Origin of the sequence: Rhodopseudomonas sp. NSM, assembly GCF_052445935.1 — a bacterium.
Lineage (GTDB): Bacteria > Pseudomonadota > Alphaproteobacteria > Rhizobiales > Xanthobacteraceae > Rhodopseudomonas.
This window is the reverse complement of record NZ_JBQTCH010000005.1, coordinates 1-57,671: the sequence shown is the minus strand read 5'-3', so window position 1 is coordinate 57,671 and position 57,671 is coordinate 1. Positions and strand designations below refer to the sequence as shown.

Here is a 57,671-nt window from a genome sequence, read left to right as displayed (position 1 = left end):
CAGGCGTTCAGACCGCGCAGTTCAAGCATAGCCGAGGCTCTGTCCGAGATAGACGCTGCGAACGTTGGCGTCGTTCTGGATCGCCGCCGGCGTGCCGTCCGCGATGAGACGGCCGTGATGCAGCACCAGGATGCGATCGCACAGGCCGAGCACCATCTTCATCTTGTGTTCGACCAGCAGGATGGTGCGATCCGCGGCGAGCCGTTCGATCAGCGCCACCATCGCCCGCGTCTCCTCCGGCCCCATGCCGGCGGTCGGCTCGTCGAGCAGCATCAGCTTCGGATCGGCGACCAGCGCGATCGCGATCTCCAGCGCCCGCTGCTCGCCATGGGCCAGCGTCGCGGCGATCCGGTTGCGGGCGCCGCCGAGGCCGACATCGGCGAGCGCCTGCTCGGCCCGCTCCGAGACGTCGTGATACGACGCCCGCGGCGTCCAGATATTGTAGCGTGAGACGAACGCCTGCGCGCCGATCCGCACGTTTTCATGCGCGGTGAGCTGCGGGAAGATGCTGGTGATCTGATACGAGCGCGCGATGCCCAGATGCACGAACCGATGCTGCTGCAGCTTGGACAGGTCGTTGCCGCGAAACCGCATCGAACCGGTCGACGGCTTCAGCGCGCCGGACAGGATGTTGAAGAACGTGCTCTTGCCCGCGCCGTTCGGTCCGATGATCGCGGTGACGCGGTTGCGGCCGAAGTTTGCGGTGATGCCTTTCAGCGCGACGAAGCCACCGAACGAGCGGCCGAGATCGTCGACCTGCAGGAGATCGTCGTCGCTCATCGCGCCCTCCAGCGTTCGAACCAGACGAGCCCGGTCCCCCAGATCCCCTTCGGCATGTACAGCACCAGCGCGACGAAGATCGCGCCGAGGAACAACTGCCAGTGCGCGGTCCACAGCGACAACACGTCCTCCATCACCAGGAACGCCAGCGCGCCGACGAACGGGCCGAAGAAGGTGCCGACGCCGCCGAGCATCGTCATCATCACCGCCTGGCCCGACATCATGTAGCCGAGGCTGTCGAGCGGCACGATCGCCAGATGCAGCGCCGACAGCGTGCCCGCCAATCCGCAGAACAGGCCCGACAACACGAAGGCCAGCAGCCGCGTGCGCACGACATCGTAGCCGCAGGCCTTGGCGCGCGTTTCGTTTTCCCGGATCGCCTCGACCACGCCGCCGAACGGCGAGTTGAGGATGCGCGACAGCGTCCAGATCGCCAGCCCGACGAACACGAGGACGACATAATATTTGGCGATCGGATCGAGGAAATCGATGCTGACCGGCCCGATGCCGACCTTGGAGACGGTGAAGCCGCGCAGACCGTTCTCGCCCCCCGTCCACGAAGAGGCTTGCAGCGCGACGTAGTACACCAGCTGCGCCAGCGCCAGCGTCACCATTGCGAAATAGATGCCGCGGGTCCGGGTCGACAGCGCGCCCATCGCCGCCGCCATCAACCCGGCGGCGATCACTCCGGCAAGGACGCCGACGAACCAGTTGGCGCCGAACTGGCCGATCGCGATCCCGGTGACGTAAGCGCCGGTGCCGAACAGCGCGGCGTGGCCGAACGACAGCAGGCCGGTGTAACCGAACAGCAGATTGTAGCCCATCGCGTAAAGGCCGTAGATCAGCACGTTGACCGCCAGCGCCTTCGACGGCAGCACCCAGGGCAGCAGACACAGCACCGCGATCGACAACGGCACCCGCCATCGGCCGAGCCGCCGGGCGCGCGGCGCTGCCGCCGGAGCGGGCGAAGCCTTGGTCATCAGGTCGGCTGCCGACATCGCCATCGCTCAGGTGCCGAAGCCGGGCTTGCCGAACAGCCCGTGCGGCCGCACCAGCAATACCAGCGCCATGAAGGCGAACATCGCGATCGTCGCCATTTCGGGCGCGAACAGCGAGGTCATGTTGACGACGATGCCGACCAGCAGGCCGGCGACCACCGACCCGAGCAGCGATCCCATGCCGCCGATCACGGTGACCACGAACGCCTCCGACAGCACGAAGTTTCCCATCTCCGGATTGACCGTGCGCATCGGCGCCGCCAGCACGCCGCCGAGCGCGGCGAGCCCGATGCCGATTCCGAACACCACCAGCCACAGCTGTTGAATGTCGACGCCGAGCACGCGCATGATCTGCGGATCGCGCGCACCGGCGCGCACGATCAGCCCGATCCTGGTCTTCTCCAGCACCAGCCACAACGCCACCAGCACCGCGGCGACCACGCCGATCACGAACAGCCGGTAGGTCGGGAAATAGCCGACGCCGATATTGGTGACGCCGCGCAGCGCGGCCGGCGTATCGAACGGCACGCCGTCGGTCCCGAACAGAATACGGACGGCTTCGACCAGGATGTAGCTGAGGCCGAACGTCAGAAGGATCGGATCGTCCACCGGCCGCCCGTACAGCGGCCGGATCAGCAGCCGCTCGACGCCGAGGCCGAGCACGCCGACCACCAGCGGCGCCAGCAGCAGCGCCCACCAGAAATTGCCGGTGTAGGTCAGGAAGAATACGCCGGCATAGGCGCCGACCATGAAGAAACTGCCGTGCGCGAAGTTGACCACGCCCAGGATGCCGAAAATGATCGACAGCCCGAGCGCGAGCATGATCAGGATCGCGCCGAGCGCGATGCCGGAAAACAATTGCAGGGAGATGAGTTGAATATCCATGATGTCTCCGGCGCCGCGCGGCGTGCGTGTCAGGACGGCTTGTGGCCGAGGTCTTCGCAGGACCGCAGCGTCGCGGGATCACCCGCTTCGGTGGCCAGCACCTTGAACAGATCGGCGTCGGACTTCATCTCCGACTTCTTCTTCGATTCCACCACGAACACCGACTGCACCGACTGGTGGTCGCATTTGCGATAGCTCTGCGGCCCCTTGGCGACGTCGTATTTCAGTCCCTCCAGCGCGGCGATCACCTTGTCGGTGTCGGTGCCGCCGGCGGCCTTCACCGCCATCAGCAGCGAGCGCACCGCGGTGTAACCGTAAGTGCCGTAGTCGGTCGGGATCGCTCCGTTGTACGCAGCCCGGAACGCGTCGTTGAAGGTCTTGGCCGAGGGGTTGATGTCCTCGATGCCCCAGTAATAATTGGTGCCGCCCACGATGCCCTCGAACACGTCGGGGCTGCTCGCCAGCCGCTGATTGTGCAACAGCACCGGCACGACGATCCGGGACGGACCCTTCAGCCCGAAATCGACCGCCTGCTTGATCGAATTGGCCTGGTCGCGGCCGAAATTGCAGATGCACAGGATGTCGGGCTTCATCGACAGCAGCCGCGGCATGAACGCGGAATAATCCGGCGCGCCGAACGGATGCAGCACCTCGCCGACGGTCTCGACGCCGATCGGCGCAGCAGTACGCTTGAATGCGGCGAGCATTTCATGGCCGTAGGCGTAGTCGGCGCCGAGATAGGCGACCTTCTGGCCCTTCTTGAACGCGTAGCGCGCCACCGCGCCCGCGGTCATCTGCGGGTTCATCGCCTCGTGGAAGGTGAAGCGGGAGAAATCCTTGGCCTCGTTGATGGTGTCGGACTGGCTGATCGAGATGTAGATCACACCGCGCGCCCGCGTCACTTCGTTGACCGAAAGCTGGACCGCGCTCGACAACGCGCCGACGATGAAGTGCGCCTTGTCCTTCTCGATCAGTTCCAGCGTCCGCGTCGCAGCCTCGCCGGGATTGAGCTTGTCGTCGCGCACCAGAAGTTCGGCGAGCCGGCCGTCGAGGCCGCCGGCGGCGTTGAACTGCTTGACCGCGAGTTCGGCGCTCTTGACCTGATCCTTGGCCTCGGCGCCGAACGGCCCGGTGATCGGCACCGGAAAGCCGATCCTGATCGGCCCCTCGTTCGCCCGCGCGAGTCCCGGCGCCCCGAGCAGGCCGAGCGCCGCGACCGCGGCGGAGTTCTTCATCAGGCTTCGACGCGAAAGGCCCTGCTTCATCGATTCCGTCATGGTTTCTCTCCCGTTCAATGTGTTGTCGTTGGCAATCACACTTCAAACCACGCCGAGGGCGCGCAGCATGCGCTGTGGCGTCATCGGAATTTGCGAGATCGACGCGTCGAGCGGCGTCAGCGCATCGTTGACCGCGTTCAGCACCGCGCCCGAAGCGGCCGACGTGCCGGCCTCGCCGCAGCCCTTGGCGCCGAGCTCGGTGTCCTTGGTCGGCGTCTCGACATGCGCGACGACGATGTCGGGCATTTCGCAGGCCATCGGCACCAGATAGTCGGCCATCGATCCGTTGATTGGCTGGCCGTCATCGCCATACAGGCACTCCTCGAACAGCGCCGCGCCGATGCCCTGGATGGTTCCGCCGCGGACCTGCTCCTCGACCAGCAGCGGATTGATGACGCGGCCGCAATCCTCGACCACCCAATGCTTCAGCAGCTTGATGAATCCGGTCTCGACGTCGACCTCGACCAGGCTGGCGTGAATGCCGTTGGTGAAGGCGAACGGATAGCCCTGGGGCGCATAGTGATGCGCCACGGTGAGGTCGGCCTTGAGGCCCGGCGGCAGCGTGTCGGAGCGGAAATACACCAGCGCCGCGAGTTCGCCGAGCGGCATTCGCGCCGCGCCGCTGTCGCGATCGATCAGCCGACCCTCCGAGATCGCGAGCTGCTCCGGCGCCGATTGCAGGATCGCGGCGCCGATCGTCAGCACGTTGGTCTTCAGCTTGCGTGCCGCCTGCAGCGCGGTTTCGCCGCCGATGCCGGCGCCGCGGCAGGCCCAGGTGGCGCCGCCGTGCGGCGTCGTCTCGGTGTCGCCGGTCAGGACTTTCACCCGGTCGCGGTCGACGCCGAGTTCGTCGGCGACGATCTGGCCGATGATGGTCTCGGTGCCCTGGCCCTGCTCGGTGACGCTGATCGCGCACTGCACCTCGCCGGACGGCGTCAGCTTCAGCACGCAACCGTCCTGCGCCGAGATGTGCGCGCCGCCGACGCCGTAGAACGCCGGCGACGGATTGGTGATCTCGACATAGGTGGCGAGCCCGATGCCACGATACACGCCCTGCGCGCGCAGCCGTGCCTGCTCGGCGCGCAGCGCCGGATAATCCATCAGCGCGTGCAGCTTGGTGAGGCATTGGTCGAGCGACAGCCGCTCGAAGCGATAGCCGCTCGCGGTGGTGTGGGGATACATGTCGTCGGTGACGTAGTTGATCCGCCGGATCTCGAGCGGGTCGATTCCCAGACGCTGTGCCGCGAGATCGACCAGCCGTTCTGTTGCCGCGCAGGCGATCGGGTGGCCGACGCCGCGATACTGGCTGGTCTGAGTCTTGTTCTGGAAGATCACCCGCAGATCGGCCTTGTAGTCGGTGATCTTGTAGGGCGCGCCCATCAGCCTCACCACCTGGTTGCCTTCCACCGCGCTCGTCCGCGGATAGGCCGAATAGGCGCCGATCGCGGTGTCGTCCCGAACCCGCATGCCGAGGAAACGGCCGTCCTGCGCCAGCGCCAGTTCGGCGCGCAGCTGGTGATCGCGCAGGTGAATATCATTGAGGAAGGACTCGCCGCGGTCGGCGACGTATTTCACCGGCCTCTGCGCCAGCATGCTGAGCGCCACGACGGCCATGTCCTCGGGATAGACGTGCAGTTTCATCCCGAACGAGCCGCCGATGTCCGGCGCAATCACCCGCACGCGGGACTCGTCGAGCCTGAAGTGTCGCGCAAAGATGTCCTGGAACTGGTACGGCGTCTGGGTGGAGTGATGCACCGTCAGCGACCGCTCGCCCGGCTCGAAATCGGCGACGATGGAGCGCGGCTCGAGTGTCACCGGCGTGTGCCGGCCGAAGGTGAGATCGACCTCGACGACGGCGTAGGCCTGCGCGAAAGCCTCGTCGACGTCGCCATTCGCGATCGTCGTCTGAAACGCCAGATTGTCGCCGAACGCCTCGTGCAGCACCGTCGCGCCGGGCGCGACCGCCGCGGCGCGATCGACCACCGCTTCACGCTCCTCGTACGCCACGCTCACCCGCTCGGCGGCGTCTTCGGCCTGCGCACGCGTATCGGCGAGGATCGCGACCACGGGCTGGCCGACCCAGAACACGCGGTCGCGCGCTAGCGGCGTTTGCGGCGGCGATTTCATGCCGTTGAAATGCCGCAGCGTGCCGACCCAAGGCTCGCACAGCGGCGCGAGATCGTCGCCGGTCGTGATCCTGCGCACGCCCGGCATCGACACCGCTTCCGTCGTGTCGACCGCAACGACATCGGCATGCGCGTACGGGCTGCGCACGAAGGCGGCGTGCAGCATCCGCGGCAACTGGATGTCGTCGACGAAGCGGCCACGCCCGGCGAGCAGCCGCTTGGCATTCGGCCGCGGCAGACTCTTACCGATATAGCTGTTCGGGCGATCGAGCCCGGAGAGCGGCGCGTTCATGCCTCGCTCTCCGCGACTTGTGCGCTTCTGCGGGCCCGGGCGGTCGCCGCGATGGCGTCGACGATCGCCTCGTAGCCGGTGCAGCGGCAGTAATTGCCCGACAAAGCGTCGCGGATCTGCTCGCGCGACGGCGCCGCATTGTGCTGCAGCAGTTCCTGTGCCGTCACCAGCATGCCGGGCGTGCAGAAGCCGCATTGCAGCGCGTTGCGGCGGTGAAACGCCGCCTGCAGATCGGCGATCGTGCCGCTCTCCGAGAGTCCCTCGATCGTGACGACGGCGGCACCGTCGGCCTGCACCGCGAGGCCGAGGCAGGCATGCACCGCGCGCCCGTCCTGCAGCACGAGGCAGGCGCCACAGGCTCCCATTTCGCAGCCGACATGGGTGCCGGTCAGCCGCAATTGCTGCCGCAGGAAATCCGCCAATGACAGCCGAGGCTCGACCAGCGCGGTGACGGCTTCGCCGTTGACGGTGAGCGAAATGGCGACGTGCGTCATGGCCGCTGCTCCCGCAGCTTGCCGAGTTGCCGGCGCAGCAGCACCGACGCCAGATGCAGCCGCGTCTCGGCCGAGACGTGCGCGTCCTCGCTCGGCGACAACTCGTCGGCGAGCGCGGCCTGCGCGCGCGCGATGTCGGCATCGCGGAGCGTGGTGCCGCACAGCGCGGCCGCCGCGCCGCGCGCCAGAAACGGCGTGGCGCCGACCGAGAACAGCGCGATCCGCATCCGCGCGATCGCGTCGCCGTCGAAGGTCGCGGCGATCGCCGTACCGACGATCGCATAGTCCCCGCGACGGCGCGCCAATTCGTCGAAGGTGAATCGGTCGCCCGCACCCGCGACGGGACAGTACACCGCACTGACGATCTCGCCCGGCTCCGCGGCGGTCTCGTACAGATCCTGAAAGAACTGTTCGGCCGCGACCAGCCGGCGCTGCTCGCCATTGTCGAGTTCGATCCGCGCGTTCAGTGCCAACGCCACCGCGGGGAATTCCGAGGCCGGATCGGCGAACGCGATCGAGCCGCCGAACGTGCCCCTGTTGCGGATCGCCGGATGCGCCACCCACGGCGCGGCGGCAGTGAGCAGCGGGACGTGCTCAGCCACCAGGGGCGAGGTCTGCACCTCGGCATGACGCGTCAGGGCGCCGATCCGCACTTCGTCGCCACGTCGCTCGATGCCGCGTAGCGCGTCGATCCGGGAAATGTCGATCAGCAGGTCGGACGCCAGCAACCGCAGATTCATCGCCGCGAGCAGGCTTTGGCCGCCGGCGAGATAGCGCGCCTCACCGGCGCAGCCGCGAAACGCCGCCACGGCGTCGCCGATCGACCGCGCACGGACGTATGCGAAGTTGCTCGCCTTCAGCGTCGCCTCCTCGGGCTCGGTCTATTTGTGACCAATTGGTCTCAAGCATGAGGGGAGTTGCATTGCCTGTCAACAAAATTACCATCTGGTCTCAAATCCCGGCCGGTCGAATCGCCGCGCCGGCCCGGAGCGCCGCCTTCCATGCTGCAGAAGTCATCGTCCAAGCCCGCCGCCCGCCGACCGCCGGCGCGCAAGAACATGAAATCGGCCGATCGGGAAAAGGCGATCCTCGATGCGGCGATCGCATTCTTCGCCGAGCACGGCTTCGAGGGGCAGACGCGCGAATTGGCGAAGCGGATCGGGATCACGCATTCGGCGATCTACCGGCATTTTCCGAGTAAGGAAGCGCTGATCGAACGGGTCTACGACCACGTCTATGTCAGCCGCTGGAATCCGCAATGGCAGACGCTGATCACCGATCGTTCGCGCCCGCTCGAGGACCGGCTGACCCAATTCTATCTCGAATATGTCGAGCGCATCTTCAACTACGAATGGGTGCGGATCTTCGTGTTCTCCGGCCTGCGCTCTTACGACATCACCGGACGCTACCTCACCATCATCCGCGACAAGCTGGTGATCCCGGTGTGCAAGGAGCTGCGACGGCTGAACAATCCCGAGGCGCCGTCGAGTGCGAAGATCACCGAGCTGGAGCAGGAGGCGATCTGGGGCCTGCACGGCCAGATCTTCTACATCGCGATCCGCAAATACGTGTACGGCACGCCGGTGCCGGCCGAACTCGATCCGGTGATCGTCGACCACGTCAGGCGGTTCATGCGCGGCGCCGTCGCCGCCCCGCGGCCGAAGTGAACGCGGACTGTCCCAGCGCGAATTGCGCCAATGACGGCCAGCCATCTGCAACCTCAACCCTTGAAGGGTTTTCGGCCCCCTGCCCCATCCAACGATCGACCCACTGCCGGCGGCTGCGGCGGATCAAGACCGGTAGATCCGCAGAGCCGCCTTCTGGTCCACTGCACCGAAGAGGCCGGCGCGCGTCTGCTCCGTTGGTTTGACCGGATGTCGGTTTTCTGTTGCCGGACCATGGCTCGGTCGGTTGCCGAGCCGTGCGCTCACGAGGGCATCTTCTCAGCGGTCAAATCGATCTTCCTCGACACTCCAATGGCATCGAGAAAGGCTTCGTCATGGCTGACGACCACCAAGGCACCGTCATAGGCGATCAGGCCGGCCTCGAGCGCGCGAATTGAATCGAGGTCGAGATGGTTGGTCGGCTCGTCGAGGATCAGCAACGCCGGAGGTCGCCGACCGCCGAGGATACAGGCGAGCCCGGCACGCAGCAATTGGCCGCCGCTCAATTGGCCCACGGCCTGGAGCGCGGCGTCGCCGCGAAACATGAAGCGCGCCAGCGCGGCGCGGCAATCATTGGCGTCCGTGTCCGGATTGATCCGCTGATAGTTCGCGAGGATCGAGCCTACCGGATCGAGCAGACTGACCTGCTGATCGAACATCGCGCGGTGCGCCGTGACATCGACCGTGCCGTGCCAGGGGCGCAAATCGCCGTTCAGAAGCCTCAGCAACGTCGTCTTGCCGCTCGCATTGCGGCCAACGATCGCAACGCGCTCCGGGCCGACGATCGACAGCGACAGGTCACGCAAGATCGGTCGTCCCGGCTCGTAGCCGATGCTGATTTGGTCGAGCGCAAGCACCGTCTTGCCCTCGGCGAGACCGGTCGGCGCGAGCGCGAGGGACATCGGCTGAAGGATTTCGACACGCTGCCGGGCGCGATCGGCGACGTGGAGCGCGTCGACCCGCTGTCGAGACGCGGCTCGCGCGTGCTCGCCACCGCTGTCTTCACTCCGATCCTTGCGCGCGCCCGCGAGAATGCGCGGCATGTCGCCTTTCGCCCGCTTGCGCTTGCCCGCGCCGTCCCGCCGCGCTTGTCGCTCGACCGCCGCTTGCGCCTTTCGGCCGATCTCGGCCAGACGCCGTTCGGCGTCCGTCAGATCGCGCGCGGCCGCCGACAGTTCGATGGCCTTCCGTTCGACATAGCGGCTCCAATTGCCGCCGTAGCGCGTCGCCCCCAGTGATGTGAGCTCGACGACGGTGTCGACCGTTTCGAGCAGTTCCCGGTCGTGACTGACGACGATCGCTCCGCCACGCCAGCCGGCGAGCAGATCGATCACCGCGCGCCGACCGTCGCGATCGAGGTTGTTGGTCGGCTCGTCCAGCAGCAGGAAGTCCGGCTCGGAAAACACCAGCGCGGCGAGACGCGCGCGCGTCGCCTGACCGCCGGACAGCGCGGCGAGGCTCGTCTCGGCATCAGCGCCGAGCCCGAAGCGAGCCAGCGCTGCCGCAAGACGCGGCTCGATCGTCCAATCGACCTTGTCCAGTTCGCCGGGATCGGCCTCGCCACGCTCCGCTTTGCGTACCAGCGCGAGCCCGGCCCGGGCATCGAACAGATCGGCGATCGTCTCGTCGGGCCGCACCTGAACGGCCTGACGCAGCATCGCGATCCGCCCCGTGGCCGAGATGGTGCCGGAGAGCGGGGAACGCTCGCCCGCGATCATGGACAGCAGCGACGATTTTCCGACGCCGTTGCGCCCGATCAGTCCGGTGCGCTCGACGGCGAAACTCAGATCGAGATCAGTGAGAAGAGGACGGCCACCGGGCGTGGCCAGAGTCAGCTTGGAGAGAACGATCGGCGCGGACATGAGGATGAAACTCCCGAGGGGCAAAGCGGTTCGGCATTGCGGCTTGGGATGAATTCATCGGCGGCGGCTCCAAGGAAACTCAGCTGAGCTTGCATCTAGGACAACGATGCAGAGAGATCAAGCGGTCTCACGTGGTCGTTCGATCTGCCGGCTACGACCAACGTGTTAGCTGGCCTATGCGCGAAGCTGATAGGCGGCCGTTCCCTTCTGGATGCAAGGTACGGACGCGCCCCCGCCACCAATTTCGCCAAGAGGATCTGCAATGATCGATGCAGCCGTTGATCGACAAAGCGCCGCCGCGATCGTGTTCGGCGGCTCGCGCGGCATCGGCGCTGCGATCGCGCAGCAATTGGCCGACGACGGCTTCGCGGTCGCCCTGACCTATCTCTGCAATGCGGACAAGGCCGAGGCCGTATGCGAGTCGATCAGGACCGGCGGCGGCCAGGCGATCGCCGTTCGGGCCGATAGTCGAAACCCATCCGACCTGTGCCGCGCGGTCGAGACCGTCTCGCGTGACCTTGGACCGCTGGACGTGGTCATCATCAATTCCGGCGCGCTTCGCATCGGTCCGTTGCGCACGTTCGCGCGTGAGGATTTCGATCTGCTGATCGACGTCAATATCCGCGGCGTGTTTCTCGCGATCCAGGCGTCGATGTCTGCCCTGCGCGATGGCGGGCGCATCATCACGATCGGCAGCAATGCGGCGGTCCGCACCGGATCGTCCGAAGGCGGCGTCTATGCGATGACCAAGGCCGCCGTCGCGAGCTTGATCCAGAGCCTCGCGCTCGAACTCGCGCCCCGCGGCATCACCGTCAACAACGTCCAGCCCGGCCCGATCGAAACCGACATGACCGCCGGCATGACCGCGCTTCTGGTGAATCGGATTCCGCTTCGGCGGATTGGCAAGCCGGCCGAGATCGCCTCGCTGGTGTCGTATCTGGCCAGCAGCGATGCCGGATACATGACCGGCGCGAATCTGACCATCGACGGCGGCATGGTGCTCTGACATCCCCGCTGCGCGGCCGTCAGGTCGGCGCCTTCACGCCCAGCGATTCCGCCTTCCGCACCAGATCCGCGACGGTGCGGGCGCCCATCTTCTTCATCATGATTCCGCGATGGATCTTGACGGTGACTTCGCTCACCTGCAGCCGGCCGGCAATTTGTTTGTTCATCAGCCCGGCGGTCACGAAGGTGAACAATTCCCGCTGGCGGGGCGTCAACGACTCGAAGCGCTGCCGCAGATCGGCCACGGCGCTTTCGCCCTCGCGTCGCGCGCGATCCTTCGCAAGCGCGCGTGTCACCGCATCCAGCATGTCCTGGTCGCGGAACGGCTTGGTCAGAAAATCCACCGCACCGGCCTTCATCGCCCGCACCGACATCGGAATGTCGCCATGACCGGTCATGAACACGATCGGCACGTCCAACCCGGCTTTCACCAGCGAGTCCTGAAAATCGAGGCCGCTGATGCCGGGCAGGCGGATGTCGAGCACCAGGCAGCACGGGATATCTGGAATGCCAGCGTCGAGCACTTGCGCGGCGGAGCCGAAGACTTTCACCTGAAGGTCCATCGACCGAAACAGATAGGTCAGTGCGACGCGCATCGACTCGTCGTCATCGACCACCAGCACCATCTGGCGCGCGTCGGACCTGTCCGTCATTCGGCTGCTCTCTCGATCTCGGCGGCCGGGGCCAGGGCGAACTGGAACGTCGCCCCGGGACGGTCCGCATTGGACCTCGCCCAGAGTTGCCCGCCGTGTTCTTCGATGATCGAGCGGCAGATCGGCAGGCCCATGCCGAGACCGCTCGGCTTGCTGCTGACGAAAGGATCGAACAGCGTCTGCCAATTCGCGGGAAGGCCGATGCCGCTGTCCTCCACCGCCACGACTGCGCGGCCGGCCTCGTCGCGGAACGTGCTGATCATCAGCCTGCGCGGCCGATCCGCCACCTCGTGCATCGCCTCGATGGCGTTGACGATCAAATTGAGCACGACCTGCTGCAATTGCACATGGTCGACCGCGACAGGAGGAGCGCCGTCGAAATCGCAGCACAGCACAATGCCGTGGGAATGGATTTCGTTCTGAATCAGCGCCACGACCTCCGAGACGATGCCGTCGAGGCCGACCTGCCGGCGTTCGGGATCGGCTTTCTTCATCAGGCCCCTGACCCGCCGGATCACTTCGGCCGCCCGATTGCCGTCCTTGACGATCCACTCGACGGCGCCGCGGACGTCATCCAGGTCGGGCTGCGCGCGATCGAGAAACCGCAGGCACGCCTGTCCGTTGGCGACGATCGCCGCGAGCGGCTGATTGACCTCGTGCGCGATCGTCGCGCTGATCTCGCCCAGAGTCGCGATGCGCCCGGCGTGGGCGAGCGAGGTGCGGGCGGCGTTGAGCGCCTGCTGCGCCCGCCGTGTCTCGGTGATGTCCATCAGCGCGCCCACGATCTCGCCGGCCCCCTCGCCGTCGTGGAGGCGGCGGGCGACGACGCGCAATTGCTTGCTCGACTGATCCGGCATCACCATTCGGATTTCGTAGTCCCACGCCTCCGCCCCATCCCTCGCACGCCCCAGTTCATTGATCATTTTGAGGCGATCGTCGGGATGAATCCGCTGCAGCAGCAGATCGGTCGTCACGACCGTCGCCGATTCGATTTCCGCAATTTGATAGGTCTCGTCGGACCACAGATGCCGATCGGCGGCGGCGTTCCAGGCAAAACTGCCGGTCTTGCTCAGCTTCTGCGCCTCGGCCAGATACAGCCGGCTGCGCTGCAATTCGAATTCGGCGCGTTTGCGATCCTCGATGTCGGTGTTCGTGCCGTACCAGCCGACGACCTCGCCATCGTCGCCGCGATGCGCTTCGGCGCGAAACAGAAACCAACGATAGCTGCCATCGAGGCGGCGCATGCGCGCCTCGATCTCGCCGGGCCTGTGCGAGGCCAGCATCTCCTGCCATCGGTCGTGCAACTGCGCGCGATCATCCGGATGGACGACCGAGATCCAGCCCCAGCCGCGCGCGGCTTCCAGCGACAGACCGGTGTAATCGAGCCAGCGCTGATTGAGATAGTCGGCGGAGCCGTCCGCGGCAGTCCGCCACGCCAGCGTCGGAATCAAATCGAGCGTGAGGCGCAATTCACGCTCGGTGGCCGCCAGCCGCGCTTCCCGGTCGCGCAACGCATCCTCGGCGATCTTGCGGTCCTCGATGTTGAAGCCGATCGAGAACCATTTCAGAATTCGGCCGCCGGCGTCGCGCAGCGGCGCACGCCGGATGCTGAACCACTGGAATGTCCCATCGGCGCCCCGGATCGGCGCCTCGGTGGCCATCGGCTCGCCATTTGCCAATGCCCGGCACCACGCCTCGCGCTCCGGATCGTCCGGATGAAACAAGGTCCCGCCGTTCTGCACCGCCTGCTCCAGAGACAGCCCGGTGTAGTCCATCCAGGTCTTGTTGACGAGACTGTGAACCCCGTCCGGCCGATACACCGACAGCATTGCGGGGATGGAATCGACCGTCAGTTTCAGTTCGCGCTGCGCCTCGGCGACGCGCTGTTCGCTCGCGCGCAACTCCGCTTCCGCTCGTCGCCGGGCGTCGTTAGCCCTACGGTATGAGTCGCACAGATAGGCGACGAACAGCGCCGCCGCGGCGAAGAACACCAGTTGCGGCACATCGTGCCACTGAACCACGAAGCTGTGCACCGGCGGCAAGAAGAAGTAGTCGAACGCCAAGATCGCCATCACGATCGCCGCGACGGCGGCGGCGATCCCCCTCCGCCAGGCCACGAACATCACCCCGCAGGAGAACAGCGAAGCCGAAGGCGCGATCGCCAGCAAAGCCTGCAGACCGAAGCCGCCGGCAACCGTGACCGCAACCACCGCGCAAGCGTATGCGCAATCGAGGCCGATCTTCGCCAGCAAAGGCCGGTCGGGACGAGGCGGCATCGGTCAGCTCCTATTCAGGCTCCGCATTTCCACGCCGGAAAAATTTCTGAACAACGCGTCATGAGCACGGCGCACCATATTACCACATGCGATGCCAGCGACCAGTGTGCATGCGCGCCTGCGGTGCCTCCTTCATTTGGCAGGTGCTCAGCGGGCGTAGCGGGTGAAGACGTAGTCGTGCCCGACGACACGCGCCTGATGGCATGCGAAGCAGGTCTGGTGCTGCGCCTCGTCGGCCGGCGGGCCCTGCACGAACCGGCCGAAGCCCCACCCGCCGGTGCCGGCGAATTTGCGCGAGTCCTTGACCATGACCTGCACCGTGGTCGCGGCGCCGGGAACGGAGGCCGGTTCGAACTCGCTGGACGGGATCCGCTTCCAGGCGAGCTTCACCAGCACCGTACCATCAGGAAACGGCAGCTGCCGCTTCCTGTAAGCCTCCATCGCGATCGGATTGCCCAGCACCGCGCGCAGTTCGTCGAGCGGTTCCCCCTCCTCGGCAGGAGCTATCAGCGGCCATTGCCGATAGCCTTCCGGCAACGTCACGCCATAGATCGGCGAGGCGGCGCGCGTGCCCGGCGCGTCCTCGGTATCGACGATCTGCGCCGCGGGAGACAGGCCCGCAAGCACGCAGGCCACAGCGACAGTCACAAACAATCCGGCGAGCGGCAGCTTCATGATCACCTCGGATATGAGAAGATTACTTGCCGGCCTGTGGCGTTACGCAGGGCATCCGGCTGCGGGCGGATGAACTAACCTAGCCACCGCCGGCGACGTCGATGATCGCGGTCGCGAACGCCTGCGGCGCCTCCTGCGGCAGATTGTGTCCGATGCCGCCGGTGATCAGGCGGTGCGCATATTTGCCGGTGAACTTCTTGGCGTAGCTGGCCGGCGGCGGATGCGGCGCGCCGTTGGCGTCGCCCTCGAGCGTGATCGTCGGCACCGTGATGGCGGGAAATGCCGCGAGCTTGCGTTCCAGATCGTCGTACTTTGCCTCCCCCTCGGCCAAGCCGAGCCGCCAGCGATAATTGTGGATCGAGATCGCGACGTGGTCGGGATTGTCGAAGGCCGCCGCGGACCGCGCAAAGGTGGCGTCGTCGAACGTCCATTGCGGCGACGCCAGCTGCCAGATCAGCCGGGCGAATTCGGCCCGGTATTTGTCGTATCCTGCCCGGCCCCGCTCGGTCGCGAAGTAGTACTGGTACCACCATTGCAGCTCGGCCTTGGGCGGCAGCGGCGTCTCGTTGGCCTTCTGGCTGCCAATCAAATAGCCGCTGACCGACACCAGGCTGATGCAGCGCTGCGGCCACTGCGCGGCGATGATGTCCGCGGTGCGGGCGCCCCAGTCGAATCCGGCGAGGTGCGCGCGTTCGATCTTCAGCGCATCCATCAGATCGACGATGTCGACCGCGAGCGCGGCCTGCTGGCCATTGCGAAGCGTGTCGTCCGACAGGAACCGGGTCTCGCCGTAGCCGCGGAGATACGGCACGACGACGCGAAAGCCATTGCCGACCAGGATCGGCACGACGTCGACGAAGGCATGAATGTCGTACGGCCAGCCGTGGAGCAATATCACGACCGGACCGGTCTTCGGCCCGGCATCGAGATAGGCGACATTCAGAGGACCGGCGACGATGTGCGCGAGCGGGCCGAATGACGCGCCGCCGCCGGCCTTGTTCGAAACCGGTCTCCGCGCCCCGGACGTCGATTGGGCGCTCGCCGGCGTTGCAACGCCGAACGACGCGGCCGCGACCGCGCTGGCCGCGACGCTCAGCAACTGACGGCGTGAATGAATAAGCGCGTTTGACATGAGCATGTCTCCTGATCGGGTGCTGCAGGAGATACTTCCGCAGGACGCCGCTCTGGCGGAATTGGCTGCGCGTCTGTCGCACTACGCCTTGGGTATAGGTGCGACGCCACAACGGCGAATTGCGAGCCGTCTGGCCGTCGATAGGTTTAGATGCGACGGCGGATCATCCGCGCGTCGGACGGTCGACCGGTCGAAAGCGCCGTGACCGTCTTGCACCCAGCCGAGGACGCGGCTTCCATGCAAACGATCGATACGAGCTATATCGAAGGCACTTTCGTTGCAGTGTCGGGCACCGAGGAACTCGGCATCGTCAACCCCGCGACCGAGGCGCCGATCGGGACGATCCGCTTGGGCGACAGGCTCGACGCGCAGCGGGCGATCGCCGCGGCCGACCGCGCGCAAACCGCCTTCGCCCGAACGACGAAGCAAGAGCGCCTCGACATGCTCCGCGCGCTCTCGGCTGCCGTCCTGCGCCGCTCCGACGACATTCGCGATGCGACGATCGCGGAGTACGGCGCGCCGCTCGGCCGCGCGCGTTGGATCAGTCGGTACGCCTCGGACTGCTTCACCATCACGGCGGACGCCCTGAAGGACTACTGCTTCAGCCGGCGAATCGGCGACGCCACCGTGCTGATGGAGCCCGTCGGCGTCTCCGCGCTCTTCGCCCCGTGGAACGCCGCCGCCGGGACCATCTGCAGCAAGATGGCCTCCGCGCTTGCCGCAGGATGCGCCTGCGTCGTCAAACCGAGCGAATTCTCCGGCCTGCAGGCCCACATCGTGGCGGAAGCGCTTCACGACGCGGCGCTTCCGGCCGGAGTCATCAACTTCGTCAACGGCCGAGGCCGAGAGGTCGGCGATGAACTCGCCACGCATCCCAAAATCGCGCGGATTTCTTTCACCGGCTCCACGCCGACCGGAAAGGCGATTGCCAGATCCGCAGTCGAGTCGATGAAGCGGGTCAGCCTGTCGCTGTCGGGAAAGGCCGCGATGATTCTGCTGGACGATGCCGATCTCGCCGTCGCCGTGCCCATGGTGCTGCGCGCCGGCTTCCAGAACAACGGTCAGGCATGCATTGCGGCCACACGCATCCTCGTTCCGATCCGGAAGATCGATGAAGTCACGGCGATTGCCCGATCGACCGTTGCCGCACTGAAGGTGGGGCAACCCTCCGACGCCGAGACGGAACTGGGGCCGCTGGCGAGCAGCGCCCAGTTCGACCGCGTGCAACGCTACATCGCCAGGGGCATCGACCAAGGCGCCACCGTCGTCGCCGGCGGCCTCGGCCGGCCTGACGGATTCGATCGCGGCTATTTCGTTCGGCCGACGCTCTTCGGCGATGTCGCGCGTGGCATGGACATCGTCCGCGACGAGATCTTCGGACCGGTGATCTCGATCATCCCCTATCGTGACGAAGACGACGCGATCGAAATCGCCAACGATACGATCTACGGGCTGTTCGCCTACATCTGTTCGTGCGATCCGGCGCGGGCCCGACGCGTTGCCCGCCGGCTCCGGGCCGGCGAGGTCTTGATCAACCGGATCGCGCCGGAGTTACAGGCGCCGTTTGGAGGCGTGAAGCAGTCCGGCGTCGGCCGCGAGTTCGGGGTGTATGGCCTGGAATCGTTCCTCGAACCGAAATCGATCGTTGAAAGTCCCATGGCCTGAGGAGGCAAACCAGCCGAACGACGACTCCAGGATAAGATGCGCCAAGTCTGCTTCTGACCCTAAGCGGACCTACCCCGGAGGTTGAGCTGAAATGCTCTCCACTGGCCCCTGCAAATGCGAGAGACGAGAGCCAAGGGTTCATTGCCGATGGCGACAAGCTGCACCCCTGGCTCACGCTCGGCTAAACTAATAGTCCCAGTACGCGGGCACCCAGCGGAACACGTCGCCATCGACCGCGACCCGGCCGATGGACGGAAACGGCAAATGCGTGGCGACCAGCGGCTCGCCGGTCGCGGCCACCTCGCGCAGCAGGCGGACGCGGACTCGAGTCGCCTCCTCCGGATCGTGCTCGAAGCCATTGTGCCAATCGGGCTGCTCGAAGCTGACCGGAAAGACCGCATCGCCGGCGAAAGTCAGGCGCTCGCCATTCGACGTGAGTTGCACGACGCTGTGTCCCGGCGTGTGACCGCCTGTGCGGCGGGCGATGACCCCCGGCGCCACCTCAACCTCGTCGCCGAATGTGCAGAGATTCCTGCGATAGACGGCGAGAAACCGCTTCGCCGTCGCCCGCAGCGCGTCCGGGAAACCGTTCGGCATTTGAGTACGTGAGAAGTCAGGCGCCTTCCAGAACGCAACCTCGGCGGCGGCGACATGGATGCGCAGGTCCGGGCGCAGCCGCTGCTTGACGCCGTCGATCAGCAGGCCGCCGACATGGTCCATGTGCATGTGGGTGAGCACGATGTCGGTGACCGACGGCAGATCGATCCCGGCGGCTGCCAGCCGCTGGAGCAACTGGCCGGCGCGCGGCAGATGCAGGTCCGGATCGAGGCCGAGCCCGGCGTCGACCAGGATGGTCTGCTTGCCGCTGCGCAGCGCCACCGCGTTCAGCGGCCAATCGAACGCGTCCTGCGGCAGAAACATATCGTGCAGCCAGGCCGCCCGGGCGACCGGGTCGGCGTTGTGCGCCAGCATCGCGGTCGGCAGCGGCAGCACGCCGTCGCTGATCACCATCACGTCGATGTCGCCGACGCGCAGGGCGTAGCGCGACGGCACCGGCTCCTTCGATCCCGATCCGGCGACCGGCGTGATCGTCAGTTTCATCGGCGCCGGCTGCGGCTGATTGCGGACTACGAGATTCATGTCGTTCTCCTTTGCTCGGTGGATCTCACGGCGGCCAGGTTACCGATCGTGGCGGCGCGCTGCGCCAGCGTGATTGCGGCATGTGTCGCGCAATTGCGCCGAACGCCGCGTGCCGCAACGCCCGCTCACACCAGTCCGAGCCCACCGTCGACCGCGAGCACCTGCCCGGTGATCCAGTCGGCGGACGGATCGGCGAGCCGCACGATCCAGGCGGCGACGTCGTCGGGGACGCCGCGGCGGCCGAGCGGAATCTGCGCCAGTTCGTCGGCCTTCACCGCTTCGGCCTGTGTGTCGGAGAGCCCCATCATGCCGGTGAGCGCGTCCGACTCGGTCGGGCCAGCGGCGACGGCGTTGACGCGGATGCTGCGCGGCGCGAGTTCGAGCGCCCAGCAGCGCGTCAGATGTTCAAGCGCCGCCTTGCTGGCCGCGTAGTGCGACAGGCCAGCGCCGGGCTTGTGACCGAACGTGCTCGAGATGTTGACGATCGCGCCACGTGTCGCCGCGAGATGCGGCAGCGCGGCGGCGGCGAGCAGGCTCGGGCCGACCACGTTCACGGCAAAGATCTGCGCGATCCGCTCCGCCGTCGCATCGGCCAGCGGCAGGATCGCGCCGGCGCCGGCATTATTGACCAGCGCATCGAGCCGGCCCCAGCTGTCCAGTGCGGCGGCGACGGTGCGCCGGGCGTCGTCGGCCGAAGCCGCATCAGCCACGAGTGCCTTGATATTGGTGTGCAGCGCCGCGGTCTCGTCGATCGGGCCAACGCGGCGGCCGGTGACCAGCACCCGGGCCCCGTGCTCGGCAAAGCAGAGCGCCGCGGCCCGGCCGATGCCGGAGCCGCCGCCGGTGATAATGACGACGCGATCAGTCTGCATACACAATCTCCTTCAGGCGGGATTTGCAAACTCGGGACGTGCGCGGCTTGGCCGCGACAGTCAGCGCGATCTTGACTACGATCAGCAGCGGCGCCGCGACGATGAACAGCAGCGCGACGGATACAAAGGCGGTGTCGAACGCGATCACGGTGGCCTGTGCCACCACCGCCTTGTTAAGGAGCCCGACCGCGGCGCGCGATGCCGCCGCCGTCTCCATACCGCGCGCCGCCAGCAGCGCCGCGATCGCGGCGAGCCGATCGTTGACGGCGACGAGGCTGGTCGAGACGTGCGAGCCGATCACCACCAGATTGCCGGTGACCTGATGTTCGATCAGCGTCTGCAGGCCGGCGACTCCAATCAGGCCGCCGATCTGCCGGCCGAGGTCGAACAGTCCGATACCGTAGGCGCGCACGTGCCCGTCGAGATCACCGAACGCGACCAGCGTGATCGACAGGAACAGGAAGCCGAGTCCGAATCCGCGCAGCAGCAGCGCTGGCGTCATGTCGGCGGCGCCGCTCTCGCCGGTCGAACCCGACAGCATCCACATCGCGCCCATCACCATCAGGATTCCGAACGGCACGGTGGCGATCGGCGGCACGCGCCAGACCTGCATCACCAGCGCGGCGATGAACAGCGAGCCGGCGAACAGTGCGCCGCTCGGCAACAACAGCACGCCGGCATCCGTCGGGGTGAAGGCGAGCACTGCCACCGCGAACGACGGAATCAGATAGGCACTGCCGAACAGCGCCGCGCCGGCGACGAAGCTGACAGTGAAGGCGAAGCCGAAGTCAGCCGATCGGAAGCAGGACAGATCCAGCAGCGCGCGAGGTGCTTCGCTGACCTGCCGCCCGGCGAACAGCAGCGCGGCAGCGCCGCCGATCATCGTCAACCAGACGATGCGCGGCTGGCCGAACCAGTCCCAGCGGCTGCCCTGGCCGAGCACGTAGCTGACGCAGAACAACGCAACAGCGACGAGCAGCAGGCCGAGCCTGTCGAGCCGCCGTCCCGCGGCGATCGGCTGCGGCGGCCGGCTGCCGGCGATCAGCAGCCTCGAGGCCAGCAGCGCGACCGGCACCACGCTGAAGAAGATCCAGCTCCACGTTTTGTGGTCGAGCAGCCAGCCCTGCAGCGCCGGCGCGATCGTCGCGGGTGCGACCACCGAGCCCAACGCGAACAGCGCCTGCAGTAGCGGCTGGCGCGATGGCGCAAAGGCGGCAAACAGCAGCACCTGACCCGCCACCAGCAATGTTCCGCCGGCGAGGCCCTGCAGCACGCGCAGCGCCACCAGCAGGTCCAGCCGCGCAGTCGCCACCGCCGGGGCGCAGGCAATGCCCATCACCAGCGTCGCGGCCGCGACAAGGCGGCGGGCATCGATGCGCTCCAGCAACAGCGGCGCGGCGACGAAGCCGATCAGCTTGGCGGTGGTGTAGCCGACGTCGAGCCAGGCGAACTCGTCCGGTGTCGCGTAAGTGTCGCCGATGATGTCGGCGCGGCCGAGCGACAGCACCGTCCCGGCGATCGCTTCGGTGAGAGCGGCGAAGACGATGCCGAGGACCAGCACCGTGTCGGCCAGCGCCCTACCCCGCTGGCCGGCTGCGGCGGGGCTCACGACGACGGCCTCAGCGCGATGGTCACCCGCGCCGACAGCCCCGGCACCAGCCGGCCGGGGAGCGGCGCGCCGATCAGGCGGATCTTCACCGGGACGCGCTGCACGACGCGGACGAAATTGCCGGTGGCGTTGTAGGTCGGCAACAGGCTGAAGGCGGAGCCGCTGCCCGGCGCGAGACTGTCGACCACGCCGTCGAATACCTGATTGGGAAAACCATCGATGGTAACGCGGGCGTGTTGTCCAGGCGCGATGTGTTCGATCCGCGTCTCCTTGAAGTTCGCGACCAGCCAGACGTCGTCGAGCAGCACGGCGCCGGGCGCGACCAGACGGCCGACGCGAACCTGGCGATTGCCGATGACGCCGTCGATCGGCGCCTTGATCACGGTGTTGTCGAGATCGATCTGCGCCAGCTCCCGCGCCGCTCTCGCCTGGGCCAGCGCCGCGACGCCGGCCTCGCGCTGGGTGTCGAGCACCGCGATCTTCAGCCGCTGCGCATCGAGCGTGGCCGAGGCAGCCGCAACTGCCGCTTCGCCGCGCGCACGTCCCGCCTCGGTTTCGTCGACCTGGGCCTGGCTGACGGTGTTGGTGCGCAGCAGCTCGCGCCGGCGGTCGGCGGTCTTGGTCGCCAGCGTCCGCTCCGCCTCCGCCGCGCGGAGCTGCGCCTCGGCCTGGTGAACCAGCGCGCGCTGCAGCCGGCTCTCGGCGTCGACGTTGTTCAACCTCGCGGAGGCCGCCTCGACATTGGCTTCGGCTTGGGCGACGCGTGCCCGATAGTCGCGATCATCGATGCGGAACAGTACGTCTTCGGTCCGCACGTGCTGATTGTCGTCGACCTCGACGGCGGTGACGTAGCCGCCGACCTTTGGCGCCATCGACGTCACGTCGCCGCGGACATAGGCGTTGTCGGTCCACGCCTCATCGGCCGCGCTCGCCCACGCCCAGCCTCCCGCCGCCAATGCCATGGCAATGGCACACAGCAACGCGCCGGCAATCAGTCGGGCCCGGTGCGATCGGGCTGCGCGCAACTCCGCATCGTCTGCCATCGCAGACCCTCCTGCATCGGAATGAGGCCTCACTGCTACAAGGCGGTGACGCGTTCGGGATCGGCCGAGGCGAGCGCCGCGGCACGTTCGGCGGAAGGCGGATAGATCCACACCGTGTTGATCTCGCGCTTGGCGGTCTTCGCTTCCTCGCCGGTCATTTCGACGTTGCGCTCCCAGCCGCGGGTGAACAGCGCGCCGGCGGCGCCGAGGTCGAGGCAGGTGACGTAGGCTTCCTGGTGATAGGTCCGGGTCGGCAGCTCGAGCAGTTCGGCGGCGGCGTTGTGGCCGGCGAACGCGCCCATTCGGGTCGCGTGCTGGCACGACATCAGCGCGGTGTTGCCGATATCGTCGCTGGCGGCATGCGCGGCGTCGCCGGTGGCGAAGACGCCGGCCACGCCTTGCACGCGTAGTTGCCGGTCGACCAGCAGCCGGCCGAGATTGTCACGCTCGGCCGGGATCTCTGCCGTCAGCGGCGCAGCCCGCATGCCGGCGGCCCACACCACGGTCGCCGCGTCGATCCGCTCGCCGCCCGACAGCGTCACTCCCGACGCATCGAGCGCCGCGACGCCGACGCCGAGCCGCGCCTCGACGCCGAGTTTCGCCAATGCCGCCTCGATCAGCGGTCGCGGTCCCGGTCCCATGTCGGGCCCGACCGCTTCGCTGCGCTCGACGATCACCACGCGTGGTTTGGCATCGTCGCCGAGAATGGCGTGCAGCCGGGCCGGCATCTCGGTCGCGGCCTCGATGCCGGTGAAGCCGCCGCCGGCGACCACCACCGTGTCGCGCGCCGCCGACGGCGGCCGCGTCGCCAAGCCGTGCAGGTGGCGGTCGAGCGCCACGGCATCGTCGTAGCTGTCGACGCTGAAGCCGTGCTCGGCGAGCCCCGGCAGGTTCGGCCTGAACAACCGGCTGCCGGTCGCGAGGACCAGCCGGTCGTAGGCCAGCGTCGCGCGGCCGCCATTCGCCGCGACGATCTCGACCGTGCGCGCCGCGCTGTCTATCGCCTGCGCCGAGCCCTGGACGTAGTCGACGTCGATCGCGGCGAGAAGCGGGCCGAGCGACGCAGTCATCTTCTCCGGATGCGGTTCGTAAAGTCGGGGCCGGACGATGAGCGACGGCTGCGGCGCGATCAGCGTGATCTGCACGCGCTCGGGCGAGACGCCCTCGATGTCGCGCAGGCGGGCGGAGGAAAGCGCGGCGTACATGCCGGCAAAGCCGGCGCCGATGATGACGAGACGCATATCGTGCTCCTGTTGCAGGGTGTGTGGATATCGCGTGGGGATGATGCAGCCCGCCGACGCGGCCTAAGGCGCGCAGGACAGCTTTGACGGACGGGCGATAGCAGCCCCGCAGCGCAGACCGCATGCGGTCGGATTCGGCCGGCTGTCGCCGATCCGCAGGTCGTTCAACGTGACGCTCGACGTCAGCGGCGTCGATGCCGTCAACGCCGCGAGGTCCCTCGCCTCCTCGCCCGCGCTCGAGGCGGAGCGGATGGTCAGTGACGCGGCGTAGATCAGCGTCGTCGCGAAGACCCTGCGCCGCGCCGTTGCTATCAGCCAGCCGGCCATTGCGCTGTTGGACATCGATCGTCTCTCCTGTCGCTGGTTTCGTCTGGATGCTGACTTAGCGAAGGCGGGCCGCGCCTGCGCCAGAGCGATTGCGACAACTGCAGCAGGATTGCCATCAGATAGCGCTGCGCCGCCAATCGGTCGGCGAGACGCCGGTCAGCTTCTTGAACGCCGCCGCGAACGCTGTCTGCGACGCGTAGCCGAGCGCGGCGGCGACCGCGACGACCGGGGTGCCGTCGCGCAGCATCTCCATCGCCTGCTCCAGCCGCCGCTGCCGCAGCCAGGCGAACGGCGACAGGCCGGTGCTGTCCTTGAAGGCGCGGCAGAAGTGAAAGCGCGACAGGCCGGCCTCCTCGGCCAGCGCCGCGAGCGAAACATCGTCGTCTTCGCTGGAGCGCAGCCGGTCGATGGCGCGTCGCAGGACGTGAGGTGCGAGGCCGCCGCGCGCCGACGCCGTCACCACCGATGACGAGGCGTGCGCCACCAACAGGCGAGTCGCGAGCAGATCGATGAGCTGCTGCCTGAAAAGCGCATCGAGCGCTGCGTTATCCTCGATCACGTCCGCGGCGCTGATCAGCAGACGAGCCGTGATCGGATCCGGGAAGCCGGTGCGTTCGGCGAGGCTGTTGCCACTGGCTCCATGGTCGGCGGCGATCTGGCGCAACTTGCTGCGCGGCAGATAGAGCTGCACGACCTCGATCGGCCCGGCGATATCCCACCGCGCGCTCGACTCCGCCGGAATGATAGTGACGACGCCGGCGCGCGCGGTGCCGATCGCGACCGCGCCGTCGGCGCGGCGTTCAAGCCGGCGGACCGGGCCGCGATACGCCATCACCACATCATCGGCCATCGGCGCCACGACGGCGTGCAGCGGGCCGTGCCGCCACAGCGCGAAGGCGCCGCCGGATCGTTCGGATGCGAAGCGCAGCGGCGCCGCTCCGAGCACGCGCTTCATCTCGTCAGCCGGCGCGGGCGGCCCGGACGAGTCCGATGCCGACCCGAGACGTGAAGTGGTGTTCGAATCTGCGGCCGAAACTTTCACATCTGGTCTCCCGAATGACGACGGACCAAACGGACGGGGTGGCTCCCGTCCCATACAACTCGTTCTGATGATGGCGGCTGGTTTCGCACGCGGCCATCGTGCGCACCGGCAACGGTCCTGATGCCGGCGGCTGGGGCGACCTGTGCGCAGGCATAGGTGGCGGCGGCGACAAATCGACGGGCGGAAGCGGCGGCTCAGGACGTTTGGCGCAAGGACCGATCCGCCAGCGGCATCGTGAAGACGAACTGCGCTCCGCCCTGCGGCCGGTTGGTCGCGCGGATCTCGCCGCCATGCGCCGCCACGATGGTCTGGCAGATCGCAAGGCCGACACCGAGACCGGACTCCTTGGTGCTGAAAAAGCTGTCGAACACCCGGTCGAGGTCCGCCTTGGCGATGCCGGGCCCGTTGTCGGCCACGCTGACGCTGGCAAAGCCGTTGCCGTCGCGACCGGTGCGCACCTCGATGCGGCCGCGTTCATGAGCTCCGCCGCGGACCAGAGCCTGGACGCTGTTGATCAGCAGATTGATCACGACCTGCTGCAACTGAATGCGGTCGGCCATAACGATAGGCCTGTCGGGGTCGATCACCGCCGTCACCACGATCGTCTTCGACTCGACGTCGTGGCCGATGAACATCAGCGCCTCCTGGACCGCATCGTTGAGATCGACTGGTCCATTCTCCAGCTCGTGCTTCGCCGCCATGCCGCGCATGCGCTGGATGATGTCACTGGCGCGGCGCGCATTGGTCACGATCTTCGAAGTGAGTTGGGCCACCTTGTCGCAGTCGTGGTCTCCGCGCGCCAGCCAGCGCAGGCTGGCCTCTCCGTTGGATACGATCGCGGTGAGCGGCTGACTGATCTCGTGAGCGATCGACGTCGCCAATTCGCCGAGCGTGGCGATCCGCGCGGCCCTGGCGAAGTCGGCCTGCAGCTTGCGCAATTGGCGCTCGGTGTTCAAGCGCGTGCTGATGTCCTGAATGGTGATGAAGGTGGTGTCGAGCTGTTCAGGCGGGCGCGGATAGGTCACCGAGAACAGCACGTCGATCACCGCGCCGTCGAACGCCAGCATCCGGGTTTCCTCGATCAAGTGCCGCGATCCGTTGAAGTGCGCCACCATCACCCGCTTGGCGAGATCGGGATCGGCCTCGAACAGATAGCGCACCGGCCTCACCAGGTCGCCGGGATGCGTGGCGTGAAACAACGCCACCGCGGCGCGGTTGACCGCGGAGACGACCACGACGTCTTTGGCGTATTCGACAAAATCCGGATTGTCCTCAAAGAACGCCGCGATGTCGCGGACACCCTCCGCGCGCATGCGCTCGAACACTTCGCCGGTGCGCCGGGAGTCGACCTGCCACAGAGCGGTCGGAAGATGCTGCATCAGGTTGCGATAGTTTTCCTCGCTGGCGATCGCGTCCTCGGTGCTCGCAGCCTTCGCTTCATCGGCCGACGGACATGCGCCGATCAGTTCGGCGACATCCAGTCGGCGGCGGCTTCCCGGCGGAACGCCGACAGTGCCGGACCGCGGTCCGAACGGACTACTCATCGGAGGACCCGGCTGGACCGCCGCCTCCAGGATCGAGGACGACGCGCAGATGACCGTAAAGCACGTCGCCGTCGACCGGTTTCACCAGGAATGCGGCCGCTCCGCCGGCCATCGCGCGAGCACGCGTCGCGGCACTTGTATCGGCGGAGATGAAGATCACGGGTGTCGAGGGAGAGATCCGTCGCAGCCGGTCCTGCAGATTGAGGCCGCTCAGGCCCGGCATCCTCACGTCGGTGATGAGGCAATCGAATGCGCCTACCCGATCGTCCATCAGGAATGCCTCCGCTCGATCGAACGCGTGGCAACGGATGTCCATGACCGCAAGTAGATCGCACAATGCTTCGCGCACGGACTCATCGTCGTCGACAACGGCAACGAGCAGGCCCTCGAGCAGACGGTTCGTAGAAGCTGGCATCGCCGAGGACCATCTGCTCATCCACCACTGACTTGTACCTATCCCGTGGTTTAGCTTCGCTCGTCGCGCAGTCCCTCCGGCAGCAATTCCCAGATCCGGATCAACTCGGTCGCGGAGCGCGCCTGCATCTTGCGGCTGCCGTTGCCGCGATGCAGCTTGATGGTGATCTCGCTAAGGCCGAGGTCGAACGCGATCTGCTTGTTGAGTCGACCCTTGGCGACCTCGCGCAGCACCTGTCGCTCCCGCGGCGTGAGCGTGGCGAAGCGCTCGCTCGCTTCTCTGACGCGCGACGCGACGGCCGTTTGCGCGATGTCCTGCTCGATCGCGTTGCCGACGGCATCGAGCAGCGCCTGGTCGCGCACCGGCTTGGTAAGAAAGTCGACCGCACCCGCCTTCATCGCCTGCACCGTCATGGCGATGTCGCCGTGGCCGGTAAGGAAGACGATCGGCTTTGTGTTGCCGCTGCGGATCAGGCGTTGCTGCAGATCGAGCCCGCTGATCCCCGGCATCCGGACATCGAGGATCAGACAGCCTGGCCGATCGGGCAGCTTGGTTTGCAGCAGCTCCTGCGTGGTGGCGAAACAGGCGGAGTCCAGTCCGACCGACAGCAGCAACTCGTACAAAGCGGAACGTACATCGTCGTCATCGTCCACGATCACCACGAGAGGACGACCCGGCTCGACAGCCGCGCTCATTCGCGGCAGGACCTGGGCATAAGCCGCGGGTGGACTGGCAATTGTATTTCTCAGCATCATCGTGTGGCTCCAGGCCGGCTGCCGCCACGCCGGAATTCAACGCGTCCGTAGATTTACGGGACCGGCCCATGCTGTCTTTCCGGATCCAATCGCGTTTTGCCCGTTTCTGCGCCCGAACGTGCGGCGAACGGTCACGCGCCCCGTCGGGGGGCCTCGCTCGCCGATCTGTGAACGTCTTGGCCGACAAATGCCCCGGAACGGTGTGGACGTAGGGATGGCAATATCAGATTATGCGACGCACTCGCATCTAGCTTCCAGTGCGTGGAGCTGCTGCTCCTAGCGTGGAGTGACGGACATGACGGCCAGCGTCTACGGACACAACCTCGGACGGCGTTTGCGATCCGACCAGGCACCCGCCCTGACCACGCGCTCGTTGCGCAGCACCGAGCTCGCGGTCACCGAATGTCGCAACGACGCGCCCGAATTTGGCCTGTCCGGTTCACTGCCGGGCGAGGACGCCTATCTGGTGAGCTTCAAGCTGCGCGACTATTCGCAGTGTGAATGCTGGGAGGAAGGCCGGCCGGTGATCACCGCGGACGTCCATAGCGGCGCCACCTATCTGTATGACCTCCGCCGCGACCCGCGCTACGTCATCGACAAGCCGTTTCATTCGGTGTTCTTCTATCTGCCGCGCACCGCGCTGAACGCGATCGGGCAACAGGCCGGTACGCGCCGCGTCGGCGATCTCGCCTACCAGCCCGGGATCGGCAGCGACGACGACATCGTCCGCCACCTCAGCGTATCGCTGCTCGCCGGGCTGCATCGGCCCCACGAGGTCAATCAACTGTTCGTCGATCACCTGTTACTCGCTATCGGGTCGCACGTAATCCAGGCCTATGGCGGGCTCGACGTCTCGGGCCCGGTGCGCGGCGGCCTCGCCGCCTGGCAGACCAGGCGCGCCTGCGAGCTGCTCGCGGCCGATCTCGAAGGCAAGTTGTCGCTTCAGCGCCTCGCCGCCGAGTTCGGGCTGTCGACCAGCCATTTTTCACGCGCGTTTCGGATCTCGACCGGCTTGCCGCCGCACCGGTGGCTGATGCAGCAGCGCGTGTCGAAGGCAAAGCAGTTGCTGTCGGACCGCCGGTTGCCGCTGTCCGAGGTGGCGATCGCCGCGGGGTTCGCCAACCAAAGCCATCTCACCCGGGTGTTCTCGTCGATCGCCGGGATCAGTCCAGGCGCATGGCGCCGAGAATCCGGCAGTCGGTAGGCAGGCGCGGTGGCTCAACGGGCCGTCAGCGTTTCGCTCAGCGCCCACAGCCGCTCGGCTTGTTCCCGATCGGCATCCCATGGTGCAACGCCCTTGCGCGTTTCCTCGCCACGATAGATCGGCGCGTTGTCGCAATCCTCGCAGTATACGCCGCCCAGCCCATCTAGTCGCCTGGTGGTAGCGCACCATACGCTGGTGGCCGCACCTTGCTGCGGGGTCTTCATCCCGCGTGCCGGATCGACCCTGGGCACGCCGTTCGCGTCGCGGGCGCCAAACGCCGCGATCTCCTCGGCGCTCAGATGCCGTGCCAGACCGGTGAGGATTTGACCGGGATGCAGCGAGAACGCGCGAATGGCGTGCGCCTGGCCGCGCGCGCGTCCTGGGCCATGGCGAACAAAGCGTTGGCGGTCTTGGACTGCCCGTAGGCCTTCCATTTGTCATAGGTGCGTCGAATGAAATTCGGATCGGCGAAATCGACGCCGGCGAGCTGATGCCCGCGCGACGACACCGGCGCGCCCCCTTCGCCTGCACCAGCGTCATCGCCCAGCGTCCTTGCAGGGATTCGGCGTCCAGCCGATCGCCCCGCCCATTCTCAACGTCACTTCGGATCCGGAACGGTGAGTTGGGTATCCTGCGTATCGACCACGAATACCGCGAGCAGTTTAGCGGGTCTGGTGGCACTGGCATTGGCGCTGACGCCATGATGATCGCCTGGCAGCTCCGTCCAGTTTTCGCCAGGGCGATACACCTGCTCGGGCCCGTCGTTGACCTTGCTGCGCACCTCGCCTTCGAGAACCGTCGCGTAGATGATTGCCCGCGCGTGGGTATGCGGCGGCGACGAGCCGCCCGGCCCGTATTCGACCAGAACGCCCTTGATGCTCTTGCCGGGCATGCCGGGCAGCGCATGCTGGTAGACCAGCGTCACCGTCGCGTTGGTCGCGCCGGCGAGGCGTTTGGCCGGGCCATCGTGATCGGAATGCGCCGCCCCAGGCACGGCGACGAGCTGCATCGCGACCAGCAAGCTTGCCGATTTCCACATCGTGCGTCCTCCTGTGCTTATCCGACCGCCGCGGCGGCGTGGGCTGCCGTCCAGCCGGCAAAGTCGAGGCGGCCGAGCCGCGCATCTCCGAGAGGCACCAGCGACAGCCGGTCGAGCCTGCTGCAGAAATACGGCCAGTCCGGATCGGCGCAGACCGATCGACGATCGTTCGACGTCGCGAGGTAGCGCCTGATGAACTCGTCGAACGGCGCGCGCTCCGGCCCGGCGATTTCGATGGTGGCGTAGCGCGGCTTGGACTGCGCTGTCTCGGCCACGATCGCCGCGACATCATCTGCAGCGATCGGCTGAAACAATCCGGCCGCGACGTGAACCACGCCGTCGCGGTCTCCCGACTCCGCGATGGTGCCGATGAATTCCATGAACTGGGTCGAGCGGATCACCGTGTATGGCACGCCGGACCGCTTGACGACGTTCTCCTGCGCCACCTTGGCCTGGAAATAGGCGTTGCCCTGCAGGCGGTCGGTGCCGACGATCGACAGCACCACGTGATGCTTCACGCGGGCGCGCAATTCGGCCGCGACCAGATTGGCCTCGTGCGTGGTGAAGAAGTTCAGCACAGCCGGAGGCTCGAACGACGGCGAATTGGCCAGGTCGACGACGACGTCGGCGTTGACGAGCGCCGCGTCGAGCCCTTCGCCCGTCACGGTGTTAACGCCCGTGCTCGGCGCCGCCGCGATCGCCTCATGACCCGCCTGGCGCAGCACATTGATTGTTCTCGAACCGATGAGGCCGGTGCCTCCGATCACGACGATCCGCATCTCGCCTTACTCCCTGTGACGTTGATTGACGCGCGGCGGCGAAGCTGGACGCCACCGCCGCGCACGGAAACGATCGGCGCTACGCCTTGATGAAGGCGAGGAGATCGGGGTTGATCACGTCGGCATGGGTCGTACACATGCCGTGCGGAAATTTCGGATAGGTCTTCAGTGTGCTGTGCTTCAGCAGCTTGGCCGACAGCGGCGCCGCATCCGCGATCGGCACGATCTGATCGTCCTCGCCGTGCATCACCAGCGCCGGCACGTCGATCGCCTTGAGGTCTTCGGTGAAGTCGGTCTCGGAGAACGCCTTGATGCCGTCGTAATGCGCGTTTGCGGCGCCCATCATGCCCTGCCGCCACCAGTTCTGAACGACACTCTGGATTGTCGCCACGCCGGGACGGTTGAAGCCGTAAAACGGCCCCGAGGGGAAATCGATGTAGAACTGCGTGCGATTGGCCGCGAGACTGGCGCGCAATCCGTCGAACACCTCGACCGGCAGACCGCCGGGATTGGCCTCGGTCCTCAACATCAGCGGCGGCACCGCACCGATGATGATCAGCTTGGCGACGCGGCCCTGCGGCAGTCCGTGGCGCGCGACATAGCGCGTCGCCTCGCCGCCGCCAGTCGAGTGGCCGATGTGAATCGTTCGGCGCAAATCGAGATGTTCGACGACCGCGGCCGCGTCGACGGCGTAGTGATCCATGTCGTGGCCGTCCGCGACCTGCTGCGAGCGGCCGTGGCCGCGACGGTCGATCCCGACCACGCGATAGCCGTGCTTCAGGAAGAACAGCATCTGGGTGTCCCAGTCGTCGGACGACAGCGGCCAGCCGTGATGGAACACGATCGGCTGTGCCGACTTCGGGCCCCAGTCCTTGTAGAAAATATCGACCTTGTCCTTGGTGGTGACGGTGCTCATCGGCGCGGTCCTTTTGCTGGCGGGCGGAGATTGTTGAGGAGCGGCGCAGGCGAGGCCGGACGGCATGGAAAGCGCCCCTGTGAGGCCGGCGGCGCCGATCAGGACGGCGCGCCGATCGATCATCGTGGAGGATTGATCCACAGCATTCATCGCGAACTCCTCGATTGGCGGCACGCTTCGACGTGCCTCGGTTCCACGATGCTGAGACTAAGGACGTAGGCGATCGAGGACGATTGTACGGGCGATCAGTCCGACCTATGCGGAGGTTTAGGCTTCCCTACGGTGATTGACCTCAAGCGTCAGATCGAAACGCTCGAAGGAGGCCGTCGGGGCACGCGTCCGCTTCTGCCCCAGATTCGCCGGGAGAATTGGGTGGAGCTAACCGTCTCTGCCCAAATATTTCAGGCGACGACCTACCCGCCCACGCGAGTACGGCGCTCTTGTTCCCAGATCCCTGACAGTGCTCTCGATCTCGTGTGGCAGAGCAGAAGAGCGCCGTGCCAGGAACGCGTCGTCATTGGCATCGTTCCGGACGTCCCCGGCCGTGGGCGGACGTGGGGAGCCGGCGCGCTGTTAGTGAGGCGCGGTGGTCATCGTTCATCTGAAAACGCCGATCGTTCAGCATACACCTTCTCGAACCGGAACGATTCCCCGCCCGGGATGCCCTCTCGGGTCTCGGGATGCGGATCCGGATGATGAGTGTTGTAGAACTCGACGATCTTGAAGCCGCATTTGTTGACATAGAAATGGATGTTGCGCTTCTCGAAATACGGCGTGTGCGTTTCCCATGCCAGCGTATCGGGATACATCGATTCAATCGCACGCCACGCTCCGGAGCCGATGCCTCGTCCGTGATGTTCGGTGGAGACAAAGAACAGATCCAGCGAATTGCGATGCGTGGCGGTGTCGATCGTCAGCACGATCCCGCCGACCCGCACGCCGTCGAGCATGACGTGATACGTGACCGCCCCCGGCGCATGGAAGAAATCGCCGAGTTCTGCGTCCGACGGGATCGGGCCTTCGGGCGCCGCTCCGAATGCCGCCGTGAAGCCCGCCGCGAACGCGTCCTGCAGGCCTAGTCGGAAGTCCGTCAGGTCCGCTTCCTGCGCCGGTACCAGGGAAACACGATTTGTCCGGTCCAATCTCATGGCTTGATCTCCTGCCTTGTTGATCCTGCATTGTCGAAATGGCTTTCGCCAATCGTCTCTCTCATAGAGCCGCATGCCGAAGCGTGATCGCACCGGCTGGATGCGGGCCGGTGTTCACGTCGATCACCTCCGGCCTCAGCGCATCGACCTCGCCGTCCCATCCACCCCCGAGCGCCTTGTTGAGTGCGATATAGTCCGAGACGATCCGGACCCGGCTTTGCAGCAGCGCGTCTTCGGCACCGTAGAGCGACCGTTCGGCGGTCAGGACGTCGAGGAAGCTCGACGATCCGGATCGATACAGTGTCTGCGACAGGCTCACTGCCTGTCGATAGGCCGTGGTCGATGTCGCGAGAATGCGGCTTCGCGAACGCTCGTTACTCAGCGACACCAGCGCGTCTTCGACATCCTTCAACGCGGTGAGCACCGACGTCTGGTAAGCCAGAAACTGCTGGTCGCGCTGCGCCTGCGCGATCTCCACCGCCGCGCGCAATTTGCCGCCGTTGAAGATCGGCACTGTCAGGGTCGGGCCGAGCGCCCAGCTGATCGACGAGTTTTTGCCGAGATCGCCGAGCTTCGTGCCCGAAGTTGCAATATTCCCCGCCAAGCTGACGCTGGGATACAGCGCCGCCTCGGCCTGCCCGATCCGCGCTGTGGATTGCGCGTAGAGGCGCTCCGCCAGCCGCACATCGGGCCGCGCCAGAAGAATATCGGCAGGAATCCCGGCCGGCACCGGCAGCTTCGGCGCCGGGATCGGCCTCGGCCGCGCCAATAGATCCGTCAGAGCAGCCGGCGGCCGCCCTGTCAGCACCGACAGCCGATGCACCGCTGCCGCATAGGCCGTGTCGAGCGTGGGAATGACGGCGCGCGTCGTCGCCGCCTGCCCCGTTGCATTGGCGAGGTCGGCGGCGGACGCGGTGCCCGCCGCCAAGCGGTTGCGGGTGATCCTGGTGGTCTCGTCCTGCGACAGCGCCGTGCGACGGGCGAGCGCGATGCGCGCCTGATAGCCGCGCGCCTCGACGTAGTTCGACGCGACGTCGCCGACGAGCGTCAGCAACACGGCGCGCAGATTTTCGTCCGAAGCATCGATGCCGTATGCCGCGGCTTCGACGGCCCTGCGGTTGGCGCCGAACAGATCGAGTTCCCAGCTCGCGTCGAAGCCGGCCTGATACAGACCGGAGGTGCCGTCCGATCCTACCGACGATGACGGACCGCCGAGGTTCGGTCGGCCGGGTGCCGCCGACGAAACATCCGCCACCTTTGCCAGCCTTGCCGAGTCGCTGTTGGCGATCGTCGGAAGCAGCGCGCCCACGGCCTGCCGATAGCTCGCCCGCGCCTCGCGCACGCGCGCACTTGCCGTCGCGACATCGAGATTGCCATCCACCGCCTCGACCACCAGCCGATCCAGCGTCGGATCGCGCAGCCGGGTCCACCAGCGTGGCAGCGCGGGCCGCGCAATCGCGACGCCGGCCCCGCTCCACTGCGGCGGCGTCGCGAGAAGCGGCGTCCGATAGTCGGGTCCGACCGCGCATCCGCCCAGCATCACGGCGACGAGGATCATCAGCATCGCAAAGGACGGCGCGGCCTTCGGTTTCGCAGGTGCCGCCGGGGACTGAGCGGGCGGCAGCGTCTTTGCCGAGTTCAGCGGGATCTCGATGGCGCACCCGCTCAGCGCTGTGGCCGTCGTCGCCAACGTCGCGAAGGCGACGAGCAGCACTCCGGCGCGCCGGCAGCGCGCAAACAATTGCCGAGCCCGTATCATCCCTGTTCGCGCTTCCATCATCTGCTCACGAGTCTCGCCGGCCCGAAAGGCCGATCGCGTAGGACGGGGTGGCGCTGGCGGGGATCTCGGTGCCGGCCGCACCCTTGAACACACGCCGGACGACGACGAACAGCAGCGGCACGAAGAGGATGCCCAGCAGGGTCGAGGCCAGCATGCCGCCCATCACGCCGATGCCGATCGAATTCTGCGCCGCCGAGCCGGCACCGCTGGCGACGACCAGCGGCGCGACGCCGAGGATGAACGCAAACGACGTCATCAGGATCGGCCGCAGCCGCTGCCGCGCGGCGAGCAGCGTGGCGCGATGCAATCCCATCCCTGCCTGCTGCCGCGCGATGGCGAATTCGATGATCAGGATGGCGTTCTTGGCCGCAAGACCGATCGTGGTCAGCAGACCGACCTTGAAGTACACGTCGTTGCTCTGACCGAGCAGCAGCGCGGCAGCCAGCGCGCCGAACACGCCGACCGGCACCGACAGCATCACGGCAAACGGAATCGACCAGCTCTCGTACAGCGCGGCGAGACACAGGAACACCACCAGGATGGAGATCGCGTACAGCGACGCCGCCTGATTGCCGGAGAGCTGCTCCTGCCGCGACAGCGCGGTCCACTCGTGGCCGAAGCCGGCCGGCAGGCCGGCGACGAGGCGATCGATCTCCGCCATCGCGGCGCCGGAGCTGACGGACGGCGCAGCGTTGCCCTGGATCTGAACCGCGGCTGCTCCGTTGTAGCGCTCGAGCCGCGGCGAGCCGAAGCTCCAGCGGCCGGAGGCGAAGGCCGAGAACGGGACCATTGCGCCGGAGCTGTTGCGGACGTACCAGAGATTCAGATCCTCCGGCTGCATCCGGAAATCCGCAGCAGACTGCAGGTAAACTCGCTTGACGCGGCCGCGGTCGATGAAATCGTTCACGTAGCTGCTGCCCCATGCGATCGACAGCGTCGAATTGACGTCGGCGAGATTGAGGCCGAGTGCACTCGCTTTCTCCCGATCGATGTCGATCGAAAATTGCGGCGTGTCGTCCTGCCCGTTCGGGCGGGTCCCGGTCAGGAGCCGGTTCTGACCCGCGGCGCCGAGCAGTTGATCCCGCGCGGCCATCAGCTTGTCGTGGCCCGCGCCGTTGATATCCTTCAGATAGAAATCGAAGCCGTTGCTGGTCCCGAGCCCTTCGATCGCCGGCGGCGCCAGCGCGAACACCTTTGCGTCGCGAATGCCGGCGAACACCGTCATGGCACGGCCGGCGACAGCACTGGCTGAAAGATCGGCGCCCTTGCGTTCGGCGAAGTCCTTCAGACGCACGAAGGCCATGCCGACATTCTGGCCGGCCCCGGAAAACGAGAAGCCCGTCACCGTCATCAGGCCATCCACCGCCTTGGTCTCGTGATCGAGGAAATGGCGGGTGACCTGGTCGAGCACGCGCTCCGTGCGATCCGTGGTGGCGCCGACCGGCAATTGCACCGACACCATCAGCAGGCCCTGGTCCTCTTCGGGCAGGAATGAGCTCGGCAGGCGGACGAACAAGAGGCCGGCGGCGACGATGACGAGCACGAAGGCGGCGAGCCCCTGCCGCGGACGCCGCAGCATGCCACGCGCGCCGGCGTGATACGCATCCGTGCCCCGACCCAGAACGCGGTTGAACCATCCGAACACGCCGCGCTTCTCGTCGTGCGGCTTCGGCGGACGAAGAAACGTCGCGCACAAGGCCGGCGTCAGCACAAGCGCCACGATCACCGACAGCACCATCGCCGAGACGATCGTCACCGCGAACTGCCGATAGATCACCCCGACCGAACCACCGAAGAACGCCATCGGCACGAACACAGCCGACAGAACCGTGGTGATGCCGATCAGCGCGCCGGTGATTTCCGTCATCGATTTGGCCGTCGCCTCGCGCGGCGACAGCCCCTCGTCATGCATGACGCGTTCGACGTTCTCGACCACCACGATCGCGTCGTCGACCAGAAGACCGATCGCCAGCACCATCGCGAACATGGTCAGCGTATTGATCGAATAGCCGGCCAATGCCAGCACGCCGAAGGTGCCGAGCAGCACGACAGGCACCGCCAGCGTCGGAATTAGCGTCGCGCGGAAGTTCTGCAGGAACACCAGCATCACCACGAAGACGAGGACGACCGCCTCGACCAGCGTGCGGGTGACGTCGCGGATCGAGATCTCGACGAACGGGGTGGTGTCGTAGGGGTAGACGACCTTGACGCCTTGCGGAAACGTCGGAGCCAGCCCGTCGATCACCGCCTTGACCGCAGCGGCCGTCCTGATCGCATTGGCGCCGGTCGCCAGATTCACGGCGAGCCCCGTCGCCGGCAGGCCGTTGTAGGTCGACGAACTCGTGTAGTCCTCCGCGCCGAGTTCGACGGTCGCAACATCGTTGATGCGGACCATCGATCCGTTGGGGTCGCTCTTGACGACGATGTCGCGGAACTGTGCCGGTGTCTGCAGCCGGCTCTGCGCGGTGACGGTGGCGTTGAGCTGCTGCCCCTTGCGCGCCGGCAGGCCGCCGAGCTGACCGGCCGAAACCTGGGTGTTCTGGGCCTGAATCGCCGCCGTGATATCGGCCGGCGTCAGCGCGTATTTCAGCAGCTTCTCCGGATCGAGCCAGATCCGCATCGCATAGCCGCCGCCGAACAGCTGCGTATTGCCGACTCCTTCGACCCGCTTGAGCGTGTCGTTGAGCGAGCTCTTCACATAATCGGCGATATCGGTCTCGCTCATCTTGCCGTTGGTCGAGACGAAGCCGACCACCATCAGAAAGCCGTTGGTCGATTTGGTGACGGAGAGACCCGTGGTCTGGACGATCGACGGCAACAGCGCGGTGACGAGCTGCAGCTTGTTCTGCACCTGCATCTGCGCGACGTCCGGATTGGCCTTGTTGGTGAAGGTGAGCGTGATCTCGGCCTGCCCGCTCGAGGTCGACGAGGCAGTCATGTAGTCCAGGTTGTCGAGTCCGGTCATGCCCTGTTCGATGACCTTGGTCACCGAGTTCTCGACCGTCTGCGCGTCCGCGCCGGGATAGCTCGCACTGATCTGGATTGTCGGCGGCGCGATCTCGGGATATTGCGACACCGGCAGCGTGGTCAGCGCCAACAGCCCGCCGAGCATGATCACGATCGCGATCACCCAGGCGAAGATCGGCCTCCTGATGAAGAATGCGGAGATCATGGCTCCGCCCTCGGGCGGGCGGCGCGTCGTTGCGGCGGCAGGCGCCCGCGCACTTCGCCGGTGGTGTCGTCGACCACGACTTCGGCGCCGGTGGCCATCTGCCCGGGGCGGACATACTGCGTGCCTTCGACGATCACCCGATCGCCCTCGCGAACGCCGGCACCGATCAGCCAGTTGTTGCCGACGCTGCGGATCACCGACAGAACGCGCTGCTCGGCCTTGCCGTCCTTGTCGAGGAACATCGCGGTCGCCTCACCCTTGGTATTTCGTGTGACGGCGCGCTGCGGCACCAGGAAGCTGTCGGGCGCCACGCCTTCTTCGACCACGGCGCGGGCAAACATCCCGGGCAGCAGCAGTCGCTGCGGATTGGGAAACACCGCGCGCAACGTCACCGTGCCGGTCGAGGTGCTGACATTGGCCTCGGAGAATTCGAGCTTGCCGGCCAGCGGATAGATCGCGCCGTTTTCCAGCTTCAGTTTCACCGCGACATGCGGACCGCTCACTTTCAGGCGTCCGGAGTCGATCGCCTGCCGCAGGTTCAGCAGGTTGGTGCTCGACTGAATGACGTCGACGAAGATCGGGTCGAGCGTGCGGATCGTGGTCAGCAGCCCGGTCTGGCCGGCCGTGACCAGCGCACCGGGCGTCAGGGACGAGCGGTCGGTCCGGCCGCCGATCGGCGCCTTGATGGTCGTGTAGTCGAGATTGATTCTGGCGGTCTCGACGGCGGCTTTCGCGGTGGCCACCTCCGCCTTCGCCTGCGCGAGCGCGGCGACCGCATCGTCGAAATCCTGCTTGCTGACGGCGCTCTGTTTGACGAGGCCCTGATAGCGCTCCGACTTGGCCTGCGCGCTGGGCACCGCAGCTTCCGCCTTCTGCAAGGCCGCGACGGCGCTGTCATAGACGGCCTTGTAGGGCGCAGGATCGATCTGGTAGAGCGCCGCGCCCGCGGCGACCTCGCCGCCCTCGGTGAACAGCCGCTGCTGAACGATGCCCGACACCTGGGGACGCACCTCGGCCGTCTGCGAAGCGACGACGCGACCGGGAAGCTCCGCGGTCATCACCACCGCCCGCGGGCGCAGCGTCACGATGCCGACCTCCGGGCGGACGGCGCCGGCGGGATCGGCACCGCGATCGTCTCGCCGGAGCTCGCAGCCGGCGAGCGCCACGACAAACGCCAGGGCCGCGATGGCGGCGATCTTTGAATGGGACGACACGGGTTTCACTCTTGAGGGAGTATGGCGGGGCGGCAGCCCGCCGGGGCGCGGGAGCGCGATGCGACGACGCGCGAGGCTTATCCGCGGCGCATTGGCCGCGTGTGGAGACTTGGTGGAGGTTTGATGGAGGTGGCGGTCCGGCGACTGCCGAATGCGCTCCGCTCATCGTCAAATCAATATCTGAATCAATGAATTACCGGAGATTTCGGCGCGCAGCGGTCGCTCCGGCGCGGCGTTCCGCTGGCAGCATTTCGGCCGCGATCTTCGCTAACAACAGACCGGTCGCCGTCGCGACGTCGTCAGGGAGCTCTGTGATCCGATGAGAAAGTTACTATTGAGAACCGCGGTTTTGATGGGCGCGCTGACGCTGGGTGGCGGAAGTGCGGTGGCGATGCCGCTCGGCCATGCGCTGCACGCGCCGGATGTGATCCAGGCGGGCTGGCAATGCGGCCGCGGTTGGCATGTCACGTCCTGGGGCACCTGCCGCCCCGATCGCCGCCTCGACTACAGGTTTTCTTCATGGCCGTACCGCTATGATGGCCACCGCGCCGAGGACTGGCGTGACGATCACGGCTGGAGCCGCGACCACGATCCGTCCGATGACGATGTTCCGCCCGCATACGACTGGTCATGGGACCACTGAACCAGGCGCGCCTCGAGCCGAGCCGATTCCGCAAATGGTCCCGATCGGCGCGACCTTGCTGGACGACGATCCATGAACGAACTCATCCTCATCGCTGAAGACGAGCCGGAAATCGCCAGGATTCTCGACGCGTATCTGGTGCGCGAAGGATTCCGAACCGTGACTGCGGCCGATGGGCAGACGGCGCTCGATCAGCACGCGATCCTGAAGCCGGATCTCGTTCTGCTCGATGTGAAGATGCCGAAAATCGACGGCTGGGACGTGCTCGCCGAGTTGCGTCGTCGGGGCGAGACGCCGATCATCATGATCACGGCGCTCGATCAGGATCTCGATCGTCTGCAGGGATTGCGTCTCGGCGCTGACGATTACGTGGTCAAGCCGTTCAACCCGCTGGAGGTCGTCGCCCGCGCCAAGGCGGTGCTGCGACGGTCGGGCCACGCGGCCAGTCGAACGATCCTCCGCATCGGCAAGCTCGAAGTCGACCTCGAGAGTCATCTCGCGAAGGTGCACGGCGATGACGTCTCGATGCCGCTGCAATTGACCCTGACCGAATTCCGGCTGCTCGCTCACATGGCAAAGGCGCCGACGCGGGCTTTCGGCCGCAACGAGCTGATCGACGCCTGCCTTCCGGGCGGCGATGCGCTGGAGCGCACGGTCGACAGCCATGTCAGCAATCTGCGCCGCAAGCTCGACGAAGCGGGCGCGACCGGCATGATGTCGGTCGTGCGCGGGATCGGCTACCGGTTGAATGCCGCATGAGACATTATCGCCTCAGCCGGCAGATCACGCTGTCGATGAGCGTCGTCGCCGCCATCGCGGTGCTGATGGTGTTCGTCGGCACGTTCATCTTCTACACCATCTATCTCACCTGGTTTCCGCCGCCCCCCGGCCCGCCGCCGCTGCTGCCGGAAGCACCCGACTTCATCCTGATCGCGATCTTCCTTCTGCTCGGCCTCGCCATCGCGATTCACGCCGCGCTTCGGCTGACGCGGCGCATCCTCGCGCCGCTCAACTCGCTGGCCGAGGGCGCCCGCAAAATCGCAGCCGGCGACCTCACCGCGCGCGCGGTGGCGGGCGATCGCTCGCTCGGCGAAACCGCCCAACTGGTCGACGATTTCAACGCGATGGCTCAACGGCTGCAGGACGTGGCGGAGTCGATGGCGTCGTGGAACGCTGCCATCGCGCATGAACTGCGGACACCGCTGACAATTCTGCGCGGCCGCCTGCATGGCCTCACCGACGGCGTATTCGAACCCAGCGACGAACTGTTCAGGAGTTTGCTGGCCCAGGTCGAGAATCTGTCGCGTCTCGTCGACGATCTGCGGGTCGTGACCCTCTCGGACAGCCAGCGCCTGGACATGCGTGTCGAACTGACGGATCTCGTCAAGGAGGTCGAGGAGGCCGTCGATGCGATGCGCCCTGCCCTGGACGGGGCCGGTTTCACTGTCCGGATGACGACCCGACCGGTGACGCTGCCATGCGACGGCGCGCGGATCCGACAGGCGCTACTCGCGCTTCTGGAAAATGCGCGCCGCCACGCGACGCCCGGGGCGATCGAGATCCGGATGACTCTGGAGAAGGCGGACGTCGTCATCGCCGTCGAAGACGAGGGGCCCGGCCTGAACGCAGAATTCGCCGCACAGGCCTTCGATGCGTTCGCACGCGCCGAGCCCTCCCGGTCTCGGCAATTCGGCGGCTCCGGCCTCGGATTATCCGTGGTCCGCGCAATCGCCGAGGCGCATGGCGGACACGCGCGATACAGACCATCGAAGACGGGTGGCTCGGTTTTCGAGATCGTTCTTCCCGTCGCCGGCCCGCAACTGGACGGAAAAGGCGCGTCGCACGATTCGCCTCTGTCGATCCGAAGAACTACGACAGGTCCTTGATCGTCACGCGGCCGTCGCCGTCCTTGTCGAGGGCCTTCAGCCAGGTTTCACCACCGTCGAGAAACTCGGCGCGGGAAACCCGGCCGTCGCCGTCGGTGTCGTTCCACGCCCGCGTGAGTCCCTTGGCCACCTGCCGGATCTTGTCCTGGTCTTCCGGCGCAAAACGCGCGATGCCCGCCTCGCGCACCTTGTCGAAGCGGTCGTACTCCTGCGGATCGATATAGCCGTTGGCGTCGGCGTCGAAGGCGAAGAACCGCTGCTCGCGTCCCTGCCGGATCTCCGCCAGGGTGACGGCGCGGTCGCCGTCATTGTCCCACTGTTCCAGAAAATGCTCCAGGCTCGGCGATTCCGCCGCCGCCGGCGTGGAGATGACGATGGCGACGGTCAACGCCGCCAGTTTGATGCGCATGCTCATGTCGAACCCGATTTCCTTGTTGATCAGAATCTTGCCTTGATACCCGCGTAGAAGCCGCGTCCGTCGGCCGGCAGGAACGCAGCCTGGCCGGACGTTGCGCGATCGACCACCAGCGTCGTCGCCGCGTAGGTCTTGTCGAACAGATTGGTGATCTCGCCGAACACCCGGAAGGTCTTGTCGATCTGGTACTCGCTGCGCAGATCGGCGACCGCATAGGGGTCGGCGAACAGCGTGTTCGCGTTGTCGACCGCCACCTCTGACGGGCTCCAGCGCACCGCGCCCTGCACCATCCAGGCGTCGGTCGCCTGCAACTGCAACTGCGCATAGATCAGATGCGGCACCACGCCGCCGAGCCGGTTGTTGCCGCGGACCGGATCGTCGACGAAGCGGAAATTCTGATAGGTGTAGGCGATGCGGCCGGACAACCGATCGGTGAACCTGACGCCGGCGCCGAGTTCGACGCCGAAATGCGTGGTCCGGTCGGCGTTGACCGCCCCGAGCAGCGCGCCGGTGACGTCCCGCAGCGTGAGCAGTTCGTTATCGACCCACGAGTAGTAGGTCACGACGTCCCAGGAGAAGCGATCGGCACGACCGCGCCAGCCGCCCTCCACCGTGTTCGCCGTCTGCGCGGCCAGATTCGGCGTCGCGAACGCCGCCGCCGCCAGCGACGGATTGCCCGGCGTCGGCCGGCCGGGGCTCGAATTCGGCGTCCCGTTGATCGTCGCGATCAGATCGTCATGGGTCGGCGGCTCGAAGCTGTGGCTGCCGGCGATGAAGAAGGTCTGCATCGCGTCCGGCCGATAGCTCAAGGCGAGGCTCGGACTCCAGCCTGAATAGTTGCGCGAATAGCTGGTGCTCTGGGTCGCCACAGATCCGTTCGGCAGCAGAACCGTCGGATTCGCCGGGTTGTACGCGATCGTCGGCCGGCGCGCCGAACCGTAGACATCGTCGCTGTCCCGCGTCGCATAGGCGTAGGAGATCGACGGCGACACCACGAGTTGGTGCCAGACCGGAACGTTGGCGCCGGTGTACAGCGACAGCGTCTGGGCGTTCAGCCGGTTGGCGCCGAATTGCGACCCGGTCTGGCCGCTTTGATTGAGCGAGTAGCTGCGATCGGCCGAACCGACGGTGTATTGCGCGGTGGTCTCGAACAGCGGCAGCAGCGCCGCCGCCGGATTGTAGGCGTAGCGGGCCACGCCGGTGAAGTCGCCGCCCTGCGTGGTGCGCACACCCGAGGAGATCGGGAAGCGGAACATGTCGTCGGTGTAGGTGTAGCCCATCGCGACGTCGAACAGATGCGCGTCGAACACAGCCGTGGTGCGGTTGCCGACCATGAACTGACTTGCCTCCCGCCGCGGCTTGTCGCGCACGGCGTTGGGACCGGGATTGACCGCGACGCCTCCGACCACCGTCGGGCCGGCGTTGACCTGCTTCGGATTGGCGTACAGCGTGGTTTTGTTCACCGGCCCCGGGACGTCGAAGCCGAGATCGGTATAGCCCATGAAGAATCGGGTCTTGACGTTCTCCGACAGCGCGACGCCGACATTGCCGTTGACGCTGACGCGCTCCGACGAATTGTAGCCGCGGTAGCCGTCGCGGCGGGCAGTGTCGAACTGGATGAACGCGTCGACATTGTCCTTCTTCCCGCCGGTCTGCCCGCTGGTGTTGATCTGGCCGAAGCTGCCGCCGCTGACGCCGATCTGGGTGCCGGGCTGGCTCGATCCGGTCGGCGACACGAAGTTGATCGCGCCGCTCAGCACCGTGGCGCCGAGGCGGTTGGCCATATAGCCGCGATACACCTCGATCGATTCGGCCTGTTGCGCATTGGCGAAGCCGATGATGTAGGAGCCGTCGGCACGATTGATCGGCAGGCCGTTGCTGAGCACCAGAACGCCGCGTTCGGCCGGATTCTGCTGGGCGGAGCCGCGCATCTGGATCCGAGGCTGATCATTGGAGCCGAGGAAGTTCTGCACGATCAGTCCGGGAATACCGCTCAGGCTGTTGGCCAGCGTCGGATTGCCGCGATCGGCTATGTCCTCCCGCGACACCAGCGCAACGCCGCCCGGCAATAGCTCGAAGCGCTGACGGACGACGTCCGCAGGCGTCACCGACGGAGCCGCAGCCGCGGGCGTCACATCGGTCGCCGCCGAACGCGGAGTCGAGGAGCGCTGCCGGACGACGGAGCGAACCGGCTGCCGCGGCGCTTCGACGACGACCGGCTCCAGCGTGATCGTCGACCCGGGCGTCGCCGATTGCGCGAAGCAGGCCTGGCTGGTCGACGACAACAACACGGCGGCGGTGAATGTGCGCACAGATCCTCGGCGACCGGCTCGCCGAATTGCGCTGATCACTCCTTCGGTCTGCGTCTGCCCAGCTACGTTCATCGAAATGCCCCTCATCGTGCATGACGCGGCGCGTCCCCGCCGCGATGCCGTTCCACTGCTTCAAAAATGAAAAGCCGCCCTCGCCCGCAGAACGAAGACGCCTGCGCGGCCCAGCAACGAGTTTGACTTTTCGGATTTGATCTCGATGGCAACCGGGCTTTCTCGATCGCGGCCGACCATACAGATCGGTCGCTCGAGTCTTTTGCTTTGACGCAAACAACTCCCATTCCCGACATGCGATGGATCTGATTGACGGACACTGTGACAAATATGTGCGCGGTACTTAGAGGGCTTCAAAATACAACGCGTCATTTCCGCTGATAGGTCAGCATCAGGAGGAAGCGTCCACCCTTAGAAACAGTGGCAGGTCTGGAATGGAAATGGGTGTTCGACGCGAAGCCGTGGCGCACAGCGCATTGTTCTCGCATCTCTCGGAGATGGACGCGGCCTTGCTGCTGAAATCGTCGATCGTTCGGCAGATCCAGCCGGGCAGCGCCCTCTTCCATCAGGGCGATGCTCCGGAAAACCTTTTTCAGATCGTCGAGGGACTGGTCAGAGTCACCCAGCTCAATCGCGAGGGCGAGCAGATCACGCTCAGGATCATGGGGCCTGGCGATCTGTGCTGCGTGGCCGCGATTCGACAGCGCTCCTATCCAGCGACGGCGACCGCGCTCAAAGACACCACCGTGCTGGCATGGCGCGGCTGCTCGTTCATCGAGATGACCAATCGGCACCCGGCGATCGCCAACAACGTCTTGGCCATCGTCGGCAACCGCGCTCACGAGATGCTGCAGCTTGCGACCGAGATGACGGGAAAGTCCGTCTCACAGCGAATTGCCGCAAGCCTGCTTCGGCTGTCCGCGCAAGCCGGAATCGAAACCAAGGAGGGGCTTCACATCGAATCTCCGGTCACCCGCACCGATCTCGCCTCGATGGCCGGTCTCACCTACTTCACCGTCAGCCGCATCTTGAGCGCCTGGCAGAAACAGGGCCTGGTGAAGAGCGGCCGCCATCGGCTGACGATCCTGGACATGCCCCGAATTTCGGAAATTGCCGAGCCGCGATTGGAACAGGTGGACGCGGCCGCCTCTGCGGCCGATGGCGGCGGCGCGCGGCGCCGCGGCCCCCGGTGACTTCGTCACAGACGCATGGCCGTGTCTCCCCTAACGCTCGGCCTGCATCGTCGTCTCAATCATCGCGGGCCCGCCATGCCGACCAGGATTTTTCTCGCGATCGTCGTCGCCGCGGCTGTGGTGGTAACGGCGCTTGTGTTGCGCGAGCGGGGCGAGGACAAGCTGGCGCTCGAGGCGGAGGCGCAAGCCTTGATCAAGGACTTCGGCGGGTCGCTGCTCGGCGCGCTCAAGGGTTCGATCGAGAGTTCGGGGCCGGTCGAGGCGGTGGCGTTCTGCAACAAGGAAGCGCCTGGCATTGCCGCGCAAGCGTCGCGCCAGAGCGGCGGATGGCAGATTTCCCGGACCAGCCTGAAGCCGCGCAATCCGGCGTCGGCACCGGACGATTTCGAGCGCAAGGCAATGTCGGATTTCGTCGGCCGCATCGCCGCCGGCGAGCCGGTCGCCTCGCTCCACCACGCCGAGATCGTCGAGCACGACGGCCGACGCAGCTTCCGCTACGTTCAGGCGATCCCGACCGGCGAACTCTGCCTCGGCTGCCACGGCAGCGCCATCAAGCCGGACGTCGCCGCGAAGATCCGCGCACTCTACCCTGACGATCAGGCCACCGGCTTCAAGCCGGGGGAAATGCGCGGCGCCTTCACGCTCAGCAAGCCGCTATAGCACCACGGATCACTGCGAACGCGTCGCTTTCGCCGCTGCGAATGCGATCCGAGCGGGATAACCTCCCGCTTCCGGCGCGGGCGACTTTCACCACACTGGTTCCAATTGAGCTCGGCGCGCGCGCGCTCTAGGGTGGCCAGCCCAGCTCACAACAGTGCCGATGACCCGCAAACCATTCTCAACTTCAACGCTCGCGCCCTGGCTTCTCGGCGTCACCCTGCTGCTGTTCATCGTCATCGCCGGTGCGCTGATCCTGAATCTGATGCGGCTGCGCGAGAGCTTCTCCTGGGTGCAGCACACCAACGACGCGCTGCTGTCGATTTCCGGCATTCAGCGCGCGGTGCTGGAAGCCGAAACCAACGAGCGCGGCTATCTGCTCACCGGCATCGACAGCTATCGCGAGAGCTACAACCATACCCGCGACGCACTCGCCTCGCGGCTCGACAGCCTGCGCTCGATCGTCACCGACAACCCCGAGCACGTCGCCCAGGTCGATGATCTCCGCCAGTTGATCGACATGCGCACGGCCCAGCTCGGGCGGGTCATCGAACTGGGGCCGGAGCGTGTGCGCGAGGCGCTCGACATCCTCGAACAGGCCCGCACCGACCGGCTGACCGAACGCGTCGAGGCCAGCCTGACCGCCCTGACCCGCGTCGAACAGGCCCTGCTTACGGAGCGCATGTCGCGGCACGATCACGAGAGCCTCGCGGCGGCGCTGATCACCGCCTGCCTGCTGATCCTCGCCGTCGCCAGCGCCGCGATCGCGGCGTTTCTGCTCGAGCACCAGCGCGCCGCGGCGCGCCAGCGGGACGCCGACCAGCGGCTGCAGAGCCTGCAGGCCGAACTGATGCGGGTGGCGCGGCTCAGTACCATGGGCGAGATGTCGAGCGCGCTGGCGCACGAACTCAACCAGCCGCTCGGCGCGATCACCAACTACGTGCAGGGCTCACGCCGGCTGGTCGAGGCCAGCAGCCATCCCGACAAGGCGAAGATCGGTGCCGCGCTCGACAAGGCCGCGCAGCAGACGCTGCGCGCCGGCGCGGTGATCCAGCGCCTGCGCGAATTCGTCGGCCGCGGCGAGACCGACAAGACGGTCGAGAGCCTGCGCGTGATCGCCGAGGACGCGCTGTCGCTCGCCTCCGTGGTCACGCGCGACCGGCCGGTCGACGTCGCGCTGATCCTCGATCCCGCGGTGGATCGCGTTCTGGTCGACAAGGTGCAGGTGCAGCAGGTCTTCCTAAACCTGATCCGCAACGCCTTCGAAGCGATGCACGAACTGCCGGAACGGATGCTCTCCATCACCAGCCGGGCGGTCGAGGACGGCATGATCGAGGTGGTGGTCGCCGATTCAGGCCCGGGTCTCGATCCGCAGATCGCCGACCGGATGTTCCAGCCGTTCGAGACCACCAAGCCCGAAGGCATGGGGATCGGCCTGTCGATCTCGCAGACCATCATCCAGGCCCATGGCGGCTCGATCACCGCCGAGCCCGCCCCCGCCGGCGGCACGATGTTCCGCTTCACCCTGCCCTGCGCCGATCCCGGCGCCCACGAGCCGCGGCCCGCGGCCGTTTCGGTGTTGTGAGCACCGCGCCTATCCGACACCTTGCTTCTGCACCCCGCCGATCACCCCCACGCGTTCCGCGAAGTGATCGTACAGCCCCGCCAGCGCCAAAGGCGCGGCGCTGCGGCAGGCCGCGAGTGCGTCGGCTGCGCCTCCCGCGTCGGCTGCAGCCAGCGCCTCCAGCAACAGCCTGTGCCGCCGCTTCAGCTCGGCGAATTCCGCCGTCGCGGCGAAGGCCTCGTCGCCGGCGAGCGCATAGAGCCGGGTCGGCTTCGATTTGCCCTTCAGCATGATCTCGCCGGCCTCGAGCAGCGCGATGCCGGGCGCGGCGCGGGCGACGTCCTCGGAGACTAACAGGTCGGTGCCGAAGCTCTTCGACGCGCTTTCGATCCGCGCCGCGACGTTGACCACGTCGCCCATCGCCGAATAGTTGAACCGCTTGGCCGAGCCCATATTGCCGACGCAGGCCGCGCCGGTGTTGATGCCGACCCCGATCCGCACCACCGGATCGGCGACGCCGCGCGCCGCGAAGCCGAACGCATCGCTGTCGTTGAGCTGATCGACGACGGCGCGCATCTTCAGCGCGGCGCGGCAGGCGCGCGCGGCGTGGTCCGGCACGTCGACCGGCGCGTTCCAGAACGCCATGATCGAGTCGCCGATGTATTTGTCGATGGTGCCGAACTCGTCCTGGATCGCGTCCGACAGCGGCGCCAGCAGCGTGTTGATGAAGTCGACCAGCTCGGTGGCGCTCAGCGTCTCCGAAATCGGCGTGAAGCCGCGGACGTCCATGAACATCACGCTGAGGTCGCGGGTCTCGCCGCCGAGCCGCATCGCGTCGGGTGCCTGTTCGAGCTTGGCCAGCAGCTCGGGCGCGAGATACTGCCCGAACGCCTGACGCGCGAATCTCTTCTCGCGGTCGGAGGCCATGTGCAGCACGCGCTCGACCGCCACATAGGTCAGCAGCGTCGCCAGCGACGGATACACCGGATCGATCAGCAGCCGGAACTGCGAGAACGCGATCCACGATCCGCCGATCGCGCCGAGAAACACCACGCCGCAGGCGATCAGCGAGAACCGCGCGCCGGCGATCAGCAGCAACGCCGCGACCAGAGAGCCGAGCAGCAGCGTCAGCACGATCTCGAAGCCGTCGGCCCAGTCCGGCCGCTCGATGAAATCCTGCGCGATGATCTGCTCGATCATCTGCGCCTGGATCGCGACGCCCGGCACCACCTGCCCGAGCGGCGTCGCCCGCGCATCCAGAAGGCCGGCGGCGGAGGTGCCGACCAGCACGATCATGCCCTCGAGCCTCTCGCGCATCTCGGCCTCCCGGGCCGGGTCGAGCACGTCTTTGACCGACACGTAGCGGTCGGGGCGGTCGCGGTTGAAATACACCCAGGCCTCGCCGTCATGCGTCAGCGGCAGCTTGAACTGGCCGACCCGCATGTCGAGCAGCGCGGCGCGGCCGGTGTCGGCGTCGCCGCTGGCGCCGGTGCCGCGCACCACGATGCCCTTCTGGTTCTGCACCACGCGCAGCGCCTCGATCGCCAGGCTCGGATAGACGCGCGCGCCGTCGGACATCAGCATCGGCAGCCGGCGGACCACGCCGGACCGGTCGCGCGCCGATAGATTGATCGCGCCGATTCCGGCGGCGGCCTCGTCGAGCAGCGGAAGATTAGAGACCGCGCCCCGGAACGGCGGCAGCACGGCGGCTGGCGTCACGCCGACCGCGGCGAGGCCCGCCTTCACCGAAGGCCGCGTGGCGTTGGCCGATCGGATCGCGGCGAAGCCGAGCACGGTCGGCGTCTTCTGCATCGCCTGGGCGAAGCTCGCATCGTGATCCGGCAGGCTCTTCAGCAGCGCCACGGTGAGATCGCGGTCCGGCAGATCGGCGTCGCCGAGCTCGCTGGCGAGGCGGGCCGGCGTGGTGCGGTCCGGCTCCGAGAAGACGATGTCGTAGGCGACCACGCCGGCGCCGAGGTCGCCCAGCCGCTTGGTCAGCGCGGCGAGCCGGGTGCGCGGCCACGGCCATTGCCCGAAGGCGGCGAGCGAGGTCTCGTCGATATCGACGATGCGCACCGGCAGATCGGCATCTGCCCGGGGCGACAGCCGCTGATAGGCGTCGAAGGCGCGCTCCTTGGTCTCGTGCACCAGCCGCGGATCGTAAGTCCGCAGAGCCGTCAGCGCGATCAGCGTCACCAGCGCCGCCGCCACGGCGCGCACCGACTTGCCGCGCGACAGCCGCCGCAGCCTCGCCCAGACAAGCGCGGCGCGATTGAGGATCGGATGCGTAGCGCGGTTCAGCCGGCGCACGGCATGCACCCGGCCGAGGTGCCGTAGCGAGAACCGCCTGGCAGCCACCCGCGTAGCGAACGATCTTGGCGATGGAACTGGCGCATGGGGCCGAACGTTGTCGGTTCGATGGCGGACCTGATGCACCCGGCCCGCGGCGATGAACGCCGCGATGTTAGGAACATCTGCCCGGTCTGGCCACTGCTTTCACCGCCGGCCCGCCGTGCGCATGCACGGCCGGGCGGCCAAGGCGAAGGAACAAGGCGATGGCGCGGATAAAATCGGACGTCCGGCGGGTCGGGCCGCTGCTGGCATTGCTGGCGCTGCCGCTCGCCGCGGTCACGATCTACGGCGGCACGACGAGGGCGAACGGCGATCCGCCGTTGCAGCAGATCGCCGACGAGGCGGCGATCGCCGGCGTGCATGCTTTGGCGTCCAGCGATCATCAGACGGCTGCGGGCCGCGCCGCCGCTTCCAGCGTCGCCGCGCGGCGCGTGATCGGCGATCGCCCCGCGAAGATCCTTGCGGTCACCCCCGCCGACGAAGAGTTGAAAGTCTCGATCGATCTGCTCGATCCCGCGACCAACGCCCAGGCAACCGCAACGGCGCGCTACGTGCCGCCGAGCACCGGCCTCGCCCCGCAAAAGGCTGCGGCCGTGTCCAATCATGCCAGCCCGCCGGCGCATCGCTTCTGACCCGGCGGCGCGTGACCGGCGACGCGCTTACTTGACCTGCGCGGCGAAGATGCCGCCGCCCAGATAGTTGGTGCCGGTGATCGACACGCTGCCGCCCATCTCGCTGGCCGGCCCGGCCACGCCGCGGAAGAAGCTGCCGGTCAGCGCCATCTGCCGCGCGCCCGCATCGCCGGCGAGCGAGCCCGCGAAATTCCGCGGATCCTGCATGAACTGCACCTGGCCCGCATAGTTGGTGTTGTCCAGCCCGGTGACGGTGACGGCGCCGGTGCGGTTGCCGAAATTCACCGTGTTGCTGAAATTTCCGGAGGCGAAATACTCACTGCCCTGGTTTTCAATCGCCGCGACGACATGGCCGGCATAGGTCGCCTGTCCGGTAAGCGGCACTTCGCCGGCGGTGGTCGGCCGGCCCGCGACCCAGAAACCGATCGCCGTATCGATGTAGGAGTATTGGGTGCTGGTGCTGCCCCAGAATCCCCAGCGCGTGTAGTCGCATTGGCACGGCGTCGCATTGCCGGTGTTGTACTGGCCCTGCAGCGAAGCCTCGCTGCGATTGAGCGCGATCATCGCGCCGGCCTGGTTGGTGATCGGCAGACTGTTGATCTTCGACACCGGCTGGCCGTTGGCGTCGAGCCCGGGCCCGGCGCCGAAATTGTTGTAGTCGCCATAGGCGCCCTGCCCCTCGGAATCGGTGCCCACCGAGCCGAACTGATAGTCGAAGGTCGAAGGCAGATAGGCGGTGTTCGGGCCGGGCGTCACCTCGCCTGAGAAGTTCGCCTGAACCCGGTTGCCATTGGCGTCCAGCGCGACGGTCGACGTGCCAGTCATGGTGCCGGTCGACCCGGACGAGGAGTAGCTGTTGTTGCCTGTCAGCACGGTGTGCATCAGCCCGCCGAGGAAGCCCGACAGCGTCAGCGACGGCCGCGGATCGACCACCTCGTGCGGGATTTCGCGCGCGGTCTGCTGGGCCGCCACATTCTGCGTCGAATTCTGCACCGACTGATTCAGCGTCGATGCCGCCTGGTTGATCGGCGGGATCGCCGCCGGCGGCGGCGCTGGCGTCAGCGAGCCCACGACCGAGCCGCCCGGCGTGCCGGTGGCGCGGTTCGAGGCGCGCTGGACGTTGCCCTGGGACGCCGCACCGCGCGCGACGCCGCCGGACTGGCCGCCGCCGCTCTGGAACATCTGGATCTGGTTCAGCACGAAATTCGGCGGCGGCGGACCGGGCGGCGACGGCGGCTGGCCGCTCTGCAGCGCGGTGTATTCGCCGGCCCCGAGCGTCACGGTCGATCCGCCGGAGCGGACCGTCGATGAGCCATAGCCGGCATAGACGTGATTGGTGCCGATCAGCGCCACGCCGCCGCGGATGCCGACGGTCGCCGACGCGGTCTTGATCTCGGCGTCGCCGGTGTGGCTGATCTGGCCGCCGACGAAGCGCAGCGCGCCCTTGCCGAGCGTCGCCGCGAGCTTGCCGCTGCCGGCATTCGGATCATAGACGTATTCGTCGATCGTCAGATCGCTGTTGGGGCCGATCGTCATCGACGTCTTGTCGATGAACAGCAGTTGCACCGAGCCCGCATTGGTGGTCCGGATCCGCTCCTTGTGGGTGATCGACGCGCCGATGGTGATGGTGCGCATGTTGGCGGTGGCGTTGGGATTGACCGCCGACGCCTTGCCGACTTCCTGCGCGAGCGCGCTGCCGCCGAGCAACGCCACCGTGAGCGCCGCCATCGTCCCCTGCCCGATCCGCCGTCGAAAAACCCGTCGCATCGCCGGTCTCCTCAGAAGCGCAGCGTCGGGCCGATCGAGGCCGACAGATTGTTGGTGCGGTAATTGGGCAGATTGGAGTCGATCTTGGTGTAGGTCACCTGGGTTCGCAGCCCGATATTGTCGATGAGTTGCGCATCGAAGATCGCGCCGTAGCGATATTCCTGGTCGCGCCGCACCACCACCGGATCGACGATGAAATTCGGTGCTTCATAATTGGCCTGGCTGAAGCCCGCCGTCGGCGCGAAAACGAAGGCGCGCTGCGCGCCGAACACCGTCGCGACGAATTCGATCGGCAGCGCGACGTCGATCGAATAGCGCTTGTAGCTGTTGTAGTCGGCGATCGCCTTGTTGCCGTCGAAGCCGGCGCGCGTGGTCCAGTGCACCCCGCCCCAGCGGAAGTCGGTCAGCACCGCCGCCGTCAGCAGGTCGCCGGTCTGGCTGCCGGCGGTCGGGAAATAGGTCGAATCGCTGAAGCGGCGATGCCGCGTCTCGACATAGCCCTCGACCATGCCGAGGCCGCCGAGCTGCGTGCGCGCCGACAGGCCGCCGCCCAGCGCGTTGAAGTAGCTGTAATTGCCGAGCCAGACCTTGTCGCCGATGCCGTAATACTTGAACGACGAATTCTGACCGAGGCCGACGCGGTGGCCGGCGGTGATCTCGACCAGTCCGAGGTTGAACTGGCTCAGCGTCATCTGCCGCGAATTCAGGCCCAGGAACGTCGTCTCGATCGCGTCGCCGCGCAGATTGAGCTTGTAGGCGTAGCTCGCCGCGACGGTCTGGAACGTGCTCCAGTCCGGCTTGCGGCCGTAGCGCGGATCGAGGATCGCCTCCTGACCGAGCGCGCGCACCTGCAAGCCGTTCGGGCCGATATTGGCGTTGGTCTGATAGCGCATGCCGGCGTGCAGGAACACGCTGTATTCGTATTTCGCCAGCCGGCGATCGAGCTCGGCGAGATAGGCCATCACCTGGGCGCGGATGTCGCCGGGCACGTTGCCGCCCTTGATCGCGTCGAGCAGATAACCGCGCGCGATCTCGTAGGACGCGAGCTTGAAATACAACACGCCGAGTTCGAGCTTGACCCGCGGCAGATCGGGATTGAAGAACAGCATCCGCTCCAGCGCGCCGATCGCCGCCTCGTAGTCACCGCGTTCGACCGCCGCACGCGCGAACTTGAAGCTGACATCGAGATCGGCCGGCTGCTGATACATCTGCGTGAACAGCGCGTCGTAGTCCGGCTGCGTTGCGGAGACCGGAACCGGCCCGCTCTGCTGCGCCACAGCCCCCGACACGGCGAACCCGATCGCCGCAAGCGAGCCCAACATGATTTCTCGAAACGTCACACTGCACCCCGAAATCAAATAGTCTCGAAACCGATTGCTCGATCTTCAATTCAATTGGTCGGGATTTTGCGGGCAACGTTCGGCCAGCGGTATCATTTTTTGCGCGCAGCGTTCGCGTTTGCCCCTCGTCGTGACTTTTGTGTCACGCCGGGGGCATGGAAATGTCCTGAAATTGCACGAGGTCACATAAAACGCTGCGGGATTGGGCAGGCGCGCCGGCTCAGTCGAGCCCGCGCTCGGTGCTGAGCCGCACCATTTCTGTGACGAAGATCGCTTTCTGCTTGTCGTCGAGCGTCGCGAACAGCGGCTCGGCGGCGTCGGCGACGGCGCGCTGGTCGGCACCGCGGTCGTACAGGAATTGCGCCTCGTTGCGCATCTGCTCGACGATGTCGTCCGGCGGATCGCGCTGCGCGCGCGCCTTGCGCAGGGTCAGCCGTTCGGCGCCGTGCTGGCCGAGATAGTGCATCGCGCTGGAGAACTGGCCCCAGTGCTTCTCCTGCTCCGGCGTCAGCTTCAGCTCGCTCTTGATGCGCTCGATATTGGCGTCGGAGCTGGCGACGATCTGCTCGGCGGTGAGCTCCGCCGGCGCGGCCGCCTTGGCCTTGGCCGCCTTGGCCTCTCGCGCCTCCTTGCGCGTCTGCCTGGCGGATTTCTGCGGCTCCCCGGATTGCTGCTTCGCCCCGACCGGCCCGCGCGCGGTGTTGCCGCCGGTGACCCCCGTCAGCACCCCGCCGACCACGCCCACGACGCCGCCGATCGCGCCGCCCAGCACCCCGCCGACCGGCCCCGCCGCCTTGTTGCCGGCGCGCGCGCCCTGCTCGACGCCCTGCACCAGGCCCTGGGCGTGGGCACGCGGCTGCGGAGCCGCAAGCACCGCGAGCGCCGCAATGAGGGCAACGATCACGGGAAAAGTGTGGAGAGGCTTGGCAAGTCCAGGCATTTCAATCTCCGTCGCTCGCGCCGGATGATCCCTGCACGCGGGCGCGGATAGAGTGCGGTTCGATTCGGCGGAAAGTTTGGCGGAGCGACGCATTAGACGCCAACGATTTGAACCAGCTCTGAAACGCGAAAACGTCGAATGAAGAACCACCACCTGCTTCGCAGCTCACCGCCCTGAACGGGATCACCAGAACTTCGATCGATATAGAGCAGACGCACGACAATACGTCAGCCCTCCGGGATTACCGAGTCGGCGAAGCTGCTGAGCTTCAAAAGCAGCGAAACCATCTCTTCGGGGACCTCGTCAGATTTCATTGATTCAATGATTGAGGTTGGTGTTACGTTGACCCCATGCTTATCTTGAAGGGCCCTATTGATAGTAGCAAGCGCCTCTTTCCCAGGAACAACCGCTCTCCTAGAGGCTTCTGCCGCCCAAATAGCTTCGAATTCTCGCAAGACTTCCTGGTTGAAGGTCGACTCATCCATAGGTGAACCACCACCTCTTTCGAATTTGCGCCTCGCAGACAGATATTGCCCCTGGATTTCAATCTTACTATCCGAGCTGAATACCTCCAAGACCCCTCTAGCAAACGGCTCGAAAGGCGCTGTGGAGGGCTTTCCTGACCGCGTAGCTCGGTCAGCAACCCTTCTTCTGGAAGCTCTATCAATAGGATCAGGAACAAGAAGAAAATTCTCAATTTCTTTGCAGCCGTGAATAGTAACTAGCTCACAGAATTTCTCGCACTCCGCAAGTATCCATTGACATTCCTTGCCACTTCGGTAGTCGCGATCCAAAATAGCTGCTGCTACAATCTTGCTACCAAGCGTCAACCTCATCCCCAACAGCAAATTCCGCATTCGCTCTGGATTGAACCCTCCAACCGGCACAACCGCGAAACTAGATCGGTTCCCGACGCCAGAGTGACCAAGCTTGATTGCAAACTTCGAGATGATTTGAAAATCTTGCCCCTCAACGAATACAACTTTACGCGTCTTCGCCAACTGCGTCAGCGTCGGATTCAAATTTGAACCAAGTGCGGAAAAGACATCGCCAAGTTCGGCCGGCCGCTTAATTCGCTTCGCCGAAGAACGCCTCTTGTCGACTAGAACTATATCGTCCGGTTCCGCCTCCGCGATGATCTCAGTCGAGTGTGTCGCGAGAATGATGTCTGGCCCCATATCTCTCAACAGACCTAAGAGCTGTCGCTGCAAATCTGAATGGAGATAAATATCCGGCTCATCGATTAAAAATAACGCGGTATTAGTTCTCTGGATGATGTGGGTCAACATCTGACACCAGACTTGAAAACCGAACCCAGCCCAAAAAATCTCACGTGGAATACGATCTTCCGGACAAAACATGTACAGGCGAGTACCCTCAGGTGTCGTCTCTGCAATTGGCCGCTCAACATCCATTCCAGGCCAAGTCCGCTTCAAATAGTCTCTGAACTCATCGAATTTCTCAGGGAAATGGTACCAAATATTCCGAAAATTGCGGGAGGCTCTATAGTTGAACAAAGAAATCCGTGCGGTGTCCTCCTTAACGTACGCCTCATTGTGTTCCAAGGGCCCTAGAATTGGGACGAAACCCACAGCACAATTGAACCTCGATTTGAACGTCGATGGAGTATGCATGGTCCGACCGTTGGCATCAGCAATCAAGAAGCACGAGCCCTGCTCTGGAAAGTAGAGCAACAACTCATTTCCGTTGGAAAGTTTGAAGCGGACGGTCGCTGGAGAAGCGTCGTCATAATTGAAAAAGATGTTCTCTTCGGCGATCGAGATTGCGGTGAGATCGACCGGATAGCCATGAACCATGCCTTCCGGTCCTCTGATCGGCTCAGACTTTCTTCTCCCGGCGCGCCTCATGGCAGCCGCGAGTATCCTGAATCCAATTAGTATAGTTGATTTTCCCGCATTGTTTGGACCAACCAATATATTGAACTGTCGCAGCGACAGTTTGAACTTCTTAAATGCCTTGAATCGGCTGAATTCAACTTGAGTGAAACGAGTGCCGGTATCTTTAGTTTCTAAATTCTCGATCATAAACGAATCCATGAACTGATAAATCTTGTATTCTTCCTTTAGGCTCCGATCCAAAGAAGTGCAATTTTGAGTTTCCTCGGCCCCGCTTTCCAGAACACCAATTTGAGAGACCCTACGTCGATAGGAGCGTGCACTAATTTCCCATCGTCGCTCTCGGTGAACGCATTGCCTACTGAGCTCAAGTGTTCTCACGAACCGCCTTCCCCGGAGGCGCTCTGCAATGACTGTCTAGATCGGTCTCCGGAATTGGCAAAAACGCAGGTAAGACCGGGTTGACAAACCCATCGAAAGGGCTTATATTCCTACTCGTCTCGTTCGCGAGGGGCGCTTCTCGAGGGCGCTTGCGAGGCGGAGCGGGATACGGCGTCCGCGCGCGGGGTTCGCACCCTCGCTCCCGGAGGCTTGGGGTTCCCGTCCGGGCCCACTACGGGGCTCTGCCGCTATCGTCGGCTGGACGCGGGACAGGCGAACGGCGGGAAACCGCCGGGATGGAGCGCCGAGGCGCTCCGGCCACGTCCCCGGAAGAACGGTCCCCTCGCCCATAATCGCCGGGGTGGCGCGCCGCAAGGCGACGCGCGGTTCGCGATCTTCGCCGCTCGCGCGGGCGAAGGCCGGATCGCGACACAAACCAACGCCGCGTCTTGCGGCGCGCCGCCGCCCCTCACTTTGAGGGCGGCCCTCCGGGCACAACTCGGGCGCGGATGCGCCGCGAGGCTGCGGAGGTGTGGCTGTTTGAAGCTGTTACCAACAATCGCCGTCATACGCGGGCTCGACCCGCCTGCGGGGCCGAAGCCCCTTCGTCGCGGCGAAGGCCCCCGCATCCATCGTCCGCGCAGCGGACCCATGATGATGCCGACGTTTGACGAACAGGATGGATTGCCGGGTCAAG

General features: G+C 66.0%; 49 protein-coding genes (1 of these 49 running past the window's edge). 11 read left to right on the top strand and 38 right to left on the bottom strand.

The genetic code is table 11. From position 1 onward, the window contains the following. The 8 genes in view from ACTZWT_RS14320 to ACTZWT_RS14285 are tightly spaced (at most 42 nt apart) and all read right to left on the bottom strand, a layout consistent with a single transcriptional unit that may run on beyond the window. Nucleotides 1–29 carry the beginning of an ABC transporter ATP-binding protein gene (locus ACTZWT_RS14320; RefSeq protein ID WP_444770355.1) on the bottom strand. Its footprint begins 676 nt before the window's first position, so only the first 29 of its 705 coding nucleotides appear in the window; the start codon lies at nt 27–29; its stop codon lies off the left edge, out of view. Beyond that, nucleotides 22–780 (bottom strand): ABC transporter ATP-binding protein, encoded by a 759-nt coding sequence (locus tag ACTZWT_RS14315; RefSeq protein ID WP_444770354.1) that lies wholly within the window; start codon nt 778–780, stop codon nt 22–24. The genes ACTZWT_RS14320 and ACTZWT_RS14315 overlap by 8 nt, the downstream gene beginning before the upstream one ends. After that, nucleotides 777–1,760 (bottom strand): branched-chain amino acid ABC transporter permease, encoded by a 984-nt coding sequence (locus ACTZWT_RS14310; RefSeq protein WP_444770625.1) that lies wholly within the window; start codon nt 1,758–1,760, stop codon nt 777–779. Before ACTZWT_RS14310 ends, ACTZWT_RS14315 begins: the two co-directional genes overlap by 4 nt. A gap of 27 nt (nt 1,761–1,787) precedes the next feature. Further along, nucleotides 1,788–2,663, bottom strand: coding sequence for a branched-chain amino acid ABC transporter permease (locus ACTZWT_RS14305; RefSeq protein WP_444770353.1), 876 nt, complete (start codon nt 2,661–2,663; stop codon nt 1,788–1,790). 29 nt (nt 2,664–2,692) lie between these two features. After that, nucleotides 2,693–3,940, bottom strand: coding sequence for an ABC transporter substrate-binding protein (locus ACTZWT_RS14300; protein ID WP_444770352.1), 1,248 nt, complete (start codon nt 3,938–3,940; stop codon nt 2,693–2,695). Between the two features lie 42 nt (nt 3,941–3,982). Continuing rightward, complete coding sequence (locus ACTZWT_RS14295) at nt 3,983–6,358, bottom strand: xanthine dehydrogenase family protein molybdopterin-binding subunit (RefSeq protein WP_444770351.1); 2,376 nt, start codon at nt 6,356–6,358, stop codon at nt 3,983–3,985. After that, nucleotides 6,355–6,852, bottom strand: coding sequence for a (2Fe-2S)-binding protein (locus tag ACTZWT_RS14290; RefSeq protein ID WP_444770350.1), 498 nt, complete (start codon nt 6,850–6,852; stop codon nt 6,355–6,357). The genes ACTZWT_RS14295 and ACTZWT_RS14290 overlap by 4 nt, the downstream gene beginning before the upstream one ends. Then, nucleotides 6,849–7,712, bottom strand: coding sequence for an FAD binding domain-containing protein (locus tag ACTZWT_RS14285; protein ID WP_444770624.1), 864 nt, complete (start codon nt 7,710–7,712; stop codon nt 6,849–6,851). The genes ACTZWT_RS14290 and ACTZWT_RS14285 overlap by 4 nt, the downstream gene beginning before the upstream one ends. Nucleotides 7,713–7,853: 141 nt before the next feature. Here ACTZWT_RS14285 and ACTZWT_RS14280 point away from each other — a divergent pair, with 141 nt between their 5' ends. Beyond that, nucleotides 7,854–8,519, top strand: a complete 666-nt coding sequence (locus tag ACTZWT_RS14280) for a TetR/AcrR family transcriptional regulator (protein WP_444770349.1) — start codon at nt 7,854–7,856, stop codon at nt 8,517–8,519. 260 nt (nt 8,520–8,779) lie between these two features. Here the strand turns inward: ACTZWT_RS14280 and ACTZWT_RS14275 are convergent, their stop codons facing one another. Then, complete coding sequence (locus ACTZWT_RS14275) at nt 8,780–10,378, bottom strand: ABC-F family ATP-binding cassette domain-containing protein (RefSeq protein WP_444770348.1); 1,599 nt, start codon at nt 10,376–10,378, stop codon at nt 8,780–8,782. Nucleotides 10,379–10,640: 262 nt separating this feature from the next. Here ACTZWT_RS14275 and ACTZWT_RS14270 point away from each other — a divergent pair, with 262 nt between their 5' ends. Next, on the top strand, nt 10,641–11,384 hold the full coding sequence (locus ACTZWT_RS14270; protein ID WP_444770347.1) for an SDR family oxidoreductase: 744 nt from the start codon (nt 10,641–10,643) through the stop codon (nt 11,382–11,384). 19 nt (nt 11,385–11,403) lie between these two features. Here the strand turns inward: ACTZWT_RS14270 and ACTZWT_RS14265 are convergent, their stop codons facing one another. The 4 genes from ACTZWT_RS14265 to ACTZWT_RS14250 form a co-directional block, all read right to left on the bottom strand. After that, nucleotides 11,404–12,036: a response regulator transcription factor gene (locus ACTZWT_RS14265; RefSeq protein WP_444770346.1), complete on the bottom strand. Its 633-nt coding sequence runs from the start codon at nt 12,034–12,036 to the stop codon at nt 11,404–11,406. Further along, nucleotides 12,033–14,312 (bottom strand): PAS domain-containing protein, encoded by a 2,280-nt coding sequence (locus tag ACTZWT_RS14260; RefSeq protein WP_444770345.1) that lies wholly within the window; start codon nt 14,310–14,312, stop codon nt 12,033–12,035. Before ACTZWT_RS14260 ends, ACTZWT_RS14265 begins: the two co-directional genes overlap by 4 nt. 147 nt (nt 14,313–14,459) lie before the next feature. Continuing rightward, nucleotides 14,460–14,987 carry a cytochrome P460 family protein gene (locus tag ACTZWT_RS14255; RefSeq protein ID WP_444770344.1) on the bottom strand — a complete coding sequence of 176 codons (528 nt, stop codon included), beginning with the start codon at nt 14,985–14,987 and terminating at the stop codon, nt 14,460–14,462. A gap of 79 nt (nt 14,988–15,066) precedes the next feature. After that, a complete protein-coding gene (locus ACTZWT_RS14250) occupies nt 15,067–16,119 on the bottom strand; it encodes an alpha/beta fold hydrolase (protein ID WP_444770343.1) in 1,053 nt (350 codons plus the stop codon). Nucleotides 16,120–16,356: 237 nt separating this feature from the next. Between ACTZWT_RS14250 and ACTZWT_RS14245 the strand changes: the two genes are divergently transcribed. Continuing rightward, complete coding sequence (locus ACTZWT_RS14245; RefSeq protein ID WP_444770342.1) at nt 16,357–17,784, top strand: aldehyde dehydrogenase family protein; 1,428 nt, start codon at nt 16,357–16,359, stop codon at nt 17,782–17,784. A 186-nt stretch (nt 17,785–17,970) separates the two neighbouring features. Here the strand turns inward: ACTZWT_RS14245 and ACTZWT_RS14240 are convergent, their stop codons facing one another. From ACTZWT_RS14240 to ACTZWT_RS14195, 10 genes are all read right to left on the bottom strand, one after another. Further along, nucleotides 17,971–18,924 carry an MBL fold metallo-hydrolase gene (locus ACTZWT_RS14240; protein ID WP_444770341.1) on the bottom strand — a complete coding sequence of 318 codons (954 nt, stop codon included), beginning with the start codon at nt 18,922–18,924 and terminating at the stop codon, nt 17,971–17,973. Between the two features lie 125 nt (nt 18,925–19,049). Further along, entirely contained in the window at nt 19,050–19,796 is a 747-nt protein-coding gene (locus tag ACTZWT_RS14235; protein ID WP_444770340.1) for an SDR family NAD(P)-dependent oxidoreductase, read from the bottom strand. Beyond that, nucleotides 19,786–21,405: an MFS transporter gene (locus ACTZWT_RS14230; protein WP_444770339.1), complete on the bottom strand. Its 1,620-nt coding sequence runs from the start codon at nt 21,403–21,405 to the stop codon at nt 19,786–19,788. Before ACTZWT_RS14230 ends, ACTZWT_RS14235 begins: the two co-directional genes overlap by 11 nt. Beyond that, on the bottom strand, nt 21,402–22,448 hold the full coding sequence (locus tag ACTZWT_RS14225) for an HlyD family secretion protein (RefSeq protein WP_444770338.1): 1,047 nt from the start codon (nt 22,446–22,448) through the stop codon (nt 21,402–21,404). Before ACTZWT_RS14225 ends, ACTZWT_RS14230 begins: the two co-directional genes overlap by 4 nt. Nucleotides 22,449–22,483: 35 nt before the next feature. After that, nucleotides 22,484–23,689: an NAD(P)/FAD-dependent oxidoreductase gene (locus ACTZWT_RS14220; protein ID WP_444770337.1), complete on the bottom strand. Its 1,206-nt coding sequence runs from the start codon at nt 23,687–23,689 to the stop codon at nt 22,484–22,486. Nucleotides 23,690–23,752: 63 nt separating this feature from the next. Beyond that, nucleotides 23,753–24,016, bottom strand: coding sequence for a hypothetical protein (locus ACTZWT_RS14215; protein ID WP_444770336.1), 264 nt, complete (start codon nt 24,014–24,016; stop codon nt 23,753–23,755). Nucleotides 24,017–24,131: 115 nt separating this feature from the next. Further along, nucleotides 24,132–25,112, bottom strand: a complete 981-nt coding sequence (locus ACTZWT_RS14210; protein WP_444770335.1) for a helix-turn-helix domain-containing protein — start codon at nt 25,110–25,112, stop codon at nt 24,132–24,134. Nucleotides 25,113–25,252: 140 nt separating this feature from the next. Then, nucleotides 25,253–26,602 carry a sensor histidine kinase gene (locus ACTZWT_RS14205; protein WP_444770334.1) on the bottom strand — a complete coding sequence of 450 codons (1,350 nt, stop codon included), beginning with the start codon at nt 26,600–26,602 and terminating at the stop codon, nt 25,253–25,255. Beyond that, a complete protein-coding gene (locus tag ACTZWT_RS14200) occupies nt 26,595–27,017 on the bottom strand; it encodes a response regulator (RefSeq protein WP_444770333.1) in 423 nt (140 codons plus the stop codon). Before ACTZWT_RS14200 ends, ACTZWT_RS14205 begins: the two co-directional genes overlap by 8 nt. 50 nt (nt 27,018–27,067) lie before the next feature. Beyond that, nucleotides 27,068–27,712, bottom strand: a complete 645-nt coding sequence (locus ACTZWT_RS14195; protein ID WP_444770332.1) for a response regulator transcription factor — start codon at nt 27,710–27,712, stop codon at nt 27,068–27,070. A 355-nt stretch (nt 27,713–28,067) separates the two neighbouring features. Between ACTZWT_RS14195 and ACTZWT_RS14190 the strand changes: the two genes are divergently transcribed. Beyond that, entirely contained in the window at nt 28,068–28,976 is a 909-nt protein-coding gene (locus ACTZWT_RS14190; protein WP_444770331.1) for a helix-turn-helix domain-containing protein, read from the top strand. 14 nt (nt 28,977–28,990) lie between these two features. Here ACTZWT_RS14190 and ACTZWT_RS14185 read toward each other — a convergent pair whose 3' ends face one another. From ACTZWT_RS14185 to ACTZWT_RS14150, 8 genes are all read right to left on the bottom strand, one after another. Beyond that, nucleotides 28,991–29,410 carry a hypothetical protein gene (locus ACTZWT_RS14185; RefSeq protein WP_444770330.1) on the bottom strand — a complete coding sequence of 140 codons (420 nt, stop codon included), beginning with the start codon at nt 29,408–29,410 and terminating at the stop codon, nt 28,991–28,993. A gap of 164 nt (nt 29,411–29,574) precedes the next feature. Continuing rightward, the gene (locus ACTZWT_RS14180; RefSeq protein WP_444770329.1) at nt 29,575–30,015 is read right to left on the bottom strand and encodes a cupin domain-containing protein; all 441 of its coding nucleotides are present in this window, start codon (nt 30,013–30,015) and stop codon (nt 29,575–29,577) included. A gap of 17 nt (nt 30,016–30,032) precedes the next feature. Continuing rightward, nucleotides 30,033–30,794, bottom strand: coding sequence for an SDR family oxidoreductase (locus ACTZWT_RS14175; RefSeq protein ID WP_444770328.1), 762 nt, complete (start codon nt 30,792–30,794; stop codon nt 30,033–30,035). A 79-nt stretch (nt 30,795–30,873) separates the two neighbouring features. Further along, a complete protein-coding gene (locus tag ACTZWT_RS14170; protein ID WP_444770327.1) occupies nt 30,874–31,710 on the bottom strand; it encodes an alpha/beta fold hydrolase in 837 nt (278 codons plus the stop codon). A gap of 590 nt (nt 31,711–32,300) precedes the next feature. Continuing rightward, nucleotides 32,301–32,858 carry a GNAT family N-acetyltransferase gene (locus ACTZWT_RS14165; protein ID WP_444770326.1) on the bottom strand — a complete coding sequence of 186 codons (558 nt, stop codon included), beginning with the start codon at nt 32,856–32,858 and terminating at the stop codon, nt 32,301–32,303. Nucleotides 32,859–32,919: 61 nt separating this feature from the next. After that, a complete protein-coding gene (locus ACTZWT_RS14160; protein WP_444770623.1) occupies nt 32,920–34,422 on the bottom strand; it encodes an efflux transporter outer membrane subunit in 1,503 nt (500 codons plus the stop codon). A gap of 220 nt (nt 34,423–34,642) precedes the next feature. After that, nucleotides 34,643–37,810, bottom strand: coding sequence for an efflux RND transporter permease subunit (locus tag ACTZWT_RS14155; RefSeq protein WP_444770325.1), 3,168 nt, complete (start codon nt 37,808–37,810; stop codon nt 34,643–34,645). After that, nucleotides 37,807–39,024, bottom strand: coding sequence for an efflux RND transporter periplasmic adaptor subunit (locus ACTZWT_RS14150; protein ID WP_444770324.1), 1,218 nt, complete (start codon nt 39,022–39,024; stop codon nt 37,807–37,809). Before ACTZWT_RS14150 ends, ACTZWT_RS14155 begins: the two co-directional genes overlap by 4 nt. 334 nt (nt 39,025–39,358) lie before the next feature. On the opposite strand from ACTZWT_RS14150, the gene ACTZWT_RS14145 reads away from it, so the two are divergent. From ACTZWT_RS14145 to ACTZWT_RS14135, 3 genes are all read left to right on the top strand, one after another. Then, the gene (locus ACTZWT_RS14145) at nt 39,359–39,667 is read left to right on the top strand and encodes a GCG_CRPN prefix-to-repeats domain-containing protein (protein ID WP_444770323.1); all 309 of its coding nucleotides are present in this window, start codon (nt 39,359–39,361) and stop codon (nt 39,665–39,667) included. Nucleotides 39,668–39,739: 72 nt separating this feature from the next. After that, entirely contained in the window at nt 39,740–40,426 is a 687-nt protein-coding gene (locus tag ACTZWT_RS14140; RefSeq protein ID WP_444770322.1) for a response regulator, read from the top strand. Then, nucleotides 40,423–41,553 carry an ATP-binding protein gene (locus tag ACTZWT_RS14135; protein WP_444770321.1) on the top strand — a complete coding sequence of 377 codons (1,131 nt, stop codon included), beginning with the start codon at nt 40,423–40,425 and terminating at the stop codon, nt 41,551–41,553. Before ACTZWT_RS14140 ends, ACTZWT_RS14135 begins: the two co-directional genes overlap by 4 nt. On the opposite strand, the gene ACTZWT_RS14130 is transcribed toward ACTZWT_RS14135, so the two are convergent. Continuing rightward, entirely contained in the window at nt 41,537–41,968 is a 432-nt protein-coding gene (locus ACTZWT_RS14130) for a hypothetical protein (protein WP_444770320.1), read from the bottom strand. The genes ACTZWT_RS14135 and ACTZWT_RS14130 overlap by 17 nt on opposite strands. Nucleotides 41,969–41,991: 23 nt before the next feature. Further along, entirely contained in the window at nt 41,992–44,352 is a 2,361-nt protein-coding gene (locus ACTZWT_RS14125) for a TonB-dependent receptor family protein (protein WP_444770319.1), read from the bottom strand. Between the two features lie 374 nt (nt 44,353–44,726). Between ACTZWT_RS14125 and ACTZWT_RS14120 the strand changes: the two genes are divergently transcribed. The 3 genes from ACTZWT_RS14120 (at nt 44,727) to ACTZWT_RS14110 (ending at nt 47,727) form a co-directional block, all read left to right on the top strand. Beyond that, complete coding sequence (locus ACTZWT_RS14120; protein WP_444770318.1) at nt 44,727–45,485, top strand: Crp/Fnr family transcriptional regulator; 759 nt, start codon at nt 44,727–44,729, stop codon at nt 45,483–45,485. A gap of 75 nt (nt 45,486–45,560) precedes the next feature. After that, nucleotides 45,561–46,145: a Tll0287-like domain-containing protein gene (locus ACTZWT_RS14115; protein WP_444770317.1), complete on the top strand. Its 585-nt coding sequence runs from the start codon at nt 45,561–45,563 to the stop codon at nt 46,143–46,145. Between the two features lie 160 nt (nt 46,146–46,305). Continuing rightward, entirely contained in the window at nt 46,306–47,727 is a 1,422-nt protein-coding gene (locus tag ACTZWT_RS14110) for a sensor histidine kinase (RefSeq protein ID WP_444770316.1), read from the top strand. Between the two features lie 9 nt (nt 47,728–47,736). Here the strand turns inward: ACTZWT_RS14110 and ACTZWT_RS14105 are convergent, their stop codons facing one another. Then, on the bottom strand, nt 47,737–50,016 hold the full coding sequence (locus tag ACTZWT_RS14105) for a CHASE2 domain-containing protein (protein ID WP_444770315.1): 2,280 nt from the start codon (nt 50,014–50,016) through the stop codon (nt 47,737–47,739). 245 nt (nt 50,017–50,261) lie between these two features. Between ACTZWT_RS14105 and ACTZWT_RS14100 the strand changes: the two genes are divergently transcribed. Continuing rightward, nucleotides 50,262–50,690, top strand: coding sequence for a hypothetical protein (locus ACTZWT_RS14100; protein ID WP_444770314.1), 429 nt, complete (start codon nt 50,262–50,264; stop codon nt 50,688–50,690). 27 nt (nt 50,691–50,717) lie between these two features. Here the strand turns inward: ACTZWT_RS14100 and ACTZWT_RS14095 are convergent, their stop codons facing one another. The 4 genes from ACTZWT_RS14095 to ACTZWT_RS14080 form a co-directional block, all read right to left on the bottom strand. Further along, nucleotides 50,718–52,457 (bottom strand): FecR domain-containing protein, encoded by a 1,740-nt coding sequence (locus ACTZWT_RS14095; protein ID WP_444770313.1) that lies wholly within the window; start codon nt 52,455–52,457, stop codon nt 50,718–50,720. Nucleotides 52,458–52,468: 11 nt separating this feature from the next. Next, on the bottom strand, nt 52,469–53,779 hold the full coding sequence (locus ACTZWT_RS14090; protein ID WP_444770312.1) for a tetratricopeptide repeat protein: 1,311 nt from the start codon (nt 53,777–53,779) through the stop codon (nt 52,469–52,471). Nucleotides 53,780–54,017: 238 nt separating this feature from the next. After that, the gene (locus ACTZWT_RS14085) at nt 54,018–54,737 is read right to left on the bottom strand and encodes a Spy/CpxP family protein refolding chaperone (RefSeq protein ID WP_444770311.1); all 720 of its coding nucleotides are present in this window, start codon (nt 54,735–54,737) and stop codon (nt 54,018–54,020) included. A gap of 227 nt (nt 54,738–54,964) precedes the next feature. Next, a complete protein-coding gene (locus ACTZWT_RS14080; RefSeq protein ID WP_444770310.1) occupies nt 54,965–56,782 on the bottom strand; it encodes an ATP-dependent nuclease in 1,818 nt (605 codons plus the stop codon). Nucleotides 56,783–57,671 lie beyond the last annotated feature (889 nt).

Bases quoted from the DNA above. Each gene is read 5' to 3' on its own strand.
- ACTZWT_RS14315 (WP_444770354.1), bottom strand. From the start codon at position 780: ATGAGCGACGACGATCTCCTGCAGGTCGACGATCTCGGCCGCTCGTTC.
- ACTZWT_RS14310 (WP_444770625.1), bottom strand. From the start codon at position 1,760: ATGACCAAGGCTTCGCCCGCTCCGGCGGCAGCGCCGCGCGCCCGGCGG.
- ACTZWT_RS14305 (WP_444770353.1), bottom strand. From the start codon at position 2,663: ATGGATATTCAACTCATCTCCCTGCAATTGTTTTCCGGCATCGCGCTC.
- ACTZWT_RS14300 (WP_444770352.1), bottom strand. From the start codon at position 3,940: ATGACGGAATCGATGAAGCAGGGCCTTTCGCGTCGAAGCCTGATGAAG.
- ACTZWT_RS14295 (WP_444770351.1), bottom strand. From the start codon at position 6,358: ATGAACGCGCCGCTCTCCGGGCTCGATCGCCCGAACAGCTATATCGGT.
- ACTZWT_RS14290 (WP_444770350.1), bottom strand. From the start codon at position 6,852: ATGACGCACGTCGCCATTTCGCTCACCGTCAACGGCGAAGCCGTCACC.
- ACTZWT_RS14280 (WP_444770349.1), top strand. From the start codon at position 7,854: ATGCTGCAGAAGTCATCGTCCAAGCCCGCCGCCCGCCGACCGCCGGCG.
- ACTZWT_RS14275 (WP_444770348.1), bottom strand. From the start codon at position 10,378: ATGTCCGCGCCGATCGTTCTCTCCAAGCTGACTCTGGCCACGCCCGGT.
- ACTZWT_RS14270 (WP_444770347.1), top strand. From the start codon at position 10,641: ATGATCGATGCAGCCGTTGATCGACAAAGCGCCGCCGCGATCGTGTTC.
- ACTZWT_RS14265 (WP_444770346.1), bottom strand. From the start codon at position 12,036: ATGACGGACAGGTCCGACGCGCGCCAGATGGTGCTGGTGGTCGATGAC.
- ACTZWT_RS14260 (WP_444770345.1), bottom strand. From the start codon at position 14,312: ATGCCGCCTCGTCCCGACCGGCCTTTGCTGGCGAAGATCGGCCTCGAT.
- ACTZWT_RS14255 (WP_444770344.1), bottom strand. From the start codon at position 14,987: ATGAAGCTGCCGCTCGCCGGATTGTTTGTGACTGTCGCTGTGGCCTGC.
- ACTZWT_RS14250 (WP_444770343.1), bottom strand. From the start codon at position 16,119: ATGTCAAACGCGCTTATTCATTCACGCCGTCAGTTGCTGAGCGTCGCG.
- ACTZWT_RS14245 (WP_444770342.1), top strand. From the start codon at position 16,357: ATGCAAACGATCGATACGAGCTATATCGAAGGCACTTTCGTTGCAGTG.
- ACTZWT_RS14240 (WP_444770341.1), bottom strand. From the start codon at position 18,924: ATGAATCTCGTAGTCCGCAATCAGCCGCAGCCGGCGCCGATGAAACTG.
- ACTZWT_RS14235 (WP_444770340.1), bottom strand. From the start codon at position 19,796: ATGCAGACTGATCGCGTCGTCATTATCACCGGCGGCGGCTCCGGCATC.
- ACTZWT_RS14225 (WP_444770338.1), bottom strand. From the start codon at position 22,448: ATGGCAGACGATGCGGAGTTGCGCGCAGCCCGATCGCACCGGGCCCGA.
- ACTZWT_RS14220 (WP_444770337.1), bottom strand. From the start codon at position 23,689: ATGCGTCTCGTCATCATCGGCGCCGGCTTTGCCGGCATGTACGCCGCG.
- ACTZWT_RS14215 (WP_444770336.1), bottom strand. From the start codon at position 24,016: ATGGCCGGCTGGCTGATAGCAACGGCGCGGCGCAGGGTCTTCGCGACG.
- ACTZWT_RS14210 (WP_444770335.1), bottom strand. From the start codon at position 25,112: ATGGGACGGGAGCCACCCCGTCCGTTTGGTCCGTCGTCATTCGGGAGA.
- ACTZWT_RS14205 (WP_444770334.1), bottom strand. From the start codon at position 26,602: ATGAGTAGTCCGTTCGGACCGCGGTCCGGCACTGTCGGCGTTCCGCCG.
- ACTZWT_RS14200 (WP_444770333.1), bottom strand. From the start codon at position 27,017: ATGCCAGCTTCTACGAACCGTCTGCTCGAGGGCCTGCTCGTTGCCGTT.
- ACTZWT_RS14195 (WP_444770332.1), bottom strand. From the start codon at position 27,712: ATGAGCGCGGCTGTCGAGCCGGGTCGTCCTCTCGTGGTGATCGTGGAC.
- ACTZWT_RS14190 (WP_444770331.1), top strand. From the start codon at position 28,068: ATGACGGCCAGCGTCTACGGACACAACCTCGGACGGCGTTTGCGATCC.
- ACTZWT_RS14185 (WP_444770330.1), bottom strand. From the start codon at position 29,410: ATGGAAGGCCTACGGGCAGTCCAAGACCGCCAACGCTTTGTTCGCCAT.
- ACTZWT_RS14180 (WP_444770329.1), bottom strand. From the start codon at position 30,015: ATGTGGAAATCGGCAAGCTTGCTGGTCGCGATGCAGCTCGTCGCCGTG.
- ACTZWT_RS14175 (WP_444770328.1), bottom strand. From the start codon at position 30,794: ATGCGGATCGTCGTGATCGGAGGCACCGGCCTCATCGGTTCGAGAACA.
- ACTZWT_RS14170 (WP_444770327.1), bottom strand. From the start codon at position 31,710: ATGAGCACCGTCACCACCAAGGACAAGGTCGATATTTTCTACAAGGAC.
- ACTZWT_RS14165 (WP_444770326.1), bottom strand. From the start codon at position 32,858: ATGAGATTGGACCGGACAAATCGTGTTTCCCTGGTACCGGCGCAGGAA.
- ACTZWT_RS14160 (WP_444770623.1), bottom strand. From the start codon at position 34,422: ATGCTGATGATCCTCGTCGCCGTGATGCTGGGCGGATGCGCGGTCGGA.
- ACTZWT_RS14155 (WP_444770325.1), bottom strand. From the start codon at position 37,810: ATGATCTCCGCATTCTTCATCAGGAGGCCGATCTTCGCCTGGGTGATC.
- ACTZWT_RS14140 (WP_444770322.1), top strand. From the start codon at position 39,740: ATGAACGAACTCATCCTCATCGCTGAAGACGAGCCGGAAATCGCCAGG.
- ACTZWT_RS14135 (WP_444770321.1), top strand. From the start codon at position 40,423: ATGAGACATTATCGCCTCAGCCGGCAGATCACGCTGTCGATGAGCGTC.
- ACTZWT_RS14130 (WP_444770320.1), bottom strand. From the start codon at position 41,968: ATGAGCATGCGCATCAAACTGGCGGCGTTGACCGTCGCCATCGTCATC.
- ACTZWT_RS14125 (WP_444770319.1), bottom strand. From the start codon at position 44,352: ATGAACGTAGCTGGGCAGACGCAGACCGAAGGAGTGATCAGCGCAATT.
- ACTZWT_RS14120 (WP_444770318.1), top strand. From the start codon at position 44,727: ATGGAAATGGGTGTTCGACGCGAAGCCGTGGCGCACAGCGCATTGTTC.
- ACTZWT_RS14115 (WP_444770317.1), top strand. From the start codon at position 45,561: ATGCCGACCAGGATTTTTCTCGCGATCGTCGTCGCCGCGGCTGTGGTG.
- ACTZWT_RS14110 (WP_444770316.1), top strand. From the start codon at position 46,306: ATGACCCGCAAACCATTCTCAACTTCAACGCTCGCGCCCTGGCTTCTC.
- ACTZWT_RS14100 (WP_444770314.1), top strand. From the start codon at position 50,262: ATGGCGCGGATAAAATCGGACGTCCGGCGGGTCGGGCCGCTGCTGGCA.
- ACTZWT_RS14095 (WP_444770313.1), bottom strand. From the start codon at position 52,457: ATGCGACGGGTTTTTCGACGGCGGATCGGGCAGGGGACGATGGCGGCG.
- ACTZWT_RS14090 (WP_444770312.1), bottom strand. From the start codon at position 53,779: ATGTTGGGCTCGCTTGCGGCGATCGGGTTCGCCGTGTCGGGGGCTGTG.
- ACTZWT_RS14085 (WP_444770311.1), bottom strand. From the start codon at position 54,737: ATGCCTGGACTTGCCAAGCCTCTCCACACTTTTCCCGTGATCGTTGCC.
- ACTZWT_RS14080 (WP_444770310.1), bottom strand. From the start codon at position 56,782: ATGATCGAGAATTTAGAAACTAAAGATACCGGCACTCGTTTCACTCAA.